The 56,637-nt window shown below is 74.6% G+C and carries 55 protein-coding genes (2 of these 55 running past the window's edge); 41 read left to right on the top strand and 14 right to left on the bottom strand.

From position 1 onward, the window contains the following. Window positions 1-897: the 5' portion of an adenylate/guanylate cyclase domain-containing protein gene (locus RHODO2019_RS17225; RefSeq protein ID WP_265384846.1), read on the bottom strand. It extends 543 nt beyond the left edge of the window; only the first 897 of its 1,440 coding nucleotides appear in the window; its start codon is at window positions 895-897; its stop codon lies off the left edge, out of view. A 170-nt stretch (window positions 898-1,067) separates the two neighbouring features. On the opposite strand from RHODO2019_RS17225, the gene RHODO2019_RS17230 reads away from it, so the two are divergent. Next, window positions 1,068-2,219 carry an AI-2E family transporter gene (locus RHODO2019_RS17230; RefSeq protein WP_265382926.1) on the top strand — a complete coding sequence of 384 codons (1,152 nt, stop codon included), beginning with the start codon at window positions 1,068-1,070 and terminating at the stop codon, window positions 2,217-2,219. Between the two features lie 28 nt (window positions 2,220-2,247). On the opposite strand, the gene RHODO2019_RS17235 is transcribed toward RHODO2019_RS17230, so the two are convergent. Continuing rightward, complete coding sequence (locus RHODO2019_RS17235; RefSeq protein ID WP_265382927.1) at window positions 2,248-2,988, bottom strand: SDR family NAD(P)-dependent oxidoreductase; 741 nt, start codon at window positions 2,986-2,988, stop codon at window positions 2,248-2,250. A 100-nt stretch (window positions 2,989-3,088) separates the two neighbouring features. Here RHODO2019_RS17235 and macS point away from each other — a divergent pair, with 100 nt between their 5' ends. From macS to RHODO2019_RS17280, 9 genes are all read left to right on the top strand, one after another. Next, window positions 3,089-4,372 (top strand): MacS family sensor histidine kinase, encoded by a 1,284-nt coding sequence (gene macS, locus RHODO2019_RS17240; protein WP_265382928.1) that lies wholly within the window; start codon window positions 3,089-3,091, stop codon window positions 4,370-4,372. A 73-nt stretch (window positions 4,373-4,445) separates the two neighbouring features. Beyond that, window positions 4,446-5,075 carry a response regulator gene (locus tag RHODO2019_RS17245; RefSeq protein WP_265384847.1) on the top strand — a complete coding sequence of 210 codons (630 nt, stop codon included), beginning with the start codon at window positions 4,446-4,448 and terminating at the stop codon, window positions 5,073-5,075. 78 nt (window positions 5,076-5,153) lie between these two features. Further along, window positions 5,154-5,471 carry a hypothetical protein gene (locus RHODO2019_RS17250; RefSeq protein WP_265382929.1) on the top strand — a complete coding sequence of 106 codons (318 nt, stop codon included), beginning with the start codon at window positions 5,154-5,156 and terminating at the stop codon, window positions 5,469-5,471. Window positions 5,472-5,528: 57 nt separating this feature from the next. Next, window positions 5,529-6,350 carry an NAD(+) synthase gene (gene nadE, locus RHODO2019_RS17255; protein WP_265382930.1) on the top strand — a complete coding sequence of 274 codons (822 nt, stop codon included), beginning with the start codon at window positions 5,529-5,531 and terminating at the stop codon, window positions 6,348-6,350. 133 nt (window positions 6,351-6,483) lie between these two features. Further along, the gene (locus RHODO2019_RS17260) at window positions 6,484-8,436 is read left to right on the top strand and encodes a DUF2339 domain-containing protein (protein WP_265382931.1); all 1,953 of its coding nucleotides are present in this window, start codon (window positions 6,484-6,486) and stop codon (window positions 8,434-8,436) included. Between the two features lie 37 nt (window positions 8,437-8,473). Further along, window positions 8,474-8,863 (top strand): SRPBCC family protein, encoded by a 390-nt coding sequence (locus tag RHODO2019_RS17265; protein WP_265382932.1) that lies wholly within the window; start codon window positions 8,474-8,476, stop codon window positions 8,861-8,863. Between the two features lie 74 nt (window positions 8,864-8,937). Continuing rightward, entirely contained in the window at window positions 8,938-9,978 is a 1,041-nt protein-coding gene (locus RHODO2019_RS17270) for an LLM class flavin-dependent oxidoreductase (RefSeq protein WP_265382933.1), read from the top strand. 35 nt (window positions 9,979-10,013) lie between these two features. Then, on the top strand, window positions 10,014-10,724 hold the full coding sequence (locus tag RHODO2019_RS17275) for an AzlC family ABC transporter permease (protein ID WP_265382934.1): 711 nt from the start codon (window positions 10,014-10,016) through the stop codon (window positions 10,722-10,724). Next, window positions 10,721-11,038, top strand: coding sequence for an AzlD domain-containing protein (locus RHODO2019_RS17280; protein ID WP_265382935.1), 318 nt, complete (start codon window positions 10,721-10,723; stop codon window positions 11,036-11,038). The genes RHODO2019_RS17275 and RHODO2019_RS17280 overlap by 4 nt, the downstream gene beginning before the upstream one ends. Before the next feature lie 11 nt (window positions 11,039-11,049). Here RHODO2019_RS17280 and RHODO2019_RS17285 read toward each other — a convergent pair whose 3' ends face one another. Further along, the gene (locus RHODO2019_RS17285) at window positions 11,050-11,715 is read right to left on the bottom strand and encodes an NYN domain-containing protein (RefSeq protein WP_265382936.1); all 666 of its coding nucleotides are present in this window, start codon (window positions 11,713-11,715) and stop codon (window positions 11,050-11,052) included. Then, complete coding sequence (trmB, locus tag RHODO2019_RS17290; protein WP_265384848.1) at window positions 11,712-12,437, bottom strand: tRNA (guanosine(46)-N7)-methyltransferase TrmB; 726 nt, start codon at window positions 12,435-12,437, stop codon at window positions 11,712-11,714. The genes RHODO2019_RS17285 and trmB overlap by 4 nt, the downstream gene beginning before the upstream one ends. A 55-nt stretch (window positions 12,438-12,492) precedes the next feature. Between trmB and RHODO2019_RS17295 the strand changes: the two genes are divergently transcribed. Together RHODO2019_RS17295 and RHODO2019_RS17300 are read left to right on the top strand one after the other, a co-directional pair. After that, window positions 12,493-12,621 carry a hypothetical protein gene (locus tag RHODO2019_RS17295; RefSeq protein WP_265382937.1) on the top strand — a complete coding sequence of 43 codons (129 nt, stop codon included), beginning with the start codon at window positions 12,493-12,495 and terminating at the stop codon, window positions 12,619-12,621. A gap of 149 nt (window positions 12,622-12,770) precedes the next feature. After that, window positions 12,771-13,706, top strand: a complete 936-nt coding sequence (locus RHODO2019_RS17300) for an esterase/lipase family protein (protein WP_265382938.1) — start codon at window positions 12,771-12,773, stop codon at window positions 13,704-13,706. Here the strand turns inward: RHODO2019_RS17300 and RHODO2019_RS17305 are convergent. The 3 genes from RHODO2019_RS17305 to RHODO2019_RS17315 form a co-directional block, all read right to left on the bottom strand. Then, on the bottom strand, window positions 13,703-14,491 hold the full coding sequence (locus RHODO2019_RS17305; protein ID WP_265382939.1) for an HAD family hydrolase: 789 nt from the start codon (window positions 14,489-14,491) through the stop codon (window positions 13,703-13,705). The genes RHODO2019_RS17300 and RHODO2019_RS17305 overlap by 4 nt on opposite strands. 30 nt (window positions 14,492-14,521) lie before the next feature. Further along, window positions 14,522-15,001: a MarR family winged helix-turn-helix transcriptional regulator gene (locus tag RHODO2019_RS17310; RefSeq protein WP_265382940.1), complete on the bottom strand. Its 480-nt coding sequence runs from the start codon at window positions 14,999-15,001 to the stop codon at window positions 14,522-14,524. 500 nt (window positions 15,002-15,501) lie between these two features. After that, window positions 15,502-16,353 (bottom strand): 3-hydroxybutyryl-CoA dehydrogenase, encoded by an 852-nt coding sequence (locus RHODO2019_RS17315; protein WP_290428882.1) that lies wholly within the window; start codon window positions 16,351-16,353, stop codon window positions 15,502-15,504. A gap of 144 nt (window positions 16,354-16,497) precedes the next feature. Between RHODO2019_RS17315 and RHODO2019_RS17320 the strand changes: the two genes are divergently transcribed. From RHODO2019_RS17320 to RHODO2019_RS17355, 8 genes are all read left to right on the top strand, one after another. Then, window positions 16,498-17,976 (top strand): dynamin family protein, encoded by a 1,479-nt coding sequence (locus RHODO2019_RS17320; RefSeq protein ID WP_265382941.1) that lies wholly within the window; start codon window positions 16,498-16,500, stop codon window positions 17,974-17,976. Further along, window positions 17,973-19,799, top strand: coding sequence for a GTPase (locus tag RHODO2019_RS17325; protein WP_265382942.1), 1,827 nt, complete (start codon window positions 17,973-17,975; stop codon window positions 19,797-19,799). Before RHODO2019_RS17320 ends, RHODO2019_RS17325 begins: the two co-directional genes overlap by 4 nt. A gap of 90 nt (window positions 19,800-19,889) precedes the next feature. Further along, window positions 19,890-20,561, top strand: coding sequence for a DUF6802 family protein (locus RHODO2019_RS17330; RefSeq protein WP_265382943.1), 672 nt, complete (start codon window positions 19,890-19,892; stop codon window positions 20,559-20,561). 260 nt (window positions 20,562-20,821) lie between these two features. Then, window positions 20,822-22,648, top strand: a complete 1,827-nt coding sequence (locus RHODO2019_RS17335; RefSeq protein ID WP_265382944.1) for a phosphoenolpyruvate carboxykinase (GTP) — start codon at window positions 20,822-20,824, stop codon at window positions 22,646-22,648. Between the two features lie 241 nt (window positions 22,649-22,889). Further along, entirely contained in the window at window positions 22,890-23,120 is a 231-nt protein-coding gene (locus RHODO2019_RS17340; RefSeq protein ID WP_265382945.1) for a DUF3311 domain-containing protein, read from the top strand. Then, window positions 23,120-24,790: a monocarboxylate uptake permease MctP gene (mctP, locus tag RHODO2019_RS17345; RefSeq protein WP_265382946.1), complete on the top strand. Its 1,671-nt coding sequence runs from the start codon at window positions 23,120-23,122 to the stop codon at window positions 24,788-24,790. Before RHODO2019_RS17340 ends, mctP begins: the two co-directional genes overlap by 1 nt. Further along, complete coding sequence (locus RHODO2019_RS17350; RefSeq protein WP_265382947.1) at window positions 24,787-25,365, top strand: peroxidase-related enzyme; 579 nt, start codon at window positions 24,787-24,789, stop codon at window positions 25,363-25,365. The genes mctP and RHODO2019_RS17350 overlap by 4 nt, the downstream gene beginning before the upstream one ends. A gap of 421 nt (window positions 25,366-25,786) precedes the next feature. Continuing rightward, window positions 25,787-27,592, top strand: a complete 1,806-nt coding sequence (locus tag RHODO2019_RS17355) for an acyl-CoA dehydrogenase (protein WP_265382948.1) — start codon at window positions 25,787-25,789, stop codon at window positions 27,590-27,592. 368 nt (window positions 27,593-27,960) lie between these two features. Here RHODO2019_RS17355 and RHODO2019_RS17360 read toward each other — a convergent pair whose 3' ends face one another. Next, entirely contained in the window at window positions 27,961-28,836 is an 876-nt protein-coding gene (locus RHODO2019_RS17360) for an ROK family protein (RefSeq protein ID WP_265382949.1), read from the bottom strand. After that, window positions 28,833-29,525: a GNAT family N-acetyltransferase gene (locus tag RHODO2019_RS17365; RefSeq protein WP_265382950.1), complete on the bottom strand. Its 693-nt coding sequence runs from the start codon at window positions 29,523-29,525 to the stop codon at window positions 28,833-28,835. Before RHODO2019_RS17365 ends, RHODO2019_RS17360 begins: the two co-directional genes overlap by 4 nt. Before the next feature lie 41 nt (window positions 29,526-29,566). On the opposite strand from RHODO2019_RS17365, the gene RHODO2019_RS17370 reads away from it, so the two are divergent. The 8 genes from RHODO2019_RS17370 to RHODO2019_RS17405 all read left to right on the top strand — a co-directional run bounded on the left by RHODO2019_RS17370 (window position 29,567) and on the right by RHODO2019_RS17405 (window position 38,109). Beyond that, entirely contained in the window at window positions 29,567-30,640 is a 1,074-nt protein-coding gene (locus tag RHODO2019_RS17370; protein WP_265382951.1) for a hypothetical protein, read from the top strand. A gap of 125 nt (window positions 30,641-30,765) precedes the next feature. Then, a complete protein-coding gene (locus tag RHODO2019_RS17375; protein WP_265382952.1) occupies window positions 30,766-31,263 on the top strand; it encodes a hypothetical protein in 498 nt (165 codons plus the stop codon). Further along, window positions 31,260-32,825, top strand: coding sequence for a GMC family oxidoreductase (locus tag RHODO2019_RS17380; RefSeq protein ID WP_265382953.1), 1,566 nt, complete (start codon window positions 31,260-31,262; stop codon window positions 32,823-32,825). The genes RHODO2019_RS17375 and RHODO2019_RS17380 overlap by 4 nt, the downstream gene beginning before the upstream one ends. Window positions 32,826-32,992: 167 nt before the next feature. After that, window positions 32,993-33,430: a cyanase gene (gene cynS, locus RHODO2019_RS17385; protein WP_265382954.1), complete on the top strand. Its 438-nt coding sequence runs from the start codon at window positions 32,993-32,995 to the stop codon at window positions 33,428-33,430. Between the two features lie 34 nt (window positions 33,431-33,464). Further along, a complete protein-coding gene (locus tag RHODO2019_RS17390) occupies window positions 33,465-34,367 on the top strand; it encodes an LLM class F420-dependent oxidoreductase (RefSeq protein WP_265382955.1) in 903 nt (300 codons plus the stop codon). A 94-nt stretch (window positions 34,368-34,461) separates the two neighbouring features. Next, window positions 34,462-35,451: an L-glyceraldehyde 3-phosphate reductase gene (mgrA, locus tag RHODO2019_RS17395; RefSeq protein WP_265384850.1), complete on the top strand. Its 990-nt coding sequence runs from the start codon at window positions 34,462-34,464 to the stop codon at window positions 35,449-35,451. A 146-nt stretch (window positions 35,452-35,597) separates the two neighbouring features. Further along, window positions 35,598-36,482 carry a 2-dehydropantoate 2-reductase gene (locus RHODO2019_RS17400; protein ID WP_265382956.1) on the top strand — a complete coding sequence of 295 codons (885 nt, stop codon included), beginning with the start codon at window positions 35,598-35,600 and terminating at the stop codon, window positions 36,480-36,482. A gap of 535 nt (window positions 36,483-37,017) precedes the next feature. Continuing rightward, window positions 37,018-38,109 (top strand): alkene reductase, encoded by a 1,092-nt coding sequence (locus RHODO2019_RS17405; protein ID WP_265382957.1) that lies wholly within the window; start codon window positions 37,018-37,020, stop codon window positions 38,107-38,109. Window positions 38,110-38,191: 82 nt separating this feature from the next. Here RHODO2019_RS17405 and RHODO2019_RS17410 read toward each other — a convergent pair whose 3' ends face one another. After that, window positions 38,192-38,722: a trehalase domain-containing protein gene (locus RHODO2019_RS17410; RefSeq protein WP_265382958.1), complete on the bottom strand. Its 531-nt coding sequence runs from the start codon at window positions 38,720-38,722 to the stop codon at window positions 38,192-38,194. Window positions 38,723-38,925: 203 nt separating this feature from the next. Between RHODO2019_RS17410 and RHODO2019_RS17415 the strand changes: the two genes are divergently transcribed. Continuing rightward, a complete protein-coding gene (locus RHODO2019_RS17415; protein WP_265382959.1) occupies window positions 38,926-39,606 on the top strand; it encodes a mechanosensitive ion channel family protein in 681 nt (226 codons plus the stop codon). Between the two features lie 34 nt (window positions 39,607-39,640). Here the strand turns inward: RHODO2019_RS17415 and ppc are convergent, their stop codons facing one another. Continuing rightward, window positions 39,641-42,346: a phosphoenolpyruvate carboxylase gene (gene ppc, locus RHODO2019_RS17420; RefSeq protein WP_265384851.1), complete on the bottom strand. Its 2,706-nt coding sequence runs from the start codon at window positions 42,344-42,346 to the stop codon at window positions 39,641-39,643. Window positions 42,347-42,472: 126 nt separating this feature from the next. Next, window positions 42,473-45,046, bottom strand: a complete 2,574-nt coding sequence (locus RHODO2019_RS17425) for a patatin-like phospholipase domain-containing protein (RefSeq protein WP_265382960.1) — start codon at window positions 45,044-45,046, stop codon at window positions 42,473-42,475. Window positions 45,047-45,099: 53 nt separating this feature from the next. Between RHODO2019_RS17425 and RHODO2019_RS17430 the strand changes: the two genes are divergently transcribed. Then, on the top strand, window positions 45,100-45,489 hold the full coding sequence (locus tag RHODO2019_RS17430) for a PPOX class F420-dependent oxidoreductase (RefSeq protein WP_265382961.1): 390 nt from the start codon (window positions 45,100-45,102) through the stop codon (window positions 45,487-45,489). A gap of 5 nt (window positions 45,490-45,494) precedes the next feature. Here the strand turns inward: RHODO2019_RS17430 and RHODO2019_RS17435 are convergent, their stop codons facing one another. After that, window positions 45,495-46,364, bottom strand: coding sequence for a DUF4349 domain-containing protein (locus RHODO2019_RS17435; RefSeq protein ID WP_265382962.1), 870 nt, complete (start codon window positions 46,362-46,364; stop codon window positions 45,495-45,497). 190 nt (window positions 46,365-46,554) lie between these two features. Here RHODO2019_RS17435 and RHODO2019_RS17440 point away from each other — a divergent pair, with 190 nt between their 5' ends. From RHODO2019_RS17440 to RHODO2019_RS17480, 9 genes are all read left to right on the top strand, one after another. After that, a complete protein-coding gene (locus RHODO2019_RS17440) occupies window positions 46,555-47,001 on the top strand; it encodes a homing endonuclease associated repeat-containing protein (RefSeq protein ID WP_265382963.1) in 447 nt (148 codons plus the stop codon). Between the two features lie 9 nt (window positions 47,002-47,010). Then, window positions 47,011-47,862, top strand: a complete 852-nt coding sequence (locus RHODO2019_RS17445) for an alpha/beta hydrolase (RefSeq protein WP_265382964.1) — start codon at window positions 47,011-47,013, stop codon at window positions 47,860-47,862. Window positions 47,863-47,882: 20 nt separating this feature from the next. Beyond that, the gene (locus RHODO2019_RS17450) at window positions 47,883-49,109 is read left to right on the top strand and encodes a cysteine desulfurase-like protein (RefSeq protein WP_265382965.1); all 1,227 of its coding nucleotides are present in this window, start codon (window positions 47,883-47,885) and stop codon (window positions 49,107-49,109) included. Beyond that, entirely contained in the window at window positions 49,106-49,855 is a 750-nt protein-coding gene (locus RHODO2019_RS17455; protein WP_265382966.1) for an SDR family NAD(P)-dependent oxidoreductase, read from the top strand. Before RHODO2019_RS17450 ends, RHODO2019_RS17455 begins: the two co-directional genes overlap by 4 nt. A gap of 354 nt (window positions 49,856-50,209) precedes the next feature. Continuing rightward, entirely contained in the window at window positions 50,210-51,055 is an 846-nt protein-coding gene (locus tag RHODO2019_RS17460) for a DNA-formamidopyrimidine glycosylase family protein (protein ID WP_265382967.1), read from the top strand. Window positions 51,056-51,116: 61 nt separating this feature from the next. Next, a complete protein-coding gene (locus RHODO2019_RS17465) occupies window positions 51,117-52,364 on the top strand; it encodes an MFS transporter (RefSeq protein WP_265382968.1) in 1,248 nt (415 codons plus the stop codon). Window positions 52,365-52,420: 56 nt separating this feature from the next. Next, the gene (locus tag RHODO2019_RS17470) at window positions 52,421-54,067 is read left to right on the top strand and encodes a nuclease-related domain-containing DEAD/DEAH box helicase (protein WP_265382969.1); all 1,647 of its coding nucleotides are present in this window, start codon (window positions 52,421-52,423) and stop codon (window positions 54,065-54,067) included. Window positions 54,068-54,141: 74 nt separating this feature from the next. After that, a complete protein-coding gene (locus RHODO2019_RS17475) occupies window positions 54,142-54,405 on the top strand; it encodes a type II toxin-antitoxin system Phd/YefM family antitoxin (RefSeq protein ID WP_265382970.1) in 264 nt (87 codons plus the stop codon). Beyond that, entirely contained in the window at window positions 54,402-54,794 is a 393-nt protein-coding gene (locus tag RHODO2019_RS17480; RefSeq protein WP_265382971.1) for a type II toxin-antitoxin system VapC family toxin, read from the top strand. The genes RHODO2019_RS17475 and RHODO2019_RS17480 overlap by 4 nt, the downstream gene beginning before the upstream one ends. Before the next feature lie 19 nt (window positions 54,795-54,813). Here the strand turns inward: RHODO2019_RS17480 and RHODO2019_RS17485 are convergent, their stop codons facing one another. Then, complete coding sequence (locus RHODO2019_RS17485; protein WP_265382972.1) at window positions 54,814-56,292, bottom strand: serine/threonine-protein kinase; 1,479 nt, start codon at window positions 56,290-56,292, stop codon at window positions 54,814-54,816. 54 nt (window positions 56,293-56,346) lie between these two features. Here RHODO2019_RS17485 and RHODO2019_RS17490 point away from each other — a divergent pair, with 54 nt between their 5' ends. Then, the gene (locus RHODO2019_RS17490; protein ID WP_265382973.1) at window positions 56,347-56,610 is read left to right on the top strand and encodes a type II toxin-antitoxin system Phd/YefM family antitoxin; all 264 of its coding nucleotides are present in this window, start codon (window positions 56,347-56,349) and stop codon (window positions 56,608-56,610) included. After that, window positions 56,607-56,637, top strand: partial view of a type II toxin-antitoxin system RelE family toxin gene (locus RHODO2019_RS17495; RefSeq protein WP_265382974.1) — the 5' portion only. The gene runs 248 nt beyond the window's last position; 31 of the gene's 279 nt are visible here — the first part of the coding sequence; its start codon is at window positions 56,607-56,609; its stop codon lies off the right edge, out of view. Before RHODO2019_RS17490 ends, RHODO2019_RS17495 begins: the two co-directional genes overlap by 4 nt.

Below are 56,637 nucleotides of genomic sequence, written 5' to 3' on the forward strand. Positions count from 1 at the left end.
ACCCAGGTCGGTCCCGTGCTCCAGGGCGCGCCGGGCGACGTCCTCGCCCACGTGGCGCCCGAACAGGTCGCGCAGCCGCTCCCGCTCGGCCACCCCGCCCACCATCTGGTTGAAACCGGCCTGCAGCAGGCCGACCTCGGAGCCGTCGTAGACCTCGACGCAGACGTCGGTCCGGCCACGCTGCACCTGCGCCAGGGCCCGGCGCACCTGCTGCACCGGATCGGCGACCGACCGTGCGACCAGCAGGGACCCGAGCAGCCCCACCACCAGCAGCACCACGGCCAGGAACAGCACGGTCAGCGCGAGCTCGTCCGTCGTCGTCGACAGCTGGCCGGTGAGCTGGGAGACCACCACCAGCACGATGCCCAGCGCGGGGATGCCGGCCGCCGCGCCCACGGCGATGAGCACCCGGGTGACGACGCCCGGAGCGGTGGTCTGCTCGGGCACGTCGTGGGCCAGGGCGGCCGCCGCCACCGGCCGCAGCAGCCGCTCCGCCAGCAGGTAGCCCAGCGAGCAGGTGGCTGACGCGCCCAGCAGCACCGTCACCGCGATGGCCACGGCCAGCCGGGGCACGGCACCGACGTTGAGGCCGACGAAGATGATGCCGCCCAGGGTCCACATGGCGGCGTGCACGCCCACCTGGCGCAACGGTGCGCGCAGGGCCGCCCGCTGCTCGGCCCGGGTGGGTTCACCACCCCGCCGGCGCCAGGTGAGCACCGGCCGCAGCAGCAGGGCCGCCGCCGCCGTCCCGGTGACCACGGCGACCACCAGCACGATCCCGAACACCAGGACGTTGCGGGCCTCGGCCTGGGCCAGGCCCTCGGTGTCGGGCACCGGGAGGACGAAGCGCACGAACACGAAGACGACGAGGGCCCCGACGACGTTGGACAGCGCCATGGCCACGGCGTACCGGGGCCACGGGCTGCCCCGCAGCCGGCGCAGGGGGGTCCACGGCGGCGCCACCCGGACACCTTAGGGTCCGCCGGCAGCGGGTGGCGCCCGGTCCGCGGCCCTCGCCGTCCAGCACGATCGCGCGCAGCGCCCCCACCGCTGGCTACGCTCCGCCCGTGACCCAGCCCGCCACCCCCGCGCCCCGCCGCAGCGCCGACTCCGTCAGCTGGGGCGTCCGCGTGGCCGCAGCATGGTCCTGGCGGTTCGTCGTGGTCGTCGGGGCGCTCGTGGTGCTGGGGACGGTGCTGGCCCGGCTCAGCGAGGTCGTCATCCCGGTGGCGGTGTCGCTGCTGCTCGCCGCCCTGCTCACGCCGGCCGTCGGGTGGCTGCAGGCCAGGGGCGTGCCCCGGGGGATCGCCACCGCGCTGGTGCTCGTCGGCGGGATCGCCCTGCTCGGAGCGGTGCTCACGTTCGTGGTGCAGGCCTTCATCAACGGGGTGCCCGACCTGGTCGACGAGGTCTCCGCCAGCGTCGACTCGGTGCAGCAGTGGCTGGTGAACGGTCCGCTGAACCTGAAGCAGTCACAGATCGACGGTGCGTTCACCTCGTTCACGACCTCGCTCACGACCAACCGCGACGCCATCACCTCCGGGGCGCTGAGCACCGCCGCCACCCTCACCCAGATCCTGTCCGGCCTGGCCATCGCGCTGTTCACCACCATCTTCTTCGTCTACGACGGTGCCCGGGTGTGGGAGTTCGTCACCCGCGTCGTGCCCCGGCACGTGCGCCCCCGCGTGGACGTCGCGGGCCACCGCGGGTTCGCGTCCCTGGTCGGCTACGTGCGGGCCACCGTCGCGGTGGCAGCAGTGGACGCGATCGGCATCGGGGTCGGCCTCGCCGTGCTGCGGGTGCCGCTCGCGCTGCCGCTGGCCGCGCTGGTGTTCCTCGGCGCGTTCATCCCCATCATCGGGGCGTTCCTCAGCGGGCTCGTGGCGGTGCTCATCGCCCTGGTCACCCAGGGCTTCGTGGTCGCACTCATCGTGCTCGGCGTCATCGTCGCGGTGCAGCAGCTCGAGGCGCACGTCCTGCAGCCGGTGCTGCTGGGCCGAGCGGTCCAGCTCCACCCGCTGGCCGTGGTGCTCGCCATCGCCGTCGGGCTCGTCGTCGCCGGCGTCATCGGCGCCCTGCTGGCCGTCCCGATGGTCGCGATCGCGAATGCCGCGGTGCGGTCCCTGCTGGCCGACGAGGCTCCCCCGGACCCCGCGCAGGTCGACGCCACCGATCCTGATGACGCGCTGCCCGACCCCGAGCACCCCCAGGACGACTGAGCAGACCGGTGTCGGCCGGGACCTACTCCTACCAGGGCACGACCGCCCGGTCCTCCCAGAGCCGTCCCGTGACCACCGGTGCACCGTCCGGGTCGAGCGCGTCCCGCTCGACCAGCCAGAGGCCGGTGTCCGCACCCTCCTCGGGACTGCGCGGTGCCTCCGGTCCGCCCATGTCGGTGCGGCAGTGCCCGGGGCACACCGCGTCCACGAGCACCCCGCGGCGACCGTGGCCCAGCTCGTGGGAGAGGTTGCGGACCATCGCGTTCACCCCGGCCTTGGCGATCCGGTACGGCGCGAGCCCGCCGGCGTTGCCCGGGCCCGACATCCGGCCGAGGCACGCGCTGTAGTGCACGATGCGGCCCCTCCGTCGGGCGGCCATGCCCGGGCCGACGGTGGTGGTAAGCCGGAAGGCCGCGTCGAGGTCCACGGCCATCACGCGCCGCCACTCCTGCGGGGTGGTGCGCAGCGTCTTGGCCCCCTTGTCGCTCATCACGGCGGCGCAGTGCACCAGCACGTCCACCTCGCCCACCCGCTCGACGCGACCCGCCAGGGCGTCCAGCGCGTCGTCGTCGGCCAGGTCGCAGGGCAGGGCCACCGCGTCCAGCCCGTCGTCGACGAGACCAGCCACGGCGGCCTCCAGTGGTTCGCCGTCGCGGGCCAGGCAGAGCACGGTGGCGCCACGGGTCGCGAGGCCGCGGGCGACCACGGCGCCGATGCCGCGGCTGGCGCCGGTGACGAGGGCGAGCCGGCCCTCCATGGAGGTCGTCATGGGACCACCATCGCCCGGGGCCCCGGGTTCGGCAGCGCGAACCGGGCCGGTGGCGTCGAGTCCTGCCCGGTCCGGGGGTGCGCTCGGGCAGGATGGGGCGGTGGCCGACGCCGAGCTCCGCGCACGGGCGGGCAGCCGTGCGCCCGCCACCGCGCCCCCGCTGGCGGGGCCGCCCGCGGGACTCGGGGCGACCGTCAGCCGTACCGTGCGGTTGCGCGACGCCCCCCGCGGACGTGCCGCCGACCTGGACCCGCTCACCCCCCTGTGGCGGGGAGCGGCCGTGTTCCGCGTGCTCACCTTCGTCTTCGTCGTCGGGGTGCAGGTGGTGTACTCCCCGGACTACCTGCGGCCGGCCCTGAGCTGGGTGCTCGTGGGTCTGGTGGCCGGGTGGACCGTGGTCACGGTGGTGGCGTTCAGCGTGGACCGGTTCCGGACCTGGCCGCTGGTCGCCGCCGACGTGGTGGTGGTGCTCGCGCTGATCGCCTCGACCCTGCTCGTGCAGACGGCCGCGCAGGTCAGCGGACCCACCCCCAGCATCACCACCCTCTGGTCCGCGACCCCGGTGGTGACGGCGGCGGTGCTCGGCGGTGCCCGGGTCGGCACCCTCGTCGGGCTGCTGGTGTCCGTGACGACGGTGCTGGTCAACGGGCACGTGACCACGTCGATCGCGCGGGACACGGTGCTGCTGCTGCTCACCGGGATCGTCCTCGGCCTCGTCTCGGACACCGCCCGGCGCTCGCACGAGGCCCTGGAGCAGGCCCTGCGGGCCGAGGCCGTCCTGGCCGAGCGCGAGCGCCTCGCCCGCGCGGTGCACGACAGCGTGCTGCAGGTGCTGGCCTACGTCCGCCGGGAGGGGACCGTGCTCGGCGGGGAGGCCGCGGAGCTCGCCCGGCTGGCCGGCGACCAGGAGGTGGCCCTGCGCGCGCTCGTCGCGGCCGCCCCGGCCGGGGACGTCCTCACCGGCGAGGTGGACCTGCGGGTGCTGCTGCAGAGCCAGGCCGCGCCCCGGGTGCAGGTGTCCGTCCCGGCCACACCCGTGCTCCTGGCGGCCGAGGTGGCCACCGAGCTCGCGGCCGTCGCCCGCACGGCGCTGACCAACACCGCGGTGCACGCCGGGGTTGACGCCCACGCGTGGGTGCTCCTGGAGGACCTGGGGGACCAGGTGGTGCTCAGCGTCCGCGACGACGGCGTTGGGATCGAGGCCGGCCGGCTCGACCGCGCCGAGCAGGAGGGCCGCATGGGGGTCGCGCGCTCGCTGCGCGGACGGGTGGCCGACCTCGGCGGGGTGGTCGTGCTGGACACCGCCCCGGGTGAGGGGACCGAGTGGGAGGTGCGAGTGCCCCGTGCTGCCCCGGACACGAGCAGGAGGGGTCGACGTGGTTGACGAGCGGGTGGTTGACGAGCGGGTGGTTGACGAGCGGGTGGTTGACGAGCGGGTGGCCGCGGCCGTGCGGGTGATGGTGGTGGACGACCACCCGATGTGGCGCGACGGGGTGGCCCGGGACCTCACCGCGCACGGGTTCGACGTGGTGGCCACGGCCGACGGGGTGGATTCCGCCGAGCGGATCGCCCGCGCCGTCACCCCGGACGTGGTGCTCATGGACATGCAGCTCGGCACGGGCTCCGGGGTGGACGCCACCGCCAAGGTGCTCGCGGTCTCCCCGCGCAGCCGGGTGCTCGTGCTGTCCGCGTCCGGGGAGCAGTCCGACGTGCTCGACGCCGTGAAGGCCGGGGCGTCGGGCTACCTCGTCAAGAGCGCGTCCATCACCGAGCTCGTGGCCGCGGTGCGGGCCACCGCGGCCGGCCAGGCGGTGTTCACCCCCGGGCTGGCCGGGCTGGTGCTCGGCGAGTACCGGCGGATGTCGGCCGCACCCGCCGCCCCGGGCCCGGCGCTGCCCCGGCTGACCGAGCGGGAGACCGAGGTGCTGCGCCTGGTGGCCAAGGGGATGAGCGCGCGGCAGGCTGCCGCCAAGCTCGTCATCAGCCACCGCACGGTGGAGAACCACGTCCAGTCCACCCTGCGGAAGCTGCAGCTGGCCAACCGCGTGGAGCTCGCCCGGTACGCCATCGAGCACGGTCTGGGCTGAGCGCCCTGTGTGTGATTTCTGTACCCAGGAGGCGAGTTTTCGATCACAATGGTGGGGCCCGAGAGGGAGGACCACCCCGTGACCATGCTCGCCGAGCGGTTCGACCGCGCTGTCGGCGTGCTGCTCGCCGAGCACCCCGAGGACGACGAGGGCCGCATGTTCCACTCCCGGGGGCTGCGCACCGGCGGGCACTTCTACGCGTTCTGCCCCACTACCGATGGCGTGGTGCTGAAGCTGCCGGCGGCGCGGGTGGCGGAGCTGGTCGCCTCGGCCGAGGGTGCCCCGTGCTCACCGAGGCCGGGCCGGCCGATGCGGGAGTGGGTCCGGGTGGACCCGGTCGACCAGCGGACGTTGACCGCGTACCTGCGGGAGGCCCGTTCCTTCGTCGCCGGGTAGTCGTGCGGGGTGCGAGGTCGACAGGCCACCTGCCGGTCGCACGAGCACAATAGGGCCATGAGCAGCCTCCGCGACGCCGTGCGCACCGAGCTCGAGGTCCGCGAGTCCGTCGACCCCGCCGTCGAGGTCGAGCAGCGCGTGCAGTTCCTCGTCGACTACCTGGCCGCCACCCCGGCCCGCGGCTTCGTGCTCGGGGTCAGCGGCGGGCAGGACAGCACCCTGGCGGGCCGGCTGTGCCAGCTGGCCGCCGAGCGGGTGCGCGCCGGGGGTGGCACCGCCGAGCTGGTGGCCGTGCGCCTGCCGCACGGGGTGCAGGCCGACGAGGACGACGCCCAGGTCGCGCTGCGGTTCATCCAGCCCGACCGCTCGGTGGTCGTGGACATCGCCCCGGCCGTCGCCGCCACGGCCGCGCAGGTCACCGCGGCCCTCGGTGAGCCGCCCAGCGACTTCGTGCGCGGCAACCTCAAGGCGCGCGAGCGGATGGCGTCGCAGTACGCGATCGCCGGTCAGCTCGGCCACCTCGTCGTCGGCACCGACCACGCCGCCGAGGCCGTCACCGGGTTCTTCACCAAGTACGGCGACGGCGGTGTGGACGTGACCCCGCTGACCGGGCTGACCAAGCGCCAGGGTGCGGCGCTGCTGGAGCACCTGGGCGCCCCGCCGAGCACGTGGTCCAAGGTGCCGACGGCCGACCTGGAGGACGACCGTCCGGGCCTGGCCGACGAGGAGGCCCTCGGGGTCACCTACGCCCAGGTCGACGACTACCTCGAGGGCCGCGACGTCGACGAGGCGGCCGTGGCCCGCATCGAGGGGCTGTTCACCAACACCCGCCACAAGCGGGCGGTGCCGGTGACACCGTTCGACGCCTGGTGGCGCTGAGTCCCTCGTGGCGCTGAGTCCCTCGTGACGCTGAGCCGGCAGCCGGGGTGTGCCCGGGCCGAGCCGAACCGGGACGTCCGAATCGAGTAGTTCTGCTCTGGTTGTGCCGGGTCCGATCATCCACGCTCAGCACATGACGCAGACCGGTGGGCGCGAGGACGTGGTGGCTCGTCTCTCCGAGGAGGTGGGCCGGCTCGGTGGGCGGCTCCAGGAGATCGGCATCGAGCTGCAGGCGCTGCCGGCCGCGGGTGCCACCTCGCGACCGTCGGCCGTCGAGCCCGGCCCGACGCCGTTCGTCCCGGCGCCGTTCGCGCACGCCCCCGCGACGTGGACCCCACCGTTGGCGCCCGACCCGTCCGCGGGGTGGTGGAACCCCCTGGGCCTGCCGGGCGCGGCGCCGTCCGCACCCGCGGGTCCGGCGCTCGTGGGTCCGGCCCGGGTCGCCGGACCGGCCGTCGGACCCGGACCGGCCGTCGGACCCGGACCGGCCTGGGGACCCGCGTGGGGGCCCGGTCCCGGGGCGGCCCCGCCGCTGCCGCGCGTGCACTGGTGGCAGCGCGAGGGTGCCGCGAGCCGGGCCGTGGCCGTCGCCGGCTCCGCGGTCACCCTGATCGGCGTGGTGATGCTGCTGGTGCTCGCCGCGCAGGGGGGCTGGTTCGGCCCGGTGCCGCGCGTGGTGGGTGGGGCCGTGCTCGCGCTCGGGCTGGTGGGGCTGTCGCTGCGGGTGCACCAGCGGGACAACGGTCAGGCCGGGGCCGTCGCGCTGGCCGGGACCGGGGCGGCCGGGCTCTACCTCGACGTGGTCGCGGCCACTGCCGTCTACGGGTGGCTGCCCGAGCCGGTCGGTCTCGCGCTCGGCGCCGCGGTGGCGACGGGCGGGCTGGCGCTCGCGCACCGGTGGAGCTCGCAGAGCCTCGCCGTGGTGGTGGTGGCGGGAGCGGCCGTGCTCTCGCCCGCGCTCGCCGAGCCGGGCAGCCTCCTGCTCGTCGCGTTCCTGCTCGTGCTGCAGGTCGGATCGGCCGGTGCGGCCGCCCTCGCCGCCCGGGAGCGGCGCTGGCCGGTGCTCGCCGTGGTGGGCATCGTCCCGCCCGTGCTGGCTGCTCTCGGCGCGGTGGCGGCCGCCCCCGCCGACGCCACCGGGCGGCTCCTGGTGGTGCTCACCTGCCTGCTGGTCACCGCGACCGGGCTGGGCCTGGCGCTGGTGGACCTGCGCCGACGGCCGACCGACGTGGTGGCCACCGGCTCGCTCGCCCTCGCCGTCAGCCCCTCGCTGGTGGCCGCCGGGCTGCTCGAGCACTGGGCGGCCGTCGCGGTCGCCGGCGGGCTCGCGGCCGTGCTGGTGGTGCTGGTGGTCACCGGGGGTGCGCTGGCCGGCCGGGCCCGCGGCACGCTGGTGGCCCTGGCCGCGGTGGCGCTGTTCCAGGCCACCGCCACCGCCGCGTCCGCGGACTCGGCCGCCGCGGCGCTGCTCGTCGAGGGCCTGCTGCTCACCGCGCTGGCCCACCGCGTCCGCTCCCGGACGGTGCTGCTCACCGCGGTCGTCTACGGGGCGCTCGGTACCGTCACCCTCGCGGTGCGGCTGCCGGCGAGCTCCCTGGTGACGGCGGGCGGGGCGCTCTCGGACGCCACCGGAGCCACCACGCTGGCCGCCGTCCTGCTCGTCGCCGCCGTGGTCGCCCTCGCGGCCGAGGTCCGCTGGTCGCACGTGGTCGCCCACCCGCAGCCGCTGTGGTGGATCGGTGCGGCGGTGGCCCTCTACGGCACCACCGCCGCGCTGGTCGCGGGCTCGGTCCTCGTCCTAGACCGTCCCGGTTTCGTGGTCGGCCACAGCGCCGCCACGGTGGTCTGGGTCGCCGTCGGACTGGTGCTGCTCGCCCGGGGCCTGGCCCGGGGCGGCCCGGTCGAGGCGAGGGTGGCCGGGCTGCTCCTGGTGGCGGCGGCCGTGGCCAAGCTCCTGCTGTTCGACCTCTCGGCGCTCAACGGCGTCGCCCGGGTGGCCGCCTTCCTGGTCACCGGGCTGCTCCTGCTCTGGCGCGGGGCCCTGGCCCGGAGCGAGAACGCGAAGCCCGGGCAGCCGGGAGCCTGACCGCGCCGGGCCCGGGCAGCACGCGCAGGATGGCCCGGTGCACCTCAGCCTCGATGCCGTCGGACCCGCGACCCCCGAGCTCGTCTGGGAGCGGTACGCCCGCCCCGCCCGCTGGTCGGAGTGGTCGCCGCAGATCCGTCGGGTGGACTGCGCCGACGAGGAGCTCCGGGTCGGCAGCACCGGCCGCGTGCACGGCCCGCCCGGGGTGGCCGTGGACTTCACCGTGCTCGCTCTGGACCCCGTGAGCCGTACCTGGTCGTGGCAGGTGCGGGTGCTGCTGGTGGGGGTGCGGCTGCACCTGGAGCACGGCGTGGACGACCACGAGCTGGGGGTGCGCACCTGGTTGCGGCTGCACGGCCCGGCTCCGGTGGTGGTGGCCTACGCCCCGGTCGCGCGCTGGGCCCTGCACCGCCTCGTGCGCCCCTGAGCCGGGACGCCCTCGAGCCAGGCGCGCCCACGACAATGTTGTTGTAGTTTCAATCATCTGGCACACTGCACGGCATGCGACTCGGCATCGACAGCTTCGTCTCCAAGGTCACCGACCCCTCCACCGAGCAGGTGTACAGCCCCGTGCAGCGGGTCGCGCACCTGCTCGAGGAGATCGCCCGCGCCGACGAGGTGGGCCTGGACCACTTCGGCATCGGCGAGCACCACCGGGCCGAGTACTACGACTCCGCACCCGTCGTGCTGCTGTCGGCCGCCGCGGCGCGGACGACGAACATCCGCCTCAACAGCGCGGTCGCGGTGCTCTCGGCGGCCGACCCGGTGCGGGTGTTCCAGGAGTTCGCGACGCTGGACCTCGTCTCCGGCGGGCGCACCGACCTCGTCGTCGGTCGGGGCTCGTTCACCGAGTCGTTCCCGCTGTTCGGCCTGAGCCTGCGCGACTACGACTCGCTGTTCGCCGAGAAGCTTGACCTGCTGCTGCAGATCCGTGAGCAGACCGAGGTGACCTGGTCCGGCCAGCACCGCGCCCCGCTGACCGGGCAGGGCGTGTACCCGCGCCCGGCCCAGGCGCGCATGCCGATCTGGCTCGGCGTCGGCGGCACCCCGGAGAGCTTCATCCGCGCCGGGGTGCTCGGCCTGCCGCTGATGGTGGCGATCATCGGGGGCGAGCCGCGCGGGTTCGCCCCGCTGATCGACCTCTACCGCGAGGCCGGCCGGCGGGCCGGGCACCCGCCGGAGCAGCTGCAGGTGGGCCTGCACGTCTTCGGCTACGTCGGCGAAACCGACGAGCAGGCCCGCGAGCTGTTCTACCCGGGCTGGCAGGAGATGTTCACCAGGATCGCGTCCGAGCGCGGGGGCTCGCGTCCCACCCGCGCCGGCTTCGACGCCACCTGCGGTCCGACGGGTGCCTACTTCATCGGTGCGCCGGAGACGGTGGCCGCGAAGGTCCTCTCGGTGTCCGAGGCCGTGGGTGGGGTGGACCGCATCTCCCTGCAGATGACCAACTGGCGGCTCTCGCACGAGGACCTGCTGCACGGCATCGAGCTCCTCGGCACCGGGGTCGCACCGATCGTCCGCGCGGCCGTCGGACGGAACTGATCCGACCGGCGCAGCCGCCGGGCAGGATGACGCCGGTGAGCGCACCCGAGGACACCCCCGCACCCACGGCCAGCCTCGCGGACGGGGTGCGCGCGATCGTGCCCCTGCTCATCGGGGTCGTGCCGTTCGGACTGGTCGCGGGGCTGACGGCCGTGCAGACCGGGCAGGGCTGGCTCGGGGCGGTGGTGTTCTCGGTGGTGGTCTACGCCGGGGCGGCCCAGCTCGCCGCGCTCGACCTGCTCGGCGGGGGGACGTCGGTGCTCGTGGTCGTGCTCACCGCGCTCGTGATCAACAGCCGCTACGTCCTGTACTCCGCCTCGCTGGCTCCGTCGTTGAGCGAGGTGCCCCGCACCCGCCGCCTGCTGGGTTCCTACCTGCTCACCGACCAGGGGTACGCCGTCAGCCTGGTGCGCTTCCGCTCCCCGGTGGACGCGCCCGGCCGGTGGCGGTTCTACCTCGGCGCCAGCACGGTCATGTGGGCGACGTGGCAGGTCTCCACCGTGCTGGGTGCGCTGGTCGGCGGCGCCGTGCCCAGCGACGTCCCGCTGTCCTTCGCGGTGCCGCTGGCCTTCCTCGCCCTGCTCGTGCCGGTCGTGACCGACACCCCCACGGCCCTCGCCGCCGTGGTGTCGGGGGTGGTGGTCGTGGTCGCGTACCCGCTGGGCACCGGGGCGTTCCCGCTCGCGGCGGTGTGCGGGATCGCCGCCGGCGCGGCGCTGGCCCTGCTACCTCGGCGCACGGCGTGACCACGGCCGGGCTTGTCGCCGCCATCCTCATCGGCCTGGGCACGGTGGCGCTGCGGGGCAGCGTGGTGGTGCTGGCGGAGAAGATGGGTGAGGTGCCGCCCCGGGTGACCCAGGTGCTGCGGATGATCCCGGCCGCATCCCTGGCCGCCCTGGTCACGCCCGCCCTGTTCCGGCCGGCGGGTGCGTTCGACCTGCTCTCCCCGGAGCTGCTCGCCGGGGTGCTCGCGCTGCTGGTGGCGTGGTGGACGAAGAACCTGTTCCTGACGATCGTCGTCGGGCTCGTCGCCGTCGCCCTGCTGGGCCTCGTGCTCTGAGTGGCTCGGTGCTACCGCCCCAGCAGGGCCGCGAGCGGGCGGAACGGCTGCAGCCAGGCGCCCTCCTCGGGCAGCGAGTCCAGGTTGATGCGCGGCAGCGGCTCGCGGAACACCCCGGGGATGTCCTCCAGGTCGAGGAACTCCACGTAGTCCGAGGCCACGGCCCACGCCGCGTGCTCGCGGAAGCCCAGCACCTGCACGGGGATGCCCTCGGCGGCCATCTCCTCCAGCGGCTCGCGGAAGCACTGCCCGTCGGCCGAGGCGACGATGATCCCGGCCAGGCCGGTGGTGTGCTGGCGCAGCGCGATGTGGTCGAGCATGTCGCCGTCGACGTCGGAGTCCTCGTGCGTCTTCGGCTTGGCGAAGACGGCGAACCCGACGTTGCGCAGCGCCTCGACCCAGGGGCGCACCGTGTCGGCGCTGCCGTGCGCGATGTTGGTGAAGACCGTCGCCTCGGGCTCGAGGTCGCGCCCACCGCCGTGGGTGAGCTGCAGGTCGGCGGTGCGCGTGAGCAGCCAGCGGCCGAGCGCGTCGAAGCGTGGGCGGTAGGCCGCCGTCGGGCGTCCCCCCAGGATCGAGCCCAGGCCCATGTCGAGGTTCGGTGCGTCCCAGACGAGCAGGACCTTCTCGGCGACGTCCGGCTGGTGGCCGGCCGGGACCTGGGTGGGCGGGGTCATGCCTGGAGTCTGCCCCACACGAGGTCGGTGATGGCGACGTCCGCGTCCACCGCGCGACCCTCGAACTTGGTGACGGGGCGCTCCAGCGACACCGGTGCGGGACCCTCGTGCCGGGCGAGCAGCGGCTCCGCGTCCCCGGTGCGCGCGATCTGCTCCGCGTAGCCGGCGATGTCGGTGGCCACGTGCAGCACCCCGCCCGGGCGCAGCCGCGAGGCCATCAGCCCCACCATCGCCGGTTGCAGCAACCGCCGCGGCAGGTGCTTGCGCTTGGGCCACGGGTCGGGGAAGAACACCCGCACCGCCGTCAGCGACCCCGGGCCCAGCAGGTGCCGCAGCACCGTGAGGGCGTCGCCGTGCAGGGCGCGGACGTTGGTCGTCCGAGCGCGCTCGCAGTGCTGGAACAGCTGGGCGATCCCCGGGCGGTAGACCTCCACGGCGAGCACGTCCACGTCCGGCTCGGCCGCCGCCATCACCGCGGTGGCCGTCCCGGTGCCGAAGCCCACCTCGAGCACCAGCGGGGCGCTGCGGCCGAACCACGCCGCGGTGTCCAGCCGCTCCGGCACCACCTGGCCCTCGGGCGGCACGCCGGCCCCGATGCCGCCGGGACCGTGGTCGTACGGCGCCACCACCGCGCCCCACTGCGGCCAGCGCCGGTCCCAGGCGAGCTGCTGGTTGGCCGTCAGGGCGTCGCGGCGCGGGCGGAAGCTGACCACGCGGGCCATCGAGGTCGGTGGGATCGGCTGCACGATCCCATCGTCCCGCACCGCGACCGCCGGGGTGATCGGGGCCGACATCGGCCTGGGCCTGGCGGTCGTGCTCGTCCTGCCGGTCGCCGCCGCCCTGCTCGTGCTGGTCCTGGTCCTGGTGCTGGCCTGGCGTCAGCCGCGACCACCGCGGCGGAGGTGATCGTGACCGGGTGCCGTGCCCGACCGGCCACGACCGCCGTTCTCACCGGTCCAGGCACGGACCGTGACGTGTACACCTGTGCACCGGGCTGGTAGACCTCACGGTGACGGCGGTCACCGGGGACCGGCGCGGACGGGGAGGCACGAGACATGCGGCTCTGGCACAGGATCGGGACCACGGTGGTGGGGGTTGCTGCCCTGCTGGCGACCACGGCGGGCACCGGGCAGGCGGCCACCGCCACCCCACCCGAAGGTCCGGTGCAGTCGACCTTCCCCGCGGCGCTGCTCTACTCCTCGATCCACGCGAGCGCCTCGCCGCCCGGGGCGAACGACTTCGCCTGCAAGCCCGCCGCCGCCCACCCGCGCCCGGTGGTGCTGGTCCACGGCACCGTGGAGAACGCCTACGACAACTGGGCCGAGCTCAGCCCGCAGCTCAAGGCCGACGGCTACTGCGTGTTCGCGCTCAACTTCGGGGACACCGTCCCGGGGGGGACCAACCCCTTCAAGGGCCTCGGCGACATCCCGGCCAGCGCCCGCCAGCTGAGCGCCTACGTCGACTCGGTGCTCGCGGCCACAGGTGCGTCCGAGGTGGACATCGTCGGGCACTCCCAGGGCGGGATGATGCCGCGGTACTACCTGAAGAACCTGGGTGGTGCGAGCAAGGTCGGCTCGCTGGTGGCGCTGGCTCCGTCCAACTACGGCACCGTCTTCTACGGCGTGCTCCCGCTGGTCGCGGCCCTTCCCGGCGGCGAGGCGGTCACCTCGCTGGCCTGCGCCGCGTGCGTGCAGCAGCGCCAGGGCTCGAGCTTCCTGAACACCCTCAACGCCGGCGGCGACACGGTGCCGGGGGTGAGGTACACGGTGATCACGACGTCCTACGACGAGGTGGTCATGCCGTTCACCAACACCTACCTCAAGGACCCGGGTGCGACGAACATCAACCTGCAGCAGGTCTGCGGGCTGGACTTCACCGACCACCTCGGCATCTCCTACGACCCCATCGCCCAGCGACTGGTCCGCAACGCCCTCGACCCGGCCACGGCCAAGGCCCCGACCTGTCGGTACGTCCCGCCGCTGGTGAGCTAGAACCAGCGGTCGAGCTCCGCGGCGGCGCCGTCCTGCGCCACCGTGCCGGTCACGGCGTCGGCCGCGGAGCGCACCACCTCCAGCGCCTGCCCCATGGCGACCCCGCGCCCGGCCCAGGCGAGCATCTCCGTGTCGTTGGTGCCGTCGCCCACGGCCAGCACGTCGGCGGCGTCCACCCCGAGCCCGGCGCACACCACCGCGAGCGCGCTGGCCTTGGAGACGCCCTCGGCCACGAGCGTCAGCCAGGCGAAGCCCTGCAGGTCCAGGGTGGCAGTGGTGCCCGGCAGGTCCACCCCGTCGAGGGCGTGCTCCGCGGTGCTGGTGTCCAGCTCGGGCCACCACGCGATGGCCCGCGTGGTCGTGCCCTCGACCAGTGCGGCGCGGGGCACCACCTCGGCGGCACCGCTGAGGGCCCCGGGTGGGAACGGTGCGCTCAGGCGGTGCCCGGAACCCAGGTGCTCCACGGCGTAGCGCGCCCCGGGCACGTGCTCGTCGAGGACCCGCAGCGCCGGGGCGGGGTCGAACACCGCCAGCGCGGTGGCCGTGCCGGTGGCCGCGTCCACCCGCACCGCGCCGTTGGAGCAGACGGCGGTCCCGGTGCGCAGGCCCAGGGCCTCGAGCACCGCGATCGTGCCGAGCACGGTGCGGCCGGTGGCGATGACGACGTGCGCACGCTCGGCGGCCCGGGCCACCGCGGCCCGGACGGTCGGGCTGATGACGCCGGTGGCGTCGAGCAGGGTGCCGTCGACGTCGAGGGCCACGAGCCGTGGCGTCCAGGTGCTCACGCGCAGACGCTAACGGGCCCCCGGCGGTGCTCAGGCCCCGGAGTCGATGTCGGCGTTGAAGCGCAGCAGCAGGGCGGCGAAGCGGTCCCGGTCCTCGACGGGCCAGTGCTCGATCACCTCGCGCAGCGGGGCGAGCCGCCGCTCCCGCACCGCCAGCACCTCGGCCAGCCCGGCGCCGTTCAGCGAGACCAGCCCGGACCGGCTGTCGAGCGGGTCGTCCAGCACCTCGAGCAGCCCGGCCGCGACGAGCCGGGTCACCTGGCGGCTGACCGTCGGCTTGCTCACCCCGAGCCGCTCGGCGAGCTGGGCCAGGCGCTGGGCGCCGTGCAGCTCGACGACGACGAGCAGGGGGTAGGTGAAGCGGTCGACGGCGCCGCCGCTGCCGTACCCCGCCGCCCACACCTGCTCCAGGGTGCGCCGCAGCATCACGGTCACCTCGCGCTCGATCACCCCGACGGCGTCCTTCGACGCGGGGGCGTGCGGCGCAGGGTCGTCCGGACGTCCAGGCATCGATCGAGCGTACGCAGGGTGCGCCCACCCCGGCCGACGGGACGGGCACGGTCGCCCACGCGTGACACGACCCCGGTCACGGCGCTCCACGACCGGGGCGCCGGGAGCGCGTCCAGCACTCCGCTGGCGCCCCGATCCCTGCTCCCGGTGCGAGAGCGGCGCCGGCCGCACCCCGGCGCGGACGTCGGACACCCGGATCGGGGACCGATGAGCTCGTCAGGCCCGCGCGCGACGCCCCGACCGCAGGACGCGCGGGTACGCACGGGTACGCACGGGTACGCACGGGTACGCACGGGTACGCACGAGCATGCACCCCACCGTCGGTCAGCCGCCGTCCGCCACCCCCCGCGCGGACGAACCGGACGTGTCGGCCTCCGGCGAGTTCGCGCGACACCCGCGGGGGAGGGAACGTCGTGACGGTCACCACCACGGTGAGCACGTCCACGGGGCTCCCGGCACCGTCGGAGTGGCGTGGCGGCCGAGCACCGCCCCCGCTGGGGTCAGCGGCTGTAGGGGAAGAACCCGCGGCCGGTCTTGCGACCCAGCAGCCCGGCGTCGACCATCCGCAGCAGCAGCGGGGGCGGGGCGTACAGGGGTTCCTTGAACTCCTGGTACATCGACTGCGCCACGGCGGCGGTGGTGTCCAGGCCGATGAGGTCGGCCAGCGCGAGCGGACCCTGGGGGTGCGCGCAGCCCTGCACCATGCCGGCGTCGATGTCCGCCGCGCTCGCGAAGCCCGACTCCATCATCCGGATCGCCGAGAGGATGTAGGGGATGAGCAGGGCGTTGACGATGAACCCCGCGCGATCCTGGCTGCGGATGGTGGTCTTGCCCAGCTGCTCCTCGGCGAACGTCGTCACCGTGGCCAGGGTCTCCTCCGAGGTGAGCAGGCTCGCGACGATCTCCACCAGCGGCAGCACCGGCGCGGGGTTGAAGAAGTGCACCCCCACGACGCGGTCGGCCCGCCCGGTCACCGTGGCCATCTTGACCAGCGGGATCGACGACGTGTTCGAGGCCAGGATCGTCTCGGGGGGCAGCAGCGCGTCGAGCCGGCGGAACAGGTCGAGCTTGAGCTCCTCGACCTCGGGGACCGCCTCGACGACCAGCTCGCAGTCGACGACGCCCGCCAGGTCCGCGGTGACCGTGACGCGGGCCGCGGCCGCCGTGGAGTCCGCCTCGCTGAGCCGTCCACCCCGCACCGCGCGATCCAGGGACTTCAGGATCCGGCCGTGCGCCACCTCGACGGCGTCGGCCGCCGACTCCACCACCACGACGGTGGCGCCGGCCCGGGCGCACACCTCCGCGATGCCCGCCCCCATGGTCCCGCCGCCGATGACACCGATCCGCTCCACGGGCTGCCTCCTGATGTTCGGTGATCGTGTCCCGCCAGCGTGCACCCACCCGGTGACGGGCTGAGACGCCGGGGCCGTCCGTGGCACGATCGGCGCCGGTCGACGCGGGTGGCGGTGGTGAGCGGGTCCTGGGGAGGAGCAGCGGTGGCGGAGCGTCCCCTGTGCCGGGCGGTGGACGGCCTGTGCCGGGAGCTGCTCACCCAGGTGGGCCCCGAGCTCGGCCCTGCGGTGCACGACGTCCTCGACCGGCTGCAGGCCCCGCTCCAGGTGGCCGTCACCGGCCGGCTGTCCTCGGGCAAGTCGACGCTGGTCAACGCGCTCATCGGCCGCAAGGTCGCCCCGACCGCGGCCGGGGAGTGCACCCGCCTGGTCACCCGGTTCACCTTCGGCGCCGTGGACCGGGTCGACGTGGTGCTGCACGACGGCCGCGTCATCGGCCTCGGGCTGGACCCGGACGGCACCGTGCCCGCCGACGTCGCCACCCGGGCGGGAGTGGCCCTCGCGGACGTCTCGCACCTCGAGGCGGCCGTCACCAGCGACCTGCTCGCCGAGCTCACCGTCATCGACACCCCCGGCCTGGGCTCGCTGGAGCGCGCGCCGCTGGCCGGCGTGCAGCACGGTGCGGTGGCCGGGGCCGAGGCCGTCCTGCACGTGCTCACCCAGTCCGCGCGGGCCGACGACGCGGAGGCGCTGGCGACCTTCGGGGCGGACACGGCCGGTCGGGAGGCGGGTCCGGCCACCGTGCTCGCCGTGCTCACCAAGGTCGACACCGTGGCCCCGGAGTCCGTCGCCGGGTCGGACGGGTCGGTGTGGGGCGCCGGGCGGGTGCTGGCCGCGGAGCAGGCCCGGGCCCTCGGTGGTCGTGTGGTGGACGTGCTGCCGGTGGTGGGCCTGCTGGCCGAGACGTGCGAGACGGGGGCGTTCACCGCGGTGGACGCCGACGCGCTGCGCACCCTGGCGGGGACCGACGGGGCCGTGCGCACCGCGATGCTGCTGTCGGCGGACCTGTTCACCACCCTGGAGTGCGCGGTCGACGGCCCCACCCGCCTGCGGCTGCTGGACCTGCTCGACCTCTACGGGGTGGGCTGCGCCCTGCGCGCACTGGACGCCGATCCCGAGATGGCCACGGGGCGGTTGCGGGCCGCCCTCGCCGGGGCCTCGGGGTTGGCCGCGGTGCGGGTGCGGCTGCAGCGGGTGCTGGCCGCCCGGGTGGACGTCCTGAAGGCGGCGGCCGCGCTCGGGGCGCTGGCGGGCCTGGCCCGGGGGGACACGGTGGCCGAGGTGGCGGTGCGCGACGGCGTCGAGCGGTTGCTGCGGCTGCCCGAGGCCCACCAGCTGCGGGTGGCCGAGGCGCTGACCCTGCTCACCTCCGGAACCGTCACGCTGCCGGCGGACCTCACCGCCGAGGCCGTGCGGCTGGGCACCGAGACCGATCCCGGCGACCGGGTCGGCACGCCCGGGGCCTCCGTGCGCGAGCTCACCGCCGTGGCCCTGGAGCGTGCGGGGTGGTGGCGGTCGTTCGCCTCGTTCGGAGCCACGCCGTCGCAGGCCCGGATCGCGCACGTGGTGCACCGCGCGTACTTCCTGCTCTGGCAGCAGCTCACCGCCGGGGGTCCGCGGTGACCACCCCCGTGTCCGCCGGGGCCGCCCCGTCCACGCTGCCCACGGAGGTGCGCACCGCCCGCGCCCAGCTCACCGCGCTGCTGGGCGAGGCGGTGCGCCCGGCGAGCACGCCGACGCCGGACACCCCCACCGTGGTCGTGGTGGGTGAGACCGGCCGCGGCAAGAGCTCGCTGGTCAACGCCCTGCTGCACAGCCCGGGGGCGTCGCCGGTGGATGCGGCCGGCCCCACCCCGGTCCACATTGTGCTGGCGCACGCGGAGGTCCCCGTGCTCACGGTGCACCGGGTGGGATGTGCGCCGCTCACCGTCGACCCCGCCGCGCTGACCAGCTGGAACGCCCTGCTCGCCGCGCTGCCGCAGGACGGTCCGCCACCCCGGCACGTCGAGCTCGGGCTGCCGGTCCCGCTGCTGGAGCACCTCACCCTGGTCGACACCCCGGGGGTGGGTGGGCTCGACGGTCTGCACTCCGGGCTCGCGGAGGTGGCCGCGGCCGGGGCCACGGCCCTGCTCGTGGTCCTCGATGCCGGTGCCCCGCTGACCCACCCCGAGCTCGACCTGCTGGCGCGCCTGGGCCGTGACGTGGACACCGTGCTGCTGGCGCTGACCAGGACCGACGTGCACCGCGGCTGGCGCGAGGTGCTGGCGGCCGACCGCGCCCTGCTGGCCAGGCACGTGCCGCGGCTGGCGGGGGTGGTGGTGCACCCGGTGTCCAGCCGGCTGGCCGCAGCCGCCGACTCCGCCCCCACCCCGGAGCTGGCCCGGGTGCTCCGCGAGCAGTCGGGCATCGCCGTGCTGCAGGCCGAGCTGCAGCGCACGGTGGCCCGGCGCGCGGTCATGCTCGGGGAGGCCAACGGCCTGAGGGCGCTGCACTCGGCGCTGGTCGCGGTGGCCCGGGCCGCCCGCACCGAGGCCCGCGCGCTGCAGTCCGGGGAGGGTGCACCCGCCGAGCTGCGCACCCGCCGCACCGAGCTCGTTCAGCAGCGGCGGTCCGGGGCGCGCGCGGCGACCCTGCGGCTGCGGGCGGAGGTTCAGCGCGCCCGGGTGGAGTCCACCCACGAGGTCGCCGCCGGTGTCCGGGAGACCCAGGGCCAGTTCCGGGCCGCCGTCGACGCCGCCGACCGGGAGCGGCTGGAGCTGCTGCCGGCCCAGCTCGACCCGGCGCTGGGTGCGCTGGCGCTGCGGGTCAGCGCGTCGCTGGCGCAGCGGCTGCAGCGGGTGAGCGCGCTGGTGCTGGCGGAGGTGTTCACCGCCGAGGAGGTGGCCGGGCTCGACTCCACGCCGCCCGTCCCGCACGTGCCCGTGCCGGCCGCTCGCCCGGTGGAGAAGCGGGTCAGCGCCTCGGAGGACCGCCTGATGGTGGTGGCGGGGGCCTCGGGCGGGGTGGGGCTGGGCAAGCTCGCGCTGGCCCCGCTGGCGCTGGTGCCGGGGCTGAACCTGGTGCTCGTGCCGCTCACCCTCGGGCTCGGGGCCGGGGCGGCGTGGTGGATGGCCCGCGCCCGCGGGCACGTCGCCGACCGCGCCCACGTCCGGCAGTGGGCCGCCGAGGTGCTCGCGGACGCGCGGTCCAGCCTCGACCAGCTGGTGGCCGAGCAGCTCATCGACACCGAGCACCAGCTGGGTGCGGCCCTGGACGACGCGCTGGCCCGGCGGGTGGCCCAGCTCGACGCGGAGCTGCGGGACGTGGACGCCGCCCTGCGCCTGGATGCGGGGGAGCGGGCCCGGCTCGCCCGTGCCGCCGACGCCCGGCACGCCGAGCTGCTCGCCGGGGCCCAGCGGGCGGCGGCACTGCTCGAGCGGCTTGCCGCGGTGCGCGACCGCCGCTGACGGCCCGCCCGGCCCGCACCGGAACCACGGCGACACCCGGTGCGTCAGACTCCCGGACGACGCCTCACCCGGTGACTGGAAGGACCCCCCGTGCACGACTCCGTGGACCCCGCCGACACCGCGCCCGACGCCGCGCCCGGTGAGCTGACCATCGAGGTCGACGGCCACGAGGCCGCCTACACCGCGACCACCGACCTCGACGGCGACGGCCACGACGACTCGGTCTACGTCTCCGCGCACGACGGTCCCGACGGGGTGACCGACGGCGGCTACGCGTACACCGACACCGACGGCGACGGCAGCGCCGACACCCTCTCCGAGTTCGACGCCCGGGGCGAGGTGGTGGCCCAGGCCGTCCTCGACCCCGACGGGGGCGACTGGCACGAGGTGGCCGCCGGCAGCGTCGACGTCACCGGAGCGGCTGCGGGCGGGGACGTGCCGGTGGCCGGGACGATCACCGTCGACGCCCCGCAGGGACCCGAGGTGGCGGGGGTGGCCAGCTACGACACCGACGGGGACGGCGTGGTCGACACCGCCGTCGCGTCCACCGTGGACGGCACGACCCTGCTCGTCACCGACGTCGACGGGGACGGGGCCGCCGACCTCGTCACCGAGGTGTCCGCCGACGGCACCTACTCCTCCTTCGAGCACACCGGGGAGGGCGAGTGGACCGAGGTCGACAGCGGCTCGCTCGCCGACGGCGGCACCGGTCCGGGGCCCGTCACCACCGACCCCGGCACCGGGGAGTGGACGAGCGCCTGACCGGTGGTCCCGGCCGGCTGCTCCGACGAACCGGACCCGCTGTCGCACACCAGGCTTCTGGATCGATCCCGTGACCGTTCGTGTGAGGCAGCGGACGGCCTTCGTCTCGAAGGTGCTGCGTGCACGGGGTTAGCCTCGTGCCACGACACCCGGCGCCCGGGCCCACCACGACGGTGGACCTGGGCAGCCCCCCGCGAGGGAGGCAGCCGGGCCTGTCCGCTACTCGCGGTCAGGTCACGCGGAGAACACAGGAGAGTGTGATGAGCACAGCGTCCATCCCCGGTCTCGGGGACACGGAGACCCCGCCCACCCAGCACGCCGAGCTCCTCGCCTGGGTGCGGGAGGTCGCCGAGCTGACCACCCCCGACCGCGTGGTCTTCGCCGACGGGTCGGACGCCGAGTGGGACCGGCTCACCACCCGGCTCGTCGAGGCCGGCACCTTCACGCGGCTCAACGACGACATCAAGCCGAACTCGTTCATCGGCAACTCCGACCCCTCCGACGTCGCCCGGGTCGAGAGCCGCACCTACATCTGCTCCCGCGACGAGGCCGACTGCGGGGTGACGAACAACTGGATGGACCCCACGGAGATGCGGGCCGTCATGACCGAGCTGTACCGCGGCTGCATGGCCGGCCGCACGATGTACGTGGTGCCCTTCTGCATGGGTCCGCTGGAGGCTGAGAGCCCCAAGCTCGGCGTGGAGATCACCGACTCCGAGTACGTCGTGGTGAGCATGAAGGTGATGACCCGGATGGGTGCCGCCGCGCTGGAGAAGCTCGGCACCGACGCCCCGTTCGTGAAGGCCCTGCACTCCCTCGGCGCCCCGCTGGCCGACGGCCAGGCCGACGTCGCGTGGCCGTGCAACGAGATCAAGTACATCACCCAGTTCCCCGAGGACCGCGAGATCTGGAGCTACGGCTCCGGCTACGGCGGCAACGCGCTGCTGGGCAAGAAGTGCTTCTCGCTGCGCATCGCCTCGGTGATGGCGCGGGACGAGGGGTGGCTCGCCGAGCACATGCTCATCCTCAAGCTCATCTCCCCCGAGCAGAAGGTGCACTACGTCGCGGCGGCGTTCCCCAGCGCCTGCGGCAAGACCAACCTCGCGATGCTGGAGCCGACCATCCCCGGCTGGCGCGTGGAGACCCTGGGCGACGACATCGCGTGGATGACCTTCGGTGACGACGGCCGGCTGCGCGCCGTGAACCCGGAGTTCGGCTTCTTCGGCGTGGCGCCGGGCACCAACTGGAAGACCAACCCCAACGCCATGCGCACCATCGAGCAGGGGAACTCGCTGTTCACCAACGTCGGCCTGACCGACGACGGCGACGTGTGGTGGGAGGGCATGGAGGGCACGCCCGAGCACCTCGTGGACTGGAAGGGCAACGACTGGGCGCCGGGCTCCGAGGCCCTCTCCAGCCACCCGAACTCGCGGTACTGCACGCCGATGAACCAGTGCCCGATCCTCGCTCCCGAGTGGAACGACCCTGAGGGCGTGCCCATCTCGGCCATCCTGTTCGGCGGTCGGCGCGCCACCACGGTGCCCCTGGTCAACGAGGCCCGCGACTGGCAGCACGGCGTGTTCATGGGGGCGACGCTCTCCAGCGAGCAGACGGCGGCGGCCGAGGGTGCCGTGGGCACCGTGCGCCGCGACCCGATGGCCATGATCCCCTTCATCGGCTACAACGTCGGCGACTACTTCCAGCACTGGATCGACCTGGGCAAGGGCGCCGACGCCGACAAGCTGCCCAAGATCTTCTACGTCAACTGGTTCCGCCGCGGCCCCGAGAAGCAGTTCCTCTGGCCCGGGTTCGGCGAGAACAGCCGCGTGCTCAAGTGGGTCATCGGCCGCCTCGAGGGCACCGCCGCCGCGGTCGAGACCCCCATCGGCCACGTCCCCACCGCCGCGGACCTGGACCTGGACGGGCTCACCGAGCCGGCCGAGGACATCGAGGCCTCGCTCGTGGTCGACGTCGACGAGTGGAAGGCGGAGATCCCGCTCATCGAGGAGTGGTTCGCCAAGATCGGCGACAAGGTCCCCACCGGTCTGCGCGACGAGCTCGAGACCCTGAAGCAGCGCCTGGGCTGACGCCCTGCTGGACCGGCCGACGGCGGGTGGACGCTCCTCGACAGGGGCGGCACCCGCCGTCGGCGCGTCCGGTGTCCCGCCGTCCACCTCCGCGCGGCCGCACCGACGGAGGCGGGCGCCGAGCCGCTGGGCGCGCACCGACGACACTCCACCGCCGCGGACGATCGGTCGGTGACGAGAGGGACGTCACAGCGTTAGGGTCGCCCGACTCGTTCACACACCTGACGGAGGACCGGCGACGATGCCTGACGCCCCGCTCGACAAGCACGGCCCACCGCCGGTGGCCTCCATCAAGAAGAGTGCCTGGAACCTGCTGCTGCTGGTGCCGCTGCTGGTGCTGTTCACGCCCCTGTACAACCGGGACACCCCGGAGCTGTTCGGGCTGCCGATGTACTACTGGTTCCAGTTCGCCTGCGTGCCGCTGGGCGTCATCGCCGTGGCGATCGTGTTCGTGAAGACGAGGCACCACTGATGGGCGGCGGGGTGCAGGTCACCGAGCTCATCGTCTTCCTGATCCTGTTCCTGGCCATCACCGTGATGGGCTTCATGGCCGGCCGCTGGAAGGCCGGCGACCACATGGAGAGCCTCGACGAGTGGGGCCTGGGTGGACGGAAGTTCGGTTCGTGGGTCACCTGGTTCCTCATCGGCGGCGACCTCTACACCGCGTACACCTTCGTGGCGGTGCCCGCGCTGGTCTTCGGGGCCGGCGCCATCGGCTTCTTCGCGCTGCCGTACACGATCGTGGTCTACCCGCTGGTCTTCCTGGCCCTGGTCCGCATGTGGTCGGTCAGCCGCGCCAAGGGCTACGTCACCCCGGCCGACTTCGTCCGGGGCCGCTACGACTCCCCGACGCTGGCGCTGATCGTCGCCATCACCGGCATCGTCGCGACCATGCCCTACATCGCGCTGCAGCTGGTGGGCCTGGAGTCCGTGCTGCGCACCATGGGTCTCAACGGCGGCGGCTTCGGCGGCCACGTGCCGCTGTTCGTGGCCTTCCTGGTGCTGGCCGCGTTCACCTACCAGTCCGGGCTGCGCGCCCCGGCGCTGATCGCGTTCGTCAAGGACGCGCTGATCTACATCGTCATCATCGTCGCCGTCATCTACCTGCCCTCCAAGCTCGGCGGCTGGAGCGCCATCTTCGGGGCGGCCGACGCCAAGTTCACCGCGACCCCGAGCAAGTCCGACGGCATCCTGCTCAACGGCAGCAACCAGCTGCAGTACGCCACCCTTGCGCTCGGCTCGGCCCTGGCGCTGTTCCTCTACCCGCACTCGCTCACCGGGGTGCTCGCCTCCAAGAGCCGCAACGTGATCAAGCGGAACATGGTGGCGCTGCCCGCGTACTCGTTCGTGCTCGGCCTGCTGGCGCTGCTGGGCTACATGGCCATCGCCGCCGGCACCAAGCCCGTCATCAACGCCGCCACCGGCAAGCCCGACACCAACACGATCATCCCGGCGCTGTTCAGCCAGCAGTTCCCCAGCTGGTTCGCCGGGGTCGCCTACGCCGCGATCGGGATCGGCGCGCTGGTGCCGGCCGCGATCATGAGCATCGCCGCGGCCAACCTGTGGACCCGCAACATCTACAAGGAGTACGTGAACAAGGGCGCCACCCCGAAGCAGGAGGCCAAGCAGGCCAAGATCGCGTCCCTGCTGGTCAAGGCAGGTGCGGTGCTGTTCGTGGTGGGGATCGACCCGCAGTTCTCCATCGACCTGCAGCTCATCGGCGGTGTGATCATCCTGCAGACGCTGCCCGCGGTGGGGATCGCGCTGTACACCCGGTTCTTCCACCGCTGGGCGTTGATCGCCGGGCTGCTGTCGGGCCTGGCGTACGGGCTGTGGCTGCTCTACGGCATCCCGAACCCGGGCAACGGCAAGCTGCACTTCGGGGGCTCGGCCCTGGCGCTGAGCAAGGTCGACGTGTTCGGCTGGCACCCGTTCGGCGCCTCGACGGTGTCGTTCTACGTCGGGTTCGCCGCGCTGCTGGTGAACCTCCTCGTCGCCGTGGCGGTCTCGCTCGTGCTGCGGGCGATGAAGGTGACCGAGGGCCACGACGCCACGGTCGCTGCGGACTACCACGCCGACGACGGGCCGGGGACGGGCTCGGCCTCGACGTTCGAGCCGGGCTCGACGGTGTCGTCCACGTGAGCGCACCGATCAGCCGGTTCCCGGTGGTGGGCCTCGAGGACCTGCCCGAGGACCTGCGCCGGCGCATCGGGGCGATCGCCGAGAAGTCCGGCTTCGTGCCGAACATCTTCCTGGGCCTCGGTCACCGGCCGGCGGAGCTGCGCGGGTTCCTCGACCTGCACGACGCACTGATGGACAAGGGTCCGGGCGAGGACGGGACCGGGCTGAGCAAGGCCGAGCGCGAGCTCGTCGTGGTCGCGACCTCGGGGGCCAACCACTGCACGTACTGCGTGGTGGCGCACGGGGCGATCCTGCGGATCCGGGACAAGGACCCCTACGCCGACAAGGTCGCGGTGAACCCGTGGGCGGTGGCGCTGAGCCCGCGACGGCGCACGATCGTCGACCTCGCGCTGGCCCTGACCCGGGAGCCGGAGCGGTTCACCCAGGGCCACGTCGACACCGCGCTCGCCGACGGGCTCACCCAGGACGAGGTGTGGGACGTCGGCGCGATCACCGCGTTCTTCGCCATGAGCAACCGGCTGGCCAACCTGACCGCGCTCGCGCCGAACGCGGAGTTCGGGGCCATGGGCCGCTGAGCCCGCGGTTCCGGCCCCCGTGGAACGACGTTGTGCGCGCACAACGTCGTTCCCCCGGGCCTTCTTGGCGCGTTCTGCGCGCACAACGTGACGTGGGCCGGGCACGCGCGACCGCGGGGCGACCGGTGGGGCCGCCCCGCGGGTCGGGTGCGCACGCTGGGCGACACCATCCGGCCGTGGCGCTCGTGCCACCGCCGGACGGCCCGGGTGCTGCGCCCTCCGTCCCTGCTCCGGTGCGGGGCGTGCCGGTCTCTCCAGGCCGGTGCGCCCCACGGTCGTCCTCGCGTGCCTCCCTGTGACGTGCGGCCGGGTCCGGTTCGTCGGGGTGGTCCTACCCGTCCCGGGTGGGGGCTCCTACTCACCCGCCCCGTGCTGGTGGGTGCCGGTGGTGGGTGTCGGTGGTGCGTGCTCTACTCGCTCCATGGCGCCCGCGTCCCTGATCCTGTCCCGTCGCGACCTCGAGTTCCTGCTGCACGAGTGGCTGGACGTGAGCTCGCTGACCAGCCGCGAGCGCTTCGCCGAGCACTCCCGCGAGACGTTCGACGCGGTGCTCGAGCTGGGCGAGACCATCGCCACCGAGCACTTCGCGCCGCACAACAAGAAGGCGGACGCCAACGAGCCGCACGTGGGCGCGGACGGCAAGGTCGTCCTCGTCCCGGAGGTGGCCACGGCGCTGAAGGTGTTCGTCGACGCCGGGCTGCTGGCCGGGCAGATGGACGAGTCCCTCGGTGGGCTGCAGCTGCCCAACGTGGTGTCCAAGGCCGTGCAGATGTGGTTCCACGCCGCCAACGTCGGCAGCACCATCTACCCGTTCCTCACCATGGCCAACGCCAACCTCGTCGTCGCGCACGGCAGCGAGGACCAGGTGCGGCGCTACGTCACGCCCATGCTCGCGGGCGAGGCCACCGGCACCATGTGCCTGTCCGAGCCGGGGGCCGGGTCCTCCCTCGCGGACATCACCACCCGCGCCGAGCTGCAGGACGACGGCACCTACCGGGTCACCGGCACCAAGATGTGGATCTCCGGCGGGGACCACGAGCTGACGCCGAACATCGTGCACCTGGTGCTGGCGAAGATCCCGGACGGCCCTGCGGGGGTCAAGGGCATCTCGCTGTTCCTGGTGCCCAAGGTGGTGGTGGGCCCCGACGGCACCCTGGGTGAGCGCAACGACGTGGCCCTGGTCGGGCTGAACCACAAGATGGGCTACCGCGGCGGGACGAACACGCTGCTGAACTTCGGCGAGGGCGCGCACACCCCGGGCGGGCGGGCGGGGGCCGTCGCCGAGCTGCTGGGGCAGCCGCACCAGGGGCTGGCCTACATGTTCCACATGATGAACGAGGCTCGGGTGGGCGTCGGGCTGGGTGCCACCGCGCTCGGCTACACCGGCTACCTCAAGTCGCTCGACTACGCGCGCACCCGCACCCAGGGCCGGCTGCCCAGCGACAAGGACCCGTCCTCGCCGCCGGTGGCGATCATCGAGCACGCGGACGTCCGGCGGATGCTGCTGGCGCAGAAGTCCTACGTGGAGGGTGGCCTCGCGCTCGGGCTGTACTGCTCCCTGCTGGTCGACGAGCAGGACACCGCCCCCGAGCCTGCCGACCGCGAGCGCGCGGCCCTGCTGCTCGACGTGCTCACGCCCATCGCGAAGAGCTGGCCCAGCCAGTGGTGCCTGGAGGCGAACTCGCTGGCCATCCAGGTGCACGGCGGCTACGGCTACACCCGCGACTACGACGTGGAGCAGCACTACCGCGACAACCGCCTGAACCCGATCCACGAGGGCACCCACGGCATCCACGGCCTGGACCTGCTCGGCCGCAAGGTGACCATGCGCGGCGGGGCTGGGCTGACCCTGCTGCTGGACACCGTCGAGGCGACGGTCAGGAGGGCGTCGGCGGCCGGGGGTGAGCTGGCCGAGCTGGGGGCCCAGCTCCACGCGGTGTGCGAGCGGATCGGGAAGACCACGGCCACCGTGCTCGGCGCGGGCGACCCGGACGTCTCGCTGGCCAACGCGACGGTGTACCTGGAGGCCGTCGGGCACGCGGTGGTGGCGTGGATGTGGCTGGAGCAGCTGCTGGCCGCGAACGGCAAGGACGGCGCGTTCTACGACGGTAAGCGGCACGCCGGACGGTTCTTCTACCGCTGGGAGCTGCCGCGCACCGGCGCGCAGCTGGACCTGCTCGACTCGCTGGACACCACTCTGCTGGACACCGACACCGCCTGGTTCTGAACCCGCCCGCCCGTTCTGGCGCGGGTGCGGCGGGCGGCGGGTGCTGGGCGGGGCGGGCGGGGTACGGGGCGGACGGCGGGCGGCGGCGAGCGCTGGGCGCTAGGGCCACGTGGAACCTTGTGGTCACCGGTCACCGGTCGCCGGCCGCCAGGGCAACGTGGAACCTCGTGGTCCTCGCTCGGCGGCCGCCATGGTCACGTGGAACCTTGTGGTCACCGGTCGGCCCTGCCCGGGGGTCACGTGGAACCTTGTGGTCACCGGTCGGCGGCCGCCAGGGTCACGTGGAACCTTGTGGTCACCGAGAGCGGGGCACCGAGAGCGGGGCACCAAGAGCGGGCCGCCGGGAGCGGGGTGCAGCAGGCTCGGCCTCAGAGGACGAGCGCCGCCGCCCCTACCAGCCCGGCCGCAGCCCCGAGCTCGGCCGGCACCAGCCGCAGCCCGCGGACGAACGACATCCTCGCGTGCGGGGACATGGCCGCCCGGGCCGCGGCCCACAGGGGCTCCCCGGCAGCCGCGAACCCCCCGCCGAGGACCACGAGCTCGAGGTCGACGAGGGCGGCGGTGGTGGCGAACGCCAGCCCCAGCGCCCGCCCGGCCCGCTCCAGCGCGGCCACGGCCACCGGATCACCCGCCCGGGCCGAGACCCCCAGCGCCTCGCCGTCGGCACCCGTCCACCCCTGCGCTCGCGCCCAGCGCACCGAGGATGGCCCGCTCGCGACGGTCTCCACACAGCCCCGGGCGCCGCACGGGCAGTCCACCCCGTCCGGGTCCGCGACGATGTGCCCGACGTGACCCGCGTTGCCCGTGCGGCCGGTGACCACCTGCCCGCCGAGCACCAGGCCCCCGCCCACACCGGTCGACGTCACCACCCCGAGCAGGTCGGCCACCCCGCGCCCGGCCCCGAAGCGCTGCTCGGCCAGGGCCATGCACGACCCGTCCCCGGCCAGGCGCACGCGCACCCCGCCGAAGGCCTCCGCGACCCCGGCCACCAGCGGCACCCCGCGCAGCTGGGGGATGTTCACCGGGTCGACGGTGCCGGCGAGCACGTCGACGGGTCCGGCGCTGCCGATGCCGACGGCCGTCACGGGCTCGTCGCCGACCACTTCGCGGAGCAGGGCCACGCAGGCGTCGACGACGCCGGCGGACGGGGTGGGGCGGCGGGCCGAGCGCAGCACCCGGCCGTCGGGATCGACGAGCCCGGCCGCGAGCTTGGTGCCGCCGATGTCGAGGGCGAGGACGGTCATGACGCCATCCTGGCGGCGGTGACGGCGCGGTAGGTGAAGCCGAGCCGGGTGTACACCGCGATGGCCGGTTCGTTGTGCGCGTCGACCATGAGCGCGACGGTGCCCCGGGTGCGGCGACCGTGGTCGCGGAGGAAGGCGCACACCGCGGTCGACAGCCCGCCGCCGCGGTGAGTGGGGAGCGTCGTGACGCCGGCGAGGAAGGCGACGTCCGGGGCGCAGTGGGCCAGGGCCCCGACCGACGCGATCTCGTGGTCCTGCTCTGCGTGCACGGGTGCACCGGCCCACCCGAGCACCGACGGCTCACCCACCTGGACCCACGATCCGGGGTTGGCCGCGGCGAGCACGGGGGCCACGGCGTCGTCGTCCAGCCACCTCACCCCGACGCTGGACACCTCGGGGGCGGGGTCGGTGGGCAGCAGGTCCATCCAGCCGAACTCCGCCACCACCTCGAGCCCGCGCAGCTGCGCCACCAGGGAGGACTCGCCGAGCACCACGTGGTGCGGCAGCGCGGCCAGCGCAGCCTCGACCAGGGGCTGCGCACCGGAGGCCGACCCGGTGACCACGATGCGGTCGCGCCGGTTCAACCCCGTGGCCGTCACGACGGTGGCACCGTCGGTGTCCCAGCGCAGGCCGGCGGTGGGGACGGCCTGCGCCGCCCAGCGGACCAGGGGGTGCTCGTGCGGTCTCACGTCCGCCGACGCTAGCGCGTGACATGGGGCACGATCGCGCCATGGCCCTGGTGATCCCCACCCCGCGCGACGTCCTCGGCGTGGCCCGCGCAGCGACGTCCTGGGCGTTCGACACCGTCGTGTTCGTCGCCGTCCTGCCGGTGCGGGTCGCGACCGTGCTGACCGACGCCGAGCGGCTCGTCGCACGGATCGCCGAGGTCGCGGACGAGGCGGCCCTGGCCATCACCGAGGTGCGGCGGATCGTCGACGGCGCGGCGGGTGTGGTGGACGGTGCCGACCGCGTGGTGGGCGGTGCGGACCGGGCCATCGAGGGTGCCGACCGCGTGATCGCGGGCGCCGACCGGACCATCGACGGGGCGGAGCGGGTGATCGCCGGGGCGGAGCGGACGGTGGAGGGTGCCGAGCGGGTGATCGCCGGGGCGGAGCGGACCGTGGAGGGCGCGGAGCGGGTGATCGCCGGGGCCGAGCGGACCGTGGAGGGTGCCGAGCGGGTGATCGCCGGGGCGGAGCGGACCGTGGAGGGCGCGACCCGCGTGATCGCCGGCGCCGAGCACACCGTCGAGGGCGCGACCCGCGTGATCGCCGGCGCCGAGTCCACGGTGGAGGGTTCGAGGAAGGTGATCGCCAGGGCGGAGCGGACGGTGGAGGGTGCCGGGCGCGTCATCGCGGGCGCGGAGTCCACGGTGGAGGGTGCGGGCAGGGTCGTCGCCGGCGCCGAGTCCACCATCCACGGCGCCGAGGTCGCGATCCGGGGCGCGGAGGTCACCGTCACCGACGCCGCGCGGATCATCGCCGAGGCGGCCCTGGCCACCCACATCGCCATGGCGCTGCTCGAGACCTGGCGGCCGATCGCGGAGCAGGCCGCGCCGCTGGCGGGTGCGTTCGTCCGCGAGTTCTCCGAGGAGGAGCTGCAGGCCGCGATCAACGCCGTCGACCAGCTGCCCGCGCTCACCGCGCACCTGCAGAACGACGTGATGCCCCTGCTGGCCACCCTCGACCGCACCGGGCCGGACGTGCACGAGCTGCTCGACGTGGCCAAGGACGTGCGCGAGGCCATCGCCGGCATCCCCGGGTTCACCTACTTCCGCAAGCGGGGCGAGCACAAGGCCGACTGAGCGGCACCCACGCGACCTGCGGTTCTTCGGCCTGCGGAACGCCGTCTCCCGCTCACGGCCACGGTGGGGCAGTGTCAGGGGTCACACCTCGACGACGAGGCGTGCTTCGCTGCGAAGGAGCTCCCGTGACCGATCCCGCCGCCGTGGCCGTCGAGGCTGCGTCGCAGCCACCCGCCGCCCCGTCACCCGTGCTGCCCGACGACGTGGTGGACCGCCTGGTCCGCGTCATCAAGGTTGCCTTCCCGCACCGCGCCGTCCCGGACGGGCCCTACCGGCGTACCGCCGAGCACATCGTGTCCCTGGTCAGCGGCAACGCGTTCCAGACCGCACAGCTCGCCCAGGGCCTCGCCGGGCTGGACGCGGTGCGGGGGGTGCCCTTCGCCGAGCTGGCCACCGAGGACGCCTACGCCGCGCTCCGGGGCATCGAGCGCACCTCGTTCTTCACCCTCGTCCGCTCCACCACCGTCACGTTCATGTACTCCGACCGCGAGCTGTGGGCGGTGGTGGGCTACGAGGGCGAGTCGTCGGACCAGGGCGGCTACGTCGACCGCGGGTTCGACGACCTGGACTGGCTCCCGGACCCCCGCATCGAGGAGTACAGCGCAGAGGGGGTGCAGTCGTGACGCGCTTCGCGAACGACGACGGCGACGTGGTGGTCGTCGTCGGCTCCGGGGCCGGCGGCGGCACCCTGGCCAACGAGCTGTGCCAGGCCGGCGTGCGGGTGGTGGTCCTCGAGGCGGGTCCGCACCTGACCGGCCCGGACTACCACAACGACGAGTGGCCGGCCTTCAACCAGATGGCCTGGACGGACGTGCGCACCACGTCCGGCAGCTGGCGCGTGGCGCGGGACTTCCCGAACCTGCCGGCGTGGACGGTCAAGGCCGTCGGAGGCACCTCCACCCACTGGGCCGGGGCCTGCCCACGCATCAAGGACCACGAGTTCCACGCCCGCACGAGCTACGGCGCCATCGAGGGGACCTCGCTGCTGGACTGGCCGATCGGCGTCGAGGACCTGGCCCCGTACTACGACCGCGCCGAGATCAAGATGGGCGTGACCCACCGGCACGGCCGTCCCCCGCTGCCGGCGAACAACAACTACAAGGTGATGGCCAACGGCGCGGAGAAGGTCGGCTACAAGCTCTACGCGACCGGCCCGTACGCCACCAACGCCGAGCCCTACGACGGCCGACCCGCCTCCAACCAGGACGGCTTCAACTTCCAGGGCGACAAGACCGGGGCCAAGTGGTCGACCCTGGTCGCCGAGCTCCCCAAGGCCGAGAGGACCGGCCACCTGGACCTGCGCCCGGGCTGCCACGTCGCGCAGGTGACCCACGACGCGAGCGGCAAGGTGGACGGCGTCCTCTACTTCGAGGACGGGGTGCTGCGCCAGCAGCGGGCCCGGGTCGTCTGCGTGGCCGCCAACGCCATCGAGAGCGCCCGGCTGCTGCTGCTGTCGGCATCGCCGCTGTTCCCGGACGGGCTGGCCAACTCCTCCGGGGAGGTGGGGCGCAACTACATGCGCCACCTCACCGCGTCGACCTACGCCCGCTTCGAGCGGCCCGTGCACATGTACCGCGGGGAGACGATGGCCGGGATCGTGGCCGACGAGACGGGGCTGGACACCGACCGCGGGTTCGTGGGCGGCTACAACATGGAGACGCTCTCCCTCGGCCCGGCCTTCCTCGCGGCGTTCGCCGACCCCGGCGCCTGGGGCCCGGACTTCACGACCATCATCGACGGCTACGAGAACACCGCCGGGCTGTGGATCGTCGGGGAGGACATGCCCCAGGCGACCAACCGGGTGACCCTGAGCGCGGACGTGACCGACCAGCACGGCCTGCCCGCGCCCAACGTGCACTTCGACGACCACCCCAACGACGTGGCGATGCGCGCGCACGCGTGGGCGCACGCCGCGGAGCTGTACCGGGCCGTCGGCGCGGTGGGCGTCACGGACACCCCGCCCTACCCGTCCACGCACAACCTGGGCACCTGCCGGATGAGCGCGTCGCCCGAGCAGGGTGTGGTCAACGGCTGGGGGCAGGCGCACGACGTCCCCAACCTGTTCGTCAGCGACGGCTCGCAGATGACCACCGGGGCGGCGGCGAACCCCACGCTGACCATCGTGGCCCTGGCCATCCGGCAGGCGGAGTACCTGGTCGAGCAGCTGCGCACCGGGGTGCTGTAGCTCGCCCCCGGCCCTGCCAGGCCTGCGGCAGGGCCGGGGAGCGGTCAGCTCCGGTACGGGGGCGCCGCCGACGTGCTGCACGTGCCCGCCGTGCCCGCCGCCAGGACCGGCGTGTGAGAGTGGGGGGACCGGGGGACCCGAGCAGGAGGAGCACCGTGGAACCGCTGATGACCAAGACCGAGGCTGCCGAGCAGGTGCGGGCCGCCCGCATCCGGTCGGGGCTCACCTGGGCCGAGATCGCCACCCGGGTCGACAAGCCCCTCGTGTGGACCACGGCCGCCCTGCTCGGCCAGCACCCGGTTCCGGGCGACACCGCCGCGACGGTGGGCGAGCTGCTGGGCCTGGACGAGGCCGTGGTCGAGGCCCTGCAGCTGCAGCCCACCCGCACCCCGGACCCGGCCGCCGCGCAGGACCCCACCGTCTACCGCTTCCACGAGGCGCTGGCGGTCTACGGTCCGGCGCTGAAGGAGCTGATCCACGAGGAGTTCGGTGACGGCATCATGAGCGCCATCAACTTCAAGGTCGACGTCGCGCGGCGGGCCGACCCCGACGGCGACCGCGTGGTGGTGACCTTCGACGGGAAGTTCCTCGACTACCGCTGGTGACACCGACCACTGCCCCCGGTGCCAGGATGGGTGCATGAGACTCGGACTTCAGGTGCCCAGCTTCACCTGGCCCGGTGGTGCAGCAGCCCTGGGTGCCACCTTCGCCACCGTGGCCCGCAGCGCCGAGGACACCGGCTTCGCCAGCTTCTGGGTGATGGACCACTTCTTCCAGATCGAGATGGTCGGCCCGGCCGAGGACCCGATGCTCGAGGGGTACTCGGCGCTCGCGTTCGCCGCGGCGGTCACCGACACGATCGAGCTGGGCACCATGGTCACCGGCGTCACCTACCGTCACCCCGGTGTGCTGGTGAAGACCGTGACGACGCTGGACGTGCTCTCCGGCGGCCGGGCGTACCTGGGTATCGGCGCGGCGTGGAACGAGCAGGAGCACCGCGGCCTGGGCGTGCCGTACCCGCCGCTGGCCGAGCGCTTCGAGCGGCTGGAGGAGACGCTGCAGGTGGCCCGGCAGATGTGGGCCGGGGACGAGTCGGCCTTCGACGGGGCGCACCACCAGCTCGAGCGCCCGCTGAGCTCCCCGCAGCCGGTGCGCACCCCGCACCCGCCCATCCTCATCGGCGGCACGGGCGAGAAGAAGACGCTGCGCTTCGTGGCGAAGTACGGCGACGCCTGCAACATCTTCGAGATGGGCACCGAGGCTGTTGCGCACAAGCTCGACGTGCTGCAGCAGCACTGCGCCACCGAGGGCCGGGAGTACGCCGAGATCGAGAAGACGACGCTGGGCACGCTCAGCCTCTCCGCGGACGGCCGCGAGGGCACGATGACCGTGGCCCAGGCCGTGGACCGCTTCGGCGCCTACGCCGCGATCGGGGTGGACCAGGCGATCGTCAGCCTGGCCGCCGTGCACGACCCGGTCGCGTTCGAGCTGGTGCCCGAGCTCGTCGCGCAGCTGGCGACGATCACCCCCGCCGGCCGCTGATCTCCTGACAAGCTGACACCACTACTGCGACAAGAGGACCGACCTCGTGGACACGCTCGACTCCTTCACCCCGTCCGCCGACCGCTACGGCTCGATGGTCTACCGCCGCACCGGTCGCAGCGGCCTGCTGCTGCCCGCGATCTCGCTCGGCCTGTGGCACAACTTCGGTGACGACGCCCCGATCGAGAACCAGCGCGCGATCCTGCGCCGAGCCTTCGACCTGGGCATCACCCACTTCGACCTGGCCAACAACTACGGCCCCCCCTACGGCAGCGCCGAGACGAACTTCGGCCGCCTGTACGCCGAGGACTTCCGGCCGTACCGCGACGAGCTCGTCATCTCGACGAAGGCCGGCTACGACATGTGGCCCGGCCCGTACGGCGACGGGGGCAGCCGCAAGTACCTGCTGGGCTCGCTGGACCAGTCGCTGACCCGGATGGGCCTGGACCACGTCGATATCTTCTACAGCCACCGGGCCGACCCGGACACCCCGCTGGAGGAGACGGTCGGCGCACTCGTCACCGCCGTCGCGCAGGGCAAGGCGCTCTACGCCGGGATCAGCTCCTACTCGCCGCAGCGCACCCGCGAGGCCGCCGCGCTGCTGGCCGACGCCGGGGTGCCGCTGCTGATCCACCAGCCCAGCTACTCGATGCTGAACCGCTGGATCGAGGAGGAGCTGGTGGACACCCTGGAGGAGGTGGGGGCCGGCGCCATCGCGTTCTCCCCGCTGGCCCAGGGGATGCTGACGTCCAAGTACCTCGACGGCGTGCCCGAGGGATCCCGTGCCTCCCAGGGCAAGTCGCTGGACCCGTCGCTGCTGACCGAGCAGTCGCTGGCCCACGTGCGGGCGCTGAACGGCGTGGCGCAGGCGCGGGGGCAGAGCCTGGCCCAGATGGCGCTGGCCTGGGCGCTGCGCGACGCCCGGGTGACCAGCGTGCTGGTGGGCGCCTCCAGCGTGCGCCAGCTCGAGGACAACGTGTCGGCGCTGGGCAACCTGGAGTTCACCGCCGACGAGCTCACGGCGGTCGACGAGCACGCCCGGGACGCGGGGATCAACCTCTGGGCGCCCTCCAGCGCGGTCTGAGCCCTTGACCCGCACCTTCCGCACTTTCCGCGTTGTGCGCGCACAACGCGGAAAGTCCGCCGTTCTTGTCGCGTTGTGCGCGCACAACGTCGTTCGTCCGCCGTTCTTGTCGCGTTGTGCGCGCACAACGCGAGGAAGGAGTGCACGTGAGCGTCGCTATCATCGGGACCGGGGCCGTGGCCGGGCTGTGCGTGAGCTGGCTGGAGCGCGCCGGAGCCGGGCCGGTGGCGGTGTGCGGGCGCACCCCGCTGGAGCGGTTCACCATCACCGGCGACGGGGCGGGCGGGACGGACGTCCGCACCATCGCCGTGCTCCCGCCGCCGGACGCGCCGGTCGACTGGGTGCTGCTCACCGTCAAGGCGCAGGACACCGCCTCCACGGCCCCGTGGCTGGACCAGCTGGTGGGCCCGGGGACCGTCGTGGTGGTGCTGCAGAACGGCGTGGACCACGTGGAGCGGGTGCAGCCGTTGGTGGCCGACGCCGAGGTGCTTCCCGTGCTCGTCATGGCCGCGGCCGAGCGGACCGGGCCCGGTGCGGTCACCCACCGGATCGGCAGCTTGCTTGTGACCGCGCAGAACCCTGCGGCGCAGCGGCTCTCGGAGCTGTTCGACGGGGGTGCCACCGTGCACCAGGACCCCGACCTGCTCACGGCCGCCTGGCGCAAGCTGCTGGTGAACGTGGGCGGGAACTGCATCACCGCCCTGACCGGGCGCCGCGCGGAGGTGCTGCGGGTGCCCGAGGTGCGCGAGCTGTGCCGGGCGGTGCTCACCGAGACCGCGGCTGCCGGGCGGTCCGTCGGCGCCCTGCTCACCGACGCTGACGTCGACGGCACCCTGCGGCTCTACGACTCCTACCCCGACGACAACGGCAGCAGCATGTACTACGACCGGATGTCGGGACGGCCCCTCGAGCACGAGCTCATCCCGGGAGCGGTGGTGCGGGCGGCCGAGCGCGGGGGCGTGGACGTGCCGGTGACGCGGGCGATCTGGGCGCTGACCAAGGCGGTCAGCGTGGGCTCCGCCGGCGCCTGAGCGCGGGTGCCGCCCGCTCCGCCCCTGCTCCGCCAAGCGACCACGAGGTTCCACGTGGCCGCAGCCGCAGGGCGTCAGCCGACCACGAGGTTCCACGTGGCCGCAGCCGCAGCCGCAGCCGCAGCCGCGGGCGTCAGCCGACCACGAGGTTCCACGTGGCCGCAGCCGCGGGCGTCAGGCGACCACGAGGTTCCACGTGGCTGCAGCCGCAGGGCGTCGGGCGACCACGAGGTTCCACGTGGCCGCAGCCGCGGGCGCAGCCGCAGCCGCGGGCGTCAGCCGACCACGAGGTTCCACGTGGCCGCAGCCGCGGGCGTCGGGCGACCACGAGGTTCCACGTGGCCGCAGCCGCGGGCGTCAGCCGACCACGAGGTTCCACGTGACCACGGCCACGTGGCCGCAGCCGCGGGCGTCAGCCGACCACGAGGTTCCACGTGGCCGCAGCCGTGTGAGGAAGCCCGCACCGGGGAAGGGCCCGCCCGTGCCCGAGGTTGTTGCGAACGAACGGAGTTCCGCATCCCCTGGAGGTACCCGCATGACCGCGCTCGCGTCCGACTCGCCGCTGCTCAAGCCGATCACCCTCGGCAGCATCGTCGCCGCCAACCGCATCCTGATGGCCCCGCTGACCCGGAGCCGCGCCCACGACGACGGCACCCCGAGCGACCTGCAGGTCGAGTACTACCGCCAGCGCGCCCGCGCCGGGCTGGTCATTGCCGAGGGCACGCAGCCCTCCCAGGTGGGCAAGGGCTACACGAACACCCCGGGCATCCACAACGACGCGCAGCAGGCCGGGTGGGCGACGATCGCCGATGCCGTGCACGACGAGGGCGGCAAGATCGTCGTCCAGCTCATGCACGCCGGCCGCATGTCGCACCCGGACAACTCCGGCGAGCAGGCCATCGCCCCCTCCGCGATCGCCCCCGAGGGCGTGCAGATGTTCACCAAGAACGGCATGAAGGACATCCCCGTGCCGCGCGCGCTGGAGACCGACGAGCTGCCCGCCCTGGTCGAGGACTTCGTCAACGCGAGCCGGCACGCCATCGCGGCCGGTCTGGACGGGGTCGAGATCCACGCTGCCAACGGCTACGTCCTGCACGAGTTCCTCTCCGACTCCGAGAACGTGCGCACCGACAGCTACGGCGGCTCCGCGGACAACCGCGCGCGCTTCGTCGTCGAGGTCGTCACGGCCGTCTCCGAGGCCATCGGGGCGGACAAGGTCGGCATCCGCATCTCTCCGGGGCACGCTGCCGGGGGCATGACGGAGAAGGACTACGTCGACACGTACCTGTCCCTGGTCCGCCAGATCGACGGCCTCGGCCTCGCGTACCTGCACGTCCTGATCGAGCCGACCGATCCGGTGCTCGCTGCCGTCAAGACCGTCTGGCACGGCCCGCTCCTGCTCAACACCGGGTTCGGCCTGGACAGCGACCGCGACGCGCTCGAGGGCCTCATCGCGAACGGCACCGCGGACGCCGTCACCGTCGGGCGTCCGTACATCTCCAACCCGGACCTGGTCGAGCGCTGGACCCGGGGCGCCGAGCTCAACGAGAACGACCAGGCCACCTGGTACGGCGGCGGCGCGGAGGGCTACACCGACTACCCGACGCTGTCCGAGGTCAGCGTCTGACCGCAGGCGCCCACCACGGGCGACCTGCCGTGTCGGGGGCTCCGGTGACGTGCGCGTCACCGGAGCCCCCTGACCCTGGTCTTCACGCCCGGAACAGCGTTGCGACCAAGGCCGTCCAGCCGGTCTGGTGGGTGGCACCCAGTCCCTCGCCGGTGTCGCCGTCGAAGAACTCGGTGGACGTGGGGTGCGCCGACCACACCGGGCCGGCGCTGGACTCGATGCGCTGCCCGTCCGCCGGGCGCACCCCGTCGACCGGCCGGAACAGCGAGCTCAGACCGCGCTCGATCGTGTCCGCCGCCTGCTCCAGGGTGCGGACGTTGCCCGAGCCGGTGGGCACCTCGATGGTGAACGAGTCCCCGAAGTGCCGGCCGTCGGTGTGCAGCGCGTCGACCGGCAGCACGTTCACCGGGAACCACACCCGCCCGCGCCAGTTGGAGCTCCCGCCGAACAGCCCGGTCCGTGACTCCCCGGGCTCGTGGCTGGTCGAGGAGTTCTGGCCGCCCACCTGCGCGGTCACCGTCTCCCGGCACGCCGCGGACAGGGAGCCGATACCGTGCGGGGACAAGAGCTCCTCGCGGTCGAACACCTTCTCCAGGATCCGCCGCAGCCTCACCGGATCCAGCAGTCTCCTAGCGCCCGTGCGTGATTTCTGGACCCAGGGCACGAGCTTTTCTGCACAGCCGGGGCGGGCGGCCTCGACCTCGCGCGGGTGGTGATCGTCACCGGGTGCCGTCGGTGCTGGTCACCGGCCCGGTGCCGCCCCCGGCCGGCCGTCGCTCAGCGCGCTCCCAGGATCGTGGTGGACCCTCGGGACACGTGAGCCAGACCCCCACCGCCCCGTTCGGCACCCTCCCGGACACCGAGCCCGTCCCCACCTCGCGCCCGGTCGCGCCGCTGCCGGCCCCGCCCCCGCTGCGCAGGCGCCTGCGGCTGCCGGTGCTGACCGCCGCGGCCGCCGTCGCCGTCCGGGTGCTCGGCGCCCACCAGGGGCCGCTGCTCGCCGACGGGCTCCGCGCGGCGGCCGTGGCCCTCGCGGCCGCAGCGCTGTTCGTCGGCCTGGCCGTGGTGACCATCCGTCGGCTGGCCCACGAGCTCGACGCCGCCGCCGGGGAGCGGCTCGGGCCCGCCCGGGCGTCGGTCGTGGGGGTGGTGGCGGCCGTGCTGGGCTACGGCTGCACCGGGCTGCTCACCCTGACCATGCTCGACGTGCCCGTGCAGCAGCTGCTGCTCGGCGGGGTGGTGACGGGGGTGGTGCTCGGCATCGCGGCGCAGCAGACGCTGGCGAACCTGCTGGCCGGGGGCGTGCTGATGATGTCGCGACCGTTCACCGTCGGCGAGCAGGTCACCGTGCACTCGGGGGCGATGGGCGGGCCGTTCACCGGCGTGGTGCTCGGCGCCGGGCTGACCTACGTGCGGGTGCGCACCGAGGAGGGTGTGCTGCAGCTGCCCAACGCGGCGCTGGTCAACGCGGCGATCGTGGCGTCCCCCTCGCCCTGAGCCCGGTGCGTGAGGGGTCGCGAGCGCGCAGCCCCTACCCGCTGTTGCGCAGGGCCGTGGCCAGTCCGTTGATGCTGAGCTGGATCCCGCGGTGCACGTCGGAGCCGTGGTCGCCGCCGCGCCAGCGCGCCAGCAGCTCCACCTGCAGGTGGTTCAGCGGCTCCAGGTAGGGGAAGCGGTGGTGGATCGACCGCGCCAGCGCCGGGTTGTCCGCGAGCAGGTCGCCACCGGTGATCGCGCGGTGCATCCGCACGGTCCGCTCGTGCTCGTCGGTGATGGCGCCGAACACCCGGTCCCGGAGCTCGACGTCGGTCACGAGCTCGGCGTACCGACGGGCGAGCCCGAGGTCGGACTTGGCCAGCACCATCCCCATGTTGGACAACGTCGTGCGGAAGAACGGCCACCGGGCGTGCAGGTCGGAGAGCTGGGCCAGCCGGGCGTCGTCCCCGCCCACCCAGTCCTGCAGCGCCGTCCCGGTGCCGTACCAGCCGGGGAGCATGATCCGGGCCTGCGACCAGGAGAACACCCACGGGATGGCACGCAGGTCGCTGATGGAGCCGCCGGCCTTGCGCGAGGGTGGGCGGCTGCCGATGTTGAGCTCGGCGAGCTCGCCGACGGGGGTGGCCTGGCGGAAGAAGTCGACGAACCCCGGGGTCTCGTGGACCAGGGCGGCGTACGCGCGCCGGGCCCGCGCGGACAGGTCGTCGAGCACGGCGTAGGCCGCCTCCGGCTCGTCGCCGAGGCCCTCGACGTCCAGCAGCGAGGACTCCAGCGTGGCCGCGACCAGCGCCTCGAGGTTGCGCCGCGCCAGGGCCGGGTCGGCGTACTTGGCCGCGATCACCTCCCCCTGCTCGGTGATCCGCAGCGAGCCCGCCACCGCACCGGGGGGCTGGGCCAGGATCGCGTCGTAGCTGGGGCCGCCACCGCGCCCGACGGTGCCCCCGCGGCCGTGGAAGAAGCGCAGCCGGACGCGGTGGGTCCTCGCGACCTCCACCAGCTCCTGCTCGGCCCGGTACAGGGCCCAGTTCGCGGCCAGGTACCCGCCGTCCTTGTTGGAGTCGGAGTAGCCCAGCATCACCTCCTGGCTCTCGCCCCGGGCGGTCACCAGCGCCCGGTAGGCGGGCACCTGCAGCGCGGCGTCGAGGGTGGCCGCGCCCTGCTGCAGGTCCTCGATGGTCTCGAACAGCGGCACCACGCCGACGGGGCAGCTGGGCGCGGCGCCGTCGACCCCGGGGTTGAGCAGGCCCACCTCCTTGAGCAGCACGGCCACCTCCAGCAGGTCGCTGACCGAGGAGCACATGCTGATGACGTAGTTCGGCACGGTCCGCGGCCCGAGCAGCCGCACGGCGTCCGCGGCCGCCGCGACGATGGCCAGCTCGCCGGCGGTGGTCTCGCTGAGCTCGGCGCGGGGTCCGACGAGCGGACGGCGAAGGGTCAGCTCCTGCGCGAGCATCGCGACCCGCTCGTCCTCCTCGAGCGAGGCGTAGCCCGGGTGCACCCCGGCCCAGGCCAGCAGCTCGGCGACGACCTCCTCGTGCACCGAGGAGTTCTGCCGCAGGTCCAGCCCGCACAGGTGGAACCCGAACACCTCGACGGCGGTGTCGAGGCGGGCGAGGCGGTCCTCGGCCAGCGCTCCGGCGCCGTGGCTGCGCAGCGAGGTGTCCAGGGTGGCGAGGTCGGCGCGCAGCTCCGCGGCGTCGGTGTAGGGCACGGTTGCGGGGATCTCGTCCCGGACGAGGGCGAGGGTGGCCCCGAGCCGGTCACGCACCCCGCGGACCGCGCGCCGGTAGGGCTCGTCGGCCCGGAACGGGGAGCTGTCCCCGGAGGCCTCGGCCAGGGCGTCGAGCTCGGCGGTCGGGGTGATGAGCCGGCTGGACAGCGAGAGCTCCGACTCCAGCGCACCCAGCTCGGCCAGGTGGTGCTCCAGCGCCTTGGTCGCGTGCTCGCGGGTGGCCAGGGCGACGACGTCGGCGGTGACGAAGGGGTTGCCGTCCCGGTCGCCGCCGATCCACGAGCCGGGCAGCAGCACGGGGGTGGGGAGCAGGTCGGCGTCGGGCCACCGCTGCGCCAGCGCGGCACGGACCTGGGTGTTCACCGCGGGCAGCACCTCGAACAGGCTGAGGTCGTAGTAGCGCAGGCCCTCGGTGATCTCGTCGGTCAGCCGCAGCCGCGACAGGCGCAGCAGCGCGGTCTGCCACAGGGTGAGCACCTGCCGCCACAGCGCCGCGTCCCAGGCGGCCTGCTCCGCACCCTCGACGCCGGCACGGTCCCGGGTGCGCAGCAGCTCGGTGACCCGGCGCTGCACCTCGAAGACGGTCTTGCGGCGCACCTCGGTGGGGTGCGCGGTGATGACGGGGGAGACCAGCGCGCCGGCGAGCTCGCGGGCCACCACGGCGGGGTCGAGGTCGGCGGCGTCCAGCGCGGCGAAGGTGGCGTCCAGCGAGCCGGGCTGCGGGGGCGACCCGGCGCGGCGGTGGTGGGTGCGGCGGCGGTCGTGGTGCAGGTCCTCGGCGAGGTTGGCCAGCAGGCTGAAGTGGCTGAACGCGCGGACCACGTGCAGCGCGTCGCGGGGCTCGAGGGTGGCGAGCCGGGCGGCGAGGGTGTCGCGGTCGGTCTCGCTGCGCCGCACGCGGAACGCCTCGGTGCGGGTGGACTCGACGAGGTCGAAGATCCGCTCGCCGGCCTGCTCGCGGATGACCCGGCCGAGGACGTCGCCCAGCAGCCGGGTGTCGGTGCGCAGCGGGGCGTCGTCGGTGCGGTCGTCGGCGGGGGTGGGCTCGGCGGCGGTGGTCGCTCGGGGGTCCGTCACGACGTCGATCTTGCCGGGTGCGCGTTTCGGGCGGGTTGCGCGGACGGGGCCGCAGGCCTACATCGGGGGCGCGAGGGTCAGCTCCGGGGCGGGCTGGGGGCTGTCGGTCTCGGCGGCCCGGACGACCTCCGGCGAGGCAGAGCGGGTGAGCAGCGCGGTCGCCTCGGTGCCGAAGCGGGGGTCCTCGGGCACGTAGAGCGGCTTGGGGACCTGCGGGAACGGAGCGCTCGCGGCCGCGGCTCCGGCCCCGGGCTGGAGCAGCGGAAGGTAGGCCGGTGTGCTGCCGGTCAGGCGGGTGCGCTGCTCCTCCAGCGCCCGCACCGCCACCCGCAGCCGCAACCAGCGGTGGCGCTCCCAGCTCGGGCGCACCTCGTCGTGGCCCGGGGACCCCTCCGCGCCGGGCGACACGGTGGTGAAGCGCTGGCGCAGCCGGGCCCCGGCGAACGCCCCGCGCAGGGCCAGCGAGGCGATGGTGTCCCGCGCCATGAACAGGTTGGTCCCGCCCTCCGCGGGGCGCTGGCGCACCCACGCCACCCGGCCGCGGGTGCTGGGCATCCCGGTCTGGGCGGTGTCGCGCCACGAGCGGGCGGTGTCCACGATCGCCCCCACCAGCCCGAGCACCGACGCCCCCACGGGCACCGAGGGCGGCAGGCCGGACTGCCAGTCCTCCGGCAGCCACACGTCCTGGTGCTCGAACCCGTCCGGGTGCGGGCCGAGGTTGAGCCCGAAGGTGGGCCACTCCGGCAGCAGCGTGTCGAACAGCTGCACGGGGAAGTTCGACGTGATCCCGCCGTCGGAGAACCACACCGCCTCGGCGACGGGTCGCGCGTCGGTCTGGCCGTCCGGGGGCCAGTGCAGCACGGCGCCGTCGGCGCGCAGGGTGTGCCCGCCGTCGTCGCGGACCCCCGCCACGTGGCGCAGCCGGTACATCCGCACGGCGGTGAACAGCACGGGCAGCGCCATGCTCATCCGCACCGCGAGCACCACCGGCAGGTCGGCGGGCTCGGGCAGCGGGTGCACGGTGATCGGCGCCCAGCTGCCGTCGCGCCGCTGCACCTGGGCGTGCACCCCGTTCCCGGGTGGGCACAGCTGGCTGGCCAGCGCGTCCCCGAGCAGCTCGACGAGGTCGGCGTGGTCGACGTGCAGGGTGGTGCCGGCCCGCTCGCGCTGCACCGCGGTGGACGGGAGCGGGAAGCTGACGGCGCGCTGCTGGGTGAGGTCGGTGGTGACGAGCTCCAGGTTCACCAGCCGGGCGCGCGGGTCGGCCGCGGCCCGCGCCCGGAGCTCGTCGTCGCAGGGGTGGTCGCCGAACCACAGGTCGCCGAAGGTGAGGCTGCGCCCGGGCTGGCCGGCGAGCTCGCTGAGCGTCTCGTCCAGCCACGTGACCACCGGTCGGGGGGCCCCGTCGGCCCGGGTCGCGCCGCTGAGCAGCCCGTGGCCGACCTGCTCCGAGCGCCCGACGAAGCGCGCGGCCACGTAGCCGACGAGCAGGGCCAGCAGCAGCGCGAGCGCCAGGGAGACCGGCACGGCGACCAGCAGGCTCCGCGCGGGCGATCCGCGCCACACCCCCAGGGCTCCCTGCACGGCGAGCGCCCCGACCACGAGTGCGGCCCAGGCGCCCAGCGCGGTGCGGTTGACCGGGGTGTCGACCGCACTGGTCACCTCCAGCAGGCGGCGCTGTGGTCCGGGCCGCTCCAGCAGGCGGGCCCGGGTCCTGCGCGCGGACCGCAGCGCCGCGGCCTGCACCACCAGCCCGACCACCCCGGTGAGCAGGGCGGTCAGCGACCCCAGGTGGCCGAGCGCGGCGAGCGTCCGGGGGCCCGGTCCCCCGCCGCTCCCGGGCAGCAGCGCCGCCGTCGTGGCCACCGCGGCTGCGACCACCACGAGCGCGGCCAGGGCCCAGCGCCACCCGAACGCCACCACGGCCAGGGGCACCGCCGCCCAGTGCCGGCGGCGCATCACCGCCGTCACCACCGGCCACAACCGCCGGGTGGCGCGGGCCGGCTGGAACAGCTGCGCCAGGCGGTAGCGCTCCGGTCCGGTCGCCCCAGCAGACCCCGCAGCCCCCGCAGCCCTGGTCGTCCCGTCGAGCTCGGTGAGCCAGGCGACGATGTCCGCGAGCCCGGCGAACCCGGTGTGCACGTGACCCTGCGCCACCGCGTCGGCACCGGGCGACTGCTGGGCGGTGCCCGCAGCCAGCCGGCTGCGCCCCAGCTCGGCCGCCGCGGTCGCCGAGGCCGCGATCGCCCCGGCCGATGCCCCGCCGACGTTGCGCACCCGGAGCCGTCGCGCCACCTCGCACACCGCCAGCGGGTAGACCACGCCGGAGGTGGTGCCCCCGCGCATCGTGAGGTCGACGCTGCGGGCGCGGTAGGTCCGCAGGTCCGCTGCCCCCAGATCGTCCAGCGCGTCGGTGTGCGTGCGGTCCACCAGCGCGGCGGTGGCCGGGTCGAAGGCGTACGTCGCGTCGGCCTGGTAGCCCTGCGTCGGCGGGAGCGGGGTGGGCGGTCCGTCGGCGTCGGCGGTGATCCCGTCGGGCAGGTAGGGCTCGTGCAGCCACGTGGCGGGGGCCCCCCCGGTCAGCAGCGCGCGCAGCGCGTCCCGGGCCGCCGGACCACCGTGCACCGCCATGACGACCTCCTCGCCGGGCCCCTGCGGCCTGATCGTGGACCTACTCTGCGCAGATGACCACGGGCCGTCCTGACCTCGAGACCCTGGCGGCCGCGCAGTACGTGCTGCTGACCACCACGCGGCGCAGCGGCACGCCCGTGCCGACGGCGGTGTGGGCCGCGCGGGAGGGTGCCGAGCTGCTGGTGTGGACCGTGACCGGCTCCGGCAAGGTCAAGCGCATCCGGCACACCCCGGCCGTGACGGTGGGGGTGTGCGACCGCCGCGGCACGCCCCTCGGCGACGGGGCCGCGGCCACCGCCCGCCTGCTCGAGGGCGCGGACGCCGAGCGGGCGCGCACCGCCATCGCCGGCAAGTACGGGGTGCTGGGGAGGCTGACGATGCTGGGCAGCCGGCTGCGCCGCGGGTCGGCGGGCACCGTGGGGATCGCGCTCACCCTGGACTGAGGAGCTCACTCCTCGGGCGGGACGGCCACCGCCCGGACCCGACGGCGCAGCACCCACGCGAGCGGGACGCCCAGCACCACCACCACCACCAGCACGAAGGGCAGCAGCGCCCCGAGCACGGTGAGCCCCGTCCCCACGGCCGTGGTGAGCGCGGACCAGCCGGTCTGCAGCCCGCCGAGGAAGCCCGTGCGGGGGGGCTCCGCGGCCGCCACCACCGACGTGCGGCGCAGCTCGACGGTGAGCGTGGCCAGGTCCACCCGGCCCTGCACGTCGGCCTGCTGGGCCTGCAGCGCCTCCAGGTCGGCGGTGCGGCTGGTCAGCGCCTCCTCGAGCGCGACGACGTCGGCCAGCGAGGTGGCCGAGCCCATCAGCGCGCGCACCCGCTGCACGCTGGCGGACTGCGAGCTGATCCGGCTGGCGACGTCGGTGAGCGTGCCCTCCACGTCCTGCGCGGTGCGGGTGCGGCTGACCTCGGTGCCGACGGCCGCCACCTGGGCCACGGTGTCGTCCAGCGGGCCCGGCGGCACGCGCAGCACGAGCACGGCGTGCGCCCGACCGCTGGTGGCGCCGGCCAGGTCCACCTCCTCGGAGCCGATGGACCCCTGGGCCCGGGCGGCCACCTCCCGCACCTGCCGGGCGGCACCGGCCAGGTCGTCCACGGCCACCACCACCCCGGCGGTGAGCACGTGCCGGGCGGACGTGGCGCCGGTGGCCCGGCCGGGGGACGCCGTCCCGGAGGCGTCCACGCCGGCGGGGACAGGTGCCGCACCGCCCACGGCCGTCACGCCGGAGGTCTGGTCGGCGCCGGCGGAGCACGCGGTGGCCAGCACCCCGGTGAGGAGCACGCAGGCGAGCAGGCGGGCGGTTCTGGTCATGGCGGGTCCTCCGGTCGGTGGCGCGGTCACGGGGAGGACGGGTCCACGGCGCCGGAGGGTTGGCGGTGGCCGGTCGCGGTCGGGCCACAGCTCGGACACGGACCGGTACGCCGGTCACGGCTGCGCACGCGCCACACGGAGCCCGCCCGTGCACCATGCTGGGGCTCCGACCGCGGACGGAGGTGCAGGCATGGGCGAGGAGACCGGACCCGCGGTGCCGCGCCCCGGGCGGCGGCCGGACTTCACCGACGCCCACATCGCCGCGGTGCTGCGGGCGGCGGCGGCCCGCTCCGGTGACCCGCTCTCGGTGGCGCAGTACGACGCCGGCCGGCACGAGCCCTCCAGCGCCCGGATCATCCAGCGCTTCGGCTCCTGGAGCTCGGCCTGCGCGGCCGCGGGGCTCAGCGCCCGCAGCGCCAGCCGCACCTACACCCGGGCGTTCGACGCGGCCACGGTGGCGGCGGCGGTGACCCGCTACCTCGCCGAGCCCGGCTGCACGGGGTCCTACACCGGGTACGCGGAGTGGGCCAAGCGCACCGCGGGCGCCCCCAGCGCGCAGACCGTCCGCAACACCCTGGGCTCGTGGGCGCAGGCCAAGGCGGCCTCCGGGGCGGACGGACGCGCGCCGCAGGAGTAGAACGGCACCATGATCCCCTCGCTCACCGGAGAGCTGACCGGCACGCACGGCCGCATCGCCACCCGCACGTGGCCCAACCTGGAGGCCGACCACCTCGTCCTGCTCGCGCACGGCTACGGCGAGCACGTGGGCCGCTACGAGCACGTGGCGCAGGTGCTCGTCGAGCACGGCGCCGAGGTGTGGGCCCTCGACCACACCGGGCACGGGCTCAGCGACGGGGACCGCGCGGTCATCCCCAGCTTCGAGGACGTCGTGACCGACCTGCACCAGCTGGCCGACGAGGCCGTCGATGCGCGCCCCGACCTGCCGATCGCGCTGGTCGGGCACTCCATGGGTGGTCTCATCGCCGCCCGCTACGCCCAGCGCTACCCGGCCGAGCTCGACGCGCTGGTGCTCTCGGCGCCCGTGCTGGGCCGCTGGGCGGCGGTGGAGCACCTGTTGTCGCTGGAGGAGGTGCCCGACGACCCGCTGGACGTCACCACGCTCTCCCGTGACCCGGCCGTGGGGCAGGCGTACTCCGCCGACGAGCTGGTGTGGCACGGGAAGTTCCAGCGGCCGATGCTCGAGGCGCTGCAGGTGGCGCTCGAGACCGTGAACGCCGGGCCCGTGCTCGGTGACCTGCCGACGCTGTGGCTGCACGGCGGGGCCGACCAGCTCGTCCCCATCGAGGACACCCGCACCGGCATCGCGCACATCCGCGGCACCCTGCTCGAGGAGCTCACCTACCCCGGCGCGCGGCACGAGGTCTTCAACGAGACCAACAAGGACGAGGTCCTCGACGACGTGACCGACTTCCTCGACCGCGCGCTGGGGCTCACCGAGCCCGACGACGACGACACCGAGGTCGAGCCGCAGGACTGACGCCCGGCAGGATGCGGGCCATGACCTACGACGTCGACCGTGTCCGCTCCTGGTTCCCCGCCCTCACCCGGGGGATCGCCCACTTCGACGGGCCGGGTGGTTCGCAGACCCCCCGCCAGGTGGCCGAGGCCGTCGCCACGACGATGACCGCGGGGCTGTCCAACCGCGGCACGGTCACCGCCGGGGAGCGCGCGGCCGACGAGGTCACCCTGGGGGCGCGCGCCGCGGTGGCCGATCTCGTGGGCGGCGTGGCGGCGGGAGTCGTGTTCGGCCGCAGCATGACACAGCTGACCTACGACCTGGCGCGCACCCTGTCCGGGTCCTGGGGCCCCGGCGACGAGGTCGTGGTGACCACCCTCGACCACGACGCCAACATCCGTCCCTGGGTGCAGGCGGCCGAGGCCGCGGGGGCCACCGTGCGCTGGGCCCGGCTGGATCCCGGAACCGGCGAGCTGCCGCTGGAGGCCGTCACCGCCGTGCTGTCCGAGCGCACGAAGGTGGTGGCCGTGACCGGCGCGTCGAACGTCCTCGGCACCCGGCCGGACCTGCCCGCGATCTCCGCGGCCGCGCACGCCGTGGGGGCGCTGGTGTTCGTGGACGGCGTGCACCTGACCCCGCACGCCCCGGTGGACTGGCCGGCCACGGGCGCGGACGTCTTCGCCTGCTCGCCGTACAAGTTCTTCGGCCCGCACCTGGGGGCGCTGGTGGCCGACCCGTCGTTCTGGGAGGCGCTGCACCCACCCAAGCTGCTGCCGAGCTCCGACGCGGCCCCGGAGCGCTTCGAGCTCGGCACCCTGCCCTACGAGCTGCTCGCCGGGACCACGGCCGCGGTGGACGCGCTGGCCGACCTCGCGCCGTCGGAGGGTTCGCGCCGCGAGCGGGTGCTGGCCTCGATGGCCGCCGCCGAGGAGCACGAGGACGCGCTGTTCGCCAGGCTGCTCGACGGGCTGGCGGGGATCGAGGGCGTCACCCGGCACGGCCGCCCCACCCACGGCACGCCCACGGTGTGGTTCTCGGTGGCGGGGTGCACCGGGCGCGAGGTGCACGAGGCGCTGGCCGCGCAGGGGGTCAACGCCCCGGCCAGCAACTTCTACGCGATCGAGGCCTCCCGGGCGCTCGGGCTCGGGGACGGCGGGGCGGTGCGCGCCGGGCTCGCGCCGTACACGTCGAGCGAGGACGTGGACCGGCTGCTGGCGGGCGTGGCGGGCATCGCGGCCGCCCACGCGCCGGCCGGGGCCCGCGCGTGAGCCGGCGGGTGCTCGTCACCGGGGGCTCGCGGGGCATCGGGGCCGCCATCGCCCGGGGGTTCGCCGCGCAGGGCGACCGGGTGGCCGTCCACTGCGGGTCCAACGTGGACGCCGCGCAGGAGACGGTCGGGGCGCTGGCCGGCGAGGGTCACCTGGTGGTGCAGGCCGAGCTGGCCGACCCCGCCGCGGTGGCGCGGATGGTGGACGAGGCGGTGGCGGGGCTCGGCGGGCTGGACGTGCTGGTGAACAACGCCGGCATCTTCCGGGCGCACCCGCCGCTGGAGACCTCCTACGCCGACTGGCAGCAGGCCTGGACCCAGACCCTCGGGGTGAACCTGCTGGGCCCGGCGAACACGGTGTTCTGCGCCCTCCCGCACCTGGTCGCGGCCGGCGGTGGGGCCGTGGTCAACGTGTCCAGCCGTGGTGCGTTCCGGGGCGAGCCGAACAACCCCGCGTACGGGGCGTCCAAGGCGGGGCTCAACGCGTTCGGCCAGACGATGGCCCTGGTGCTCGCCCCGCACGGCATCAGCGTGGGCACGGTGGCGCCGGGGTTCGTGCAGACGGAGATGGCGCGCGAGGTGCTCGACGGTCCGGGCGGGGACGCCGTGCGGGCGCAGTCGCCGTTCGGCCGGGTGGCCACGCCCGAGGAGGTGGCCGCAGCCGTGCTCTGGCTCGCCTCGCCCGGGGCCCTGTTCAGCAGCGGCACGATCATCGACGTGAACGGGGCGTCCTACCTGCGCAGCTGACCCCCGCGCGCCTCACCCCCGGGCGCGCCTCGCCTCCGGGCGCGCCTCGCCTCCGGGCGCGCCTCGCCTCCGGGCGCGCCTCACTCCCGGGCGTTGTGCGCGCAGAACGTCGTTCCCGGGCCGTTCTTGCGACGTTGTGCGCGCACAACGCGAGCTTGGTCCGGTCCCTCCGCGCCCGCCCGCCGCCCGCCGCCCGCCGCCGCGCCGCCGCCGCCGCCGCCGCGCCGCCGCGCCGCCGCCCGCCGCCCGCCGCCCGCCCGCGCCCGCCGCCCGCCGCCGCCCGCCGTCCGCCGTCCGCGCCGTCCGCCGCCCGCGAGAAGTGCGCGAATCGCGGGCGCGCAGCAGGATGGCCGGGTGCCAGAGCTCCCCGAGGTCGAGAACGCCCGCCAGGTCGTCGAGCACGCCCTGCACCGCAGCATCGTCGAGGTCGACGATCGTGACACCTACGAGTGCCGGCCGCACCAGCCCGGCGAGATCGCGGGCGTGCTCGTCGGAGGCCGGCTCACCGCGGCCCGGCGTCGGGGCAAGACCATGTGGTGCGAGACGCAGACCGCGGACGGCTCCGAGGGACCGACCCTGGGCCTGCACCTGGGCATGGCCGGCCGGATCATCGTCACCGCTCCGGTCGGTGAGCGTGACTCCGCGACCGGTCCGTCCGGGTCGAACGCCTCGGTCTACGGCGGCGACCCGCACGTCGGCGAGCGCGAGACCGACAAGCCGGAGTGGACCCGCTTCAGCATCACCTTCGACGACGGCGGACAGCTGCGGCTGTTCGACAAGCGGCGCCTGGGGCGGGTGCGCCTGGAGCCGGACATCGACAGCCTCGGCCCCGACGCCGCCGAGATCACCCGCGACGAGTTTCGTGAGCGCGTCGGCACGTCCGCCGCCCCCGTCAAGGCGCGCCTGCTCGACCAGGCCGTGCTGGCCGGGGTGGGCAACCTGCTGGCCGACGAGGTGCTGTGGCAGGCGTCGCTGAACCCGGCTCGCCGCGCCAAGACCCTCACCACCGACGAGCTGGACGAGCTGCGGGTGGAGCTGCGCAAGGGCCTCCGCTCGGCGACCAGGCTGGGCGGGGTGCACACCGGCGAGGTGATCAGCTCCCGGCGCAAGGACGCGACGTGCCCGCGCTGCGGCGCCCCCATGGCCCGGGGGACGGTGGGCGGCCGGACCACCTGGTGGTGCAGCCGCGAGCAGGCCTGATCCCCAGGACACCGGCCCCGCTGACCCGGTCCGACGTCGCGGTGGAGGAGGATCCGGCCCCGTGACGACGACGGCGACGAGCACCGACCTGGTGGACCTCCAGCGACGCACGGTGCGGCTGCTCGTGGCCACCCAGGTGGCGGGCGGGCTGGGGATCGGGTCGGCCGTCTCGGTGTCGGGGCTGCTGGCCCTGGACCTGTCCGGCTCGCAGGTGTGGGCCGGGGGCGGTGGGACGGCGGTGACGTTGGGCGCGGCCCTGGTGGCGGTGCCGCTCGCCCGGCTGGCGGGCCGGCGCGGGCGCCGCTTCAGCCTGACCCTGGGCTGGTCGGTGGCGGCGGTGGGCGCGCTGCTGGTGGTGCTCGCGGCGGTGACGAGCGCGTTCTGGCTGCTGCTGGTGGGGCTGCTGGCCTTCGGGTCGGGCAACGCGGCGAACCTGCAGTCGCGCTACACGGCGATCGACCTCGCCCCGGTGACCACCCGGGCCCGGGACCTCTCGGTGGTGGTGTGGTCGACCACGGTGGGCTCGGTGGTGGGGCCGAACCTCACCGGACCCGGGGGTGCGCTCGCGCGCGGCCTGGGTCTGCCCGAGCTGGCCGGGCCCATCCTGTTCTCACTCGCCGGGTTCGTGGTGGCCGGGGTGCTGGTGTGGGTGCGGATGCGCCCGGACCCGCTGCTGACCGCTGTGGCCAGCCGCGCCGCGAGCCTGCCCGTCCGCCCCGCGGGTCCGGCCCTGCCGGCGTCGTCCGCCCTGTCCACCGTGGCCCGGAGCCCGCGGGCGGTGCTGGCGCTGGCCACCATCATCGGCAGCCAGGCCGTGATGGTGTCGGTGATGACGATGACCCCGGTGCAGATGAAGGGTCACGGTGCGACGCTGACCCTGGTGGGGCTGACCATCAGCCTGCACATCGCGGGGATGTACGGGTTGTCGCCGGTGTTCGGGTGGCTGGCCGACCGGTGGGGCCGGGTGCCGGTCCTGCTGCTGGGGCAGGGGACGCTGCTGCTGGCCGCGCTGGTGGCGGGCACCGCCGGGCAGTCCCCGTGGCGCCTGGGCCTCGGCCTGGTCCTGCTGGGGCTGGGCTGGTCGGCGGGGCTCATCTCCGGCTCGACGCTGCTGGCGGAGTCCGTGCCCGACGAGGCCCGCCCCGGGGTGCAGGGCACGTCGGACCTGCTGATGAACCTGGTGGGGGCGTTCGGGGCCGCGGCGTCCGGGGTGGTGATGGCCGTGCTCGGCTTCGGCGGCGTCAACGCGGTGGCCGCGGTGATCGTGCTGCCGGTGCTGCTGCTCGCGGTGCGGGCCCGCCGGGGCTGACCGTCCGGCATGCTGGGCCGACGACGGCAGCGCGGTCGTCGACGAGGGGGGACCTTGTGGTGCGGACGATCCCGGAGCAGCCACGCTTCGCCAACGGTGCCGAGCGGACCGTGTGGGAGGCGCTGGTCGCCCAGTGCGGCCCGGACGACCTGCTCGTGGCCGGGCAGCGCGTCACCGACCACCGCAAGGACTTCGAGCTCGACGTCGTCCTCGCGCTGGCCGACGGCGGCGTGGTCTGCCTGGAGGTCAAGGGCGGGGAGATCACCCACGACGGCACGGGGTGGTCCACGCCGAGTCGCCGCATCGACCCGGTGAACCAGGTGCGCGACGCCAAGTACGCGCTGCGCCGGTACGTGGACGAGGACCCGCGCTGGGGCTCCCGCGGACGGGTGCGGTGGGCGCACCTGGTGGTGCTGCCGCACACCGAGCTGCCGGCGGACTTCGCGCTGCCGGAGTGCCCGCGCTGGTCGGTCGTCGACCGCACGGAGCTCGGCGGGATCGTCGACGCGGCCCGCACGGCGCTGCGCCGCCAGGAGTCGCCGAACCGGCCCGCCACCGCCGAGGACGTCGACGTGCTGGTGCACATCCTCGCCGGGCGGGGCCTGCCGCAGCGCGACGTGGTGGCCCGCGCCCTGGAGCACTCCGACACCGCCGACCAGCTGACCGAGGCGCAGGCGATGATCCTGCGGGTGGCGCGGCTGGTCCCGCGGATCGAGGTGCGCGGCGGGGCGGGCAGCGGCAAGACCCACCTGGCGTGCGAGCAGGCACGACGCCTGGCCCAGGACGGGCAGCGGGTGGCGCTGCTCTGCTACTCCCACGGACTGGCCTCCTACCTGCGCCGGCTCGTCGCCGGGTGGCCGTCGCGGCACCGCCCGGCCTACGTGGGGGAGTTCCACGAGCTCGGGCTGCGCTGGGGGGCCGACGAGGCGCCGGTCGACGCGGCGGAGCACCCGCAGTTCTACGAGCGCGACCTCCCGGCCCAGATGACCACGCTGGCGGAGGGTCTCGCGCCCGGTCAGCGCTTCGACGCCGTGGTGGTCGACGAGGCGCAGGACTTCGCCGACGAGTGGTGGACGCCGCTGCTGGCCGCGCTCACCGACCCCGAGAACGGCGGGCTGAGCGTGTTCAGCGACGAGGGGCAGCGGGTGTTCGAGCGCGGGACCGCTTCCCGCGGGGGCGGTCCGCCGGTGCCGCTGGTCCCGCTGGTGCTGGACACCAACCTGCGCAACACCAAGCAGATCGCGGAGGCCTTCGGGCCGCTGGCCGGGGAGCGGATGCGGCTGCACGGGGCGGAGGGGCCCGCAGTGCGGTTCGTGGCCCGTACCGGGGACGACGTGCTGGAAGCGGCGGACGACGCCGTGGACGCGCTGCTCGAGGCCGGCTGGCGCCCCGAGGACGTGGCCCTGCTGACCACGGGAAGCCGTCACCCCGAGCAGGTGGAGCGTCAGGCCGACGGCCACGAGGCGTACTGGGAGAGCTTCTGGGACGCCGAGCAGGTGTTCTACGGGCACGTGCTGGGCTTCAAGGGCCTCGAGCGGGCGGCGGTGGTGCTGGCGCTGAACTCCGAGGTGGACGCACCGCGGCTGCGGGAGCGGCTGTACGTGGGGCTGTCCCGGGCGCGCGAGGAGCTGGTGGTGTGCGGGGACCCGGCCGTGGTGCGGGCCGTGGGCGGGCAGGCGCTGGCCCGGCGGCTGGGCTGCTGAAAAGCTGCCGCGACTGCTGCGACTGCTGCGACTGCCGCGACTGCCAGGACTGCTACGACTGCTACGGTGCTGGCATGACGAGGGTGATTGCGCACCGCGAGCTGCGGAACAACAGCAGCGCCGTGCTCCGGGACGTCGAGGCGGGTGAGACCATCGAGGTCACCAACCACGGCACCGTCGTGGCGGTGCTGGTGCCGCCGTCCTCCTCGGCCTCTTCGGCCGCCTCGGCGGTGCGGCAGCGACCTGCGACGCGGAGCGGGGGCTTCGCCGCGCTGCCCCGCGTCCGGCTGGACCAGCCGGTGCAGGAGGTCCTCGACGACCTCCGCGGCGACCGGTGATCCTGTACCTGGAGGCCTCGGCCGCGGCGAAGCTGCTCGTCGACGAGGCGGAGTCGGTCGCGCTGGCCGCGCACCTGGACGCCGAGGTGGGCAGGGGCGGTCGGGTGGTGTCCTGCGTCCTGCTGGAGACCGAGCTGCGTCGGCTGGCGGTGCGGGTGGACCTGTCCCAGTCCGCGGTGACCGAGCTGCTCGAGGGCGTGGACGTGGCCGAGCTGGAGCGTGCGGAGTTCCGCACGGCAGGGCTGCTGACCGGGGCTCAGCTGCGCAGCCTGGATGCGCTGCACGTCGCATCCGCACTGCGGTGGCAGGCCGATGCCGTGGTGACCTACGACCACCGGCAGGCCGACGCGGTCGAGGCGGCCGGCATCAGGGTGCTCGTGCCCCGCTGAGCGGGGTCGGCACACCCGGTCAGGGAGCGGTGCGCTCGATCCACGGCTGGACGCTGAGCACGCCCGAGGTGCCGGTGATGGTGATGGTGTCCGCGCCCAGGTCGTACGTCGTCGCGCCGTTGCGGGCGGTGAACCCGGTGGCGGTGGGCACCGGGTCGTCCAGCTCGATGCCGGACCCGTCCGTCGTCCGCAGGCCCTTGTAGTAGTAGCGGTTGTCGGCGGTGCGGCACACCACGATCCGGGACTCCGCGGTGTACCCGGCGAACACGGCGGGGTCGTCGGCGTTGCAGCGTGCGCCGGCATCGGTGAAGCCCTGCGGTCCGGCCCCGGTGACCGGTGAGCCGGCGGCGGGCGTCCGCGTCGCCGTCGTGGTGGGCCGGGGCGTGGAAGGCCGGGGCGTGGTGGTCGCCGTCGTGGTGGGACGGGTCGTGGGGGCTGCCGGCTGCGTGGAGGGGGCCGGTGCCGTCGGGGTGAGGGCGGTGACCGCCGTCGGGGTCGTCGCGCCGGCGACCTGGTCACCTGTGCCGCGTCCGAGCAGCAGCCACCCCGCCAGGGCGGCAGCGCCGACCAGGACCAGTCCCCCGACCACCAGGACCGCCGGGGAGCGCCGTGGGGTCGGCTCGGGCGGGGGCAGGAGGTGGGTGCCCTGCGGTGGGCCAGGTCGCACCTGGGTCGCGGCCGCGGGACCGTCGTCGCGGGCGAGGGCGGCCAGGGCGGGGCCGGCCTCGGCTGCGGTGGGCCGCCGGGCCGGGTCGGCGTCGAGCACCGCCGACAGCAGCGGGGCCAGCGCCCCGAGCTCGCGCGGCACCACCACGCGGTCGGAGATCAGCCGCCCCAGGACCGTCATCTGCGTGGCGTCCGGACCCCAGGCGTGCGGCGCGTGGCCGACCACGCTGGCGTAGAGCGTCGCGCCGAGGGACCACACGTCGCTGGCCGCGGTCGCGGGGCCGCCCCGGGCGAGCTCGGGGGCCATGAAGGACACCGACCCCAGCACCGACCCCACCTCGGTGAGCGCCGGGTCCCGCACGCCGCGCGCGATCCCGAAGTCGGCCAGCTTCACCGAGCCGTCGTCGCCCAGCAGCACGTTCGCCGGCTTCACGTCGCGGTGCACGATGCCCGCACGCCCGGCTGCGGCCAGCGCAGCCGCCACGCCGCTGCCGATGTGCGCGGCCACCCAGGGCTCCAGCGGGCCGCCGTGGGCCACCCGCTGCGCCAGGGACTGTCCGCGCACGAGCTCCATGACGAGGTAGGGCTGACCGTCGTCCACCACCAGGTCGAACACCGTGACGACGTTCGGGTGGTGCAGCCGCGCGGCCACCTGGGCCTCCCGGTGCATCCGCGCCACGCCCTGGCTGTCCAGGGAGTGCACCAGCACCTGCTTCACCGCGACACGGCGGTCGAGGCGCTCGTCCACCGCCTCCCACACCTGGCCCATGGCCCCGGAGCCGAGCAGCGCGCCCAGCCGGTAGCGGCCGTCGAGCAGACCGTGCTCCCTCACCCGCGCCTCCCGCCTGACGACCGCTCTCCGCAGGGACCGTCCCACCTCGACGGGGTGGATCGCCAGCGGCGCGCTCACACGCTCTCGGCGCTGGTCGAGGCTGCGCAGTCCACCCACGACATCGTGACCATCACTCGGCACGGCAGGCCTGCGGCGGTGCTGATGTCGGCCGACGACCTGGAGTCGCTGCAGGAGACCGTGTTCTGGCTCTCCCAGCCGGGCGTGCGGGAGGACGTGGCGTCCGCTGACGCGGCGCTGGCCGACGGGTCCGCGATCTCGGGCGCTGAGCTGCGGGCGGAGCTCGGGCTCGACTCGTGACCACTCCTCTCGAGCTGCGCGTGGGTC

The sequence above is a fragment of the Rhodococcus antarcticus genome (assembly GCF_026153295.1).
Lineage (GTDB): Bacteria > Actinomycetota > Actinomycetes > Mycobacteriales > Mycobacteriaceae > Rhodococcus_D > Rhodococcus_D antarcticus.

Coding starts and splice junctions, on each gene's coding strand:
- RHODO2019_RS17235 (WP_265382927.1), bottom strand. CDS start 2,988: ATGACGACCTCCATGGAGGGCCGGCTCGCCCTCGTCACCGGCGCCAGC.
- RHODO2019_RS17245 (WP_265384847.1), top strand. CDS start 4,446: ATGGTGGTGGACGACCACCCGATGTGGCGCGACGGGGTGGCCCGGGAC.
- nadE (WP_265382930.1), top strand. CDS start 5,529: ATGAGCAGCCTCCGCGACGCCGTGCGCACCGAGCTCGAGGTCCGCGAG.
- RHODO2019_RS17260 (WP_265382931.1), top strand. CDS start 6,484: ATGACGCAGACCGGTGGGCGCGAGGACGTGGTGGCTCGTCTCTCCGAG.
- RHODO2019_RS17270 (WP_265382933.1), top strand. CDS start 8,938: ATGCGACTCGGCATCGACAGCTTCGTCTCCAAGGTCACCGACCCCTCC.
- RHODO2019_RS17285 (WP_265382936.1), bottom strand. CDS start 11,715: ATGACCCCGCCCACCCAGGTCCCGGCCGGCCACCAGCCGGACGTCGCC.
- trmB (WP_265384848.1), bottom strand. CDS start 12,437: ATGGCCCGCGTGGTCAGCTTCCGCCCGCGCCGCGACGCCCTGACGGCC.
- RHODO2019_RS17300 (WP_265382938.1), top strand. CDS start 12,771: ATGCGGCTCTGGCACAGGATCGGGACCACGGTGGTGGGGGTTGCTGCC.
- RHODO2019_RS17310 (WP_265382940.1), bottom strand. CDS start 15,001: ATGCCTGGACGTCCGGACGACCCTGCGCCGCACGCCCCCGCGTCGAAG.
- RHODO2019_RS17335 (WP_265382944.1), top strand. CDS start 20,822: ATGAGCACAGCGTCCATCCCCGGTCTCGGGGACACGGAGACCCCGCCC.
- RHODO2019_RS17340 (WP_265382945.1), top strand. CDS start 22,890: ATGCCTGACGCCCCGCTCGACAAGCACGGCCCACCGCCGGTGGCCTCC.
- mctP (WP_265382946.1), top strand. CDS start 23,120: ATGGGCGGCGGGGTGCAGGTCACCGAGCTCATCGTCTTCCTGATCCTG.
- RHODO2019_RS17355 (WP_265382948.1), top strand. CDS start 25,787: ATGGCGCCCGCGTCCCTGATCCTGTCCCGTCGCGACCTCGAGTTCCTG.
- RHODO2019_RS17360 (WP_265382949.1), bottom strand. CDS start 28,836: ATGACCGTCCTCGCCCTCGACATCGGCGGCACCAAGCTCGCGGCCGGG.
- RHODO2019_RS17370 (WP_265382951.1), top strand. CDS start 29,567: ATGGCCCTGGTGATCCCCACCCCGCGCGACGTCCTCGGCGTGGCCCGC.
- cynS (WP_265382954.1), top strand. CDS start 32,993: ATGACCAAGACCGAGGCTGCCGAGCAGGTGCGGGCCGCCCGCATCCGG.
- RHODO2019_RS17390 (WP_265382955.1), top strand. CDS start 33,465: ATGAGACTCGGACTTCAGGTGCCCAGCTTCACCTGGCCCGGTGGTGCA.
- mgrA (WP_265384850.1), top strand. CDS start 34,462: ATGGTCTACCGCCGCACCGGTCGCAGCGGCCTGCTGCTGCCCGCGATC.
- RHODO2019_RS17405 (WP_265382957.1), top strand. CDS start 37,018: ATGACCGCGCTCGCGTCCGACTCGCCGCTGCTCAAGCCGATCACCCTC.
- RHODO2019_RS17425 (WP_265382960.1), bottom strand. CDS start 45,046: ATGGCGGTGCACGGTGGTCCGGCGGCCCGGGACGCGCTGCGCGCGCTG.
- RHODO2019_RS17430 (WP_265382961.1), top strand. CDS start 45,100: ATGACCACGGGCCGTCCTGACCTCGAGACCCTGGCGGCCGCGCAGTAC.
- RHODO2019_RS17435 (WP_265382962.1), bottom strand. CDS start 46,364: ATGACCAGAACCGCCCGCCTGCTCGCCTGCGTGCTCCTCACCGGGGTG.
- RHODO2019_RS17440 (WP_265382963.1), top strand. CDS start 46,555: ATGGGCGAGGAGACCGGACCCGCGGTGCCGCGCCCCGGGCGGCGGCCG.
- RHODO2019_RS17445 (WP_265382964.1), top strand. CDS start 47,011: ATGATCCCCTCGCTCACCGGAGAGCTGACCGGCACGCACGGCCGCATC.
- RHODO2019_RS17450 (WP_265382965.1), top strand. CDS start 47,883: ATGACCTACGACGTCGACCGTGTCCGCTCCTGGTTCCCCGCCCTCACC.
- RHODO2019_RS17475 (WP_265382970.1), top strand. CDS start 54,142: ATGACGAGGGTGATTGCGCACCGCGAGCTGCGGAACAACAGCAGCGCC.